At 72.1% G+C, this 54,968-nt stretch carries 49 protein-coding genes; 31 read left to right on the top strand and 18 right to left on the bottom strand.

The window, feature by feature from the left end; genetic code table 11:
* Nucleotides 1-149: 149 nt before the first annotated feature.
* A complete protein-coding gene (locus ACWGH1_RS30020; protein ID WP_453352945.1) occupies nucleotides 150-830 on the bottom strand; it encodes a DedA family protein in 681 nt (226 codons plus the stop codon).
* A gap of 134 nt (nucleotides 831-964) precedes the next feature.
* Between ACWGH1_RS30020 and ACWGH1_RS30015 the strand changes: the two genes are divergently transcribed.
* Nucleotides 965-1,336: a BlaI/MecI/CopY family transcriptional regulator gene (locus tag ACWGH1_RS30015; RefSeq protein ID WP_453352946.1), complete on the top strand. Its 372-nt coding sequence runs from the start codon at nucleotides 965-967 to the stop codon at nucleotides 1,334-1,336.
* Nucleotides 1,333-2,271 (top strand): M56 family metallopeptidase, encoded by a 939-nt coding sequence (locus tag ACWGH1_RS30010; RefSeq protein WP_453352947.1) that lies wholly within the window; start codon nucleotides 1,333-1,335, stop codon nucleotides 2,269-2,271. Before ACWGH1_RS30015 ends, ACWGH1_RS30010 begins: the two co-directional genes overlap by 4 nt.
* Nucleotides 2,272-2,293: 22 nt before the next feature.
* On the opposite strand, the gene ACWGH1_RS30005 is transcribed toward ACWGH1_RS30010, so the two are convergent.
* The 3 genes from ACWGH1_RS30005 to ACWGH1_RS29995 all read right to left on the bottom strand — a co-directional run bounded on the left by ACWGH1_RS30005 (nucleotide 2,294) and on the right by ACWGH1_RS29995 (nucleotide 5,401).
* Complete coding sequence (locus ACWGH1_RS30005; protein ID WP_453352948.1) at nucleotides 2,294-3,154, bottom strand: TIGR03619 family F420-dependent LLM class oxidoreductase; 861 nt, start codon at nucleotides 3,152-3,154, stop codon at nucleotides 2,294-2,296.
* Between the two features lie 111 nt (nucleotides 3,155-3,265).
* Nucleotides 3,266-4,123: a hypothetical protein gene (locus tag ACWGH1_RS30000; protein WP_453352949.1), complete on the bottom strand. Its 858-nt coding sequence runs from the start codon at nucleotides 4,121-4,123 to the stop codon at nucleotides 3,266-3,268.
* A 69-nt stretch (nucleotides 4,124-4,192) separates the two neighbouring features.
* Nucleotides 4,193-5,401 (bottom strand): ADP-ribosylglycohydrolase family protein, encoded by a 1,209-nt coding sequence (locus tag ACWGH1_RS29995; RefSeq protein ID WP_453352950.1) that lies wholly within the window; start codon nucleotides 5,399-5,401, stop codon nucleotides 4,193-4,195.
* Between the two features lie 336 nt (nucleotides 5,402-5,737).
* On the opposite strand from ACWGH1_RS29995, the gene ACWGH1_RS29990 reads away from it, so the two are divergent.
* A complete protein-coding gene (locus ACWGH1_RS29990) occupies nucleotides 5,738-6,136 on the top strand; it encodes a tyrosine-protein phosphatase (protein WP_453352951.1) in 399 nt (132 codons plus the stop codon).
* On the opposite strand, the gene ACWGH1_RS29985 is transcribed toward ACWGH1_RS29990, so the two are convergent.
* Nucleotides 6,100-6,507: a ribonuclease domain-containing protein gene (locus tag ACWGH1_RS29985; RefSeq protein ID WP_453352952.1), complete on the bottom strand. Its 408-nt coding sequence runs from the start codon at nucleotides 6,505-6,507 to the stop codon at nucleotides 6,100-6,102. The two genes, ACWGH1_RS29990 and ACWGH1_RS29985, sit on opposite strands and share 37 nt — an antisense overlap.
* A 259-nt stretch (nucleotides 6,508-6,766) precedes the next feature.
* On the opposite strand from ACWGH1_RS29985, the gene ACWGH1_RS29980 reads away from it, so the two are divergent.
* Nucleotides 6,767-7,858 carry a cation diffusion facilitator family transporter gene (locus ACWGH1_RS29980; RefSeq protein ID WP_453352953.1) on the top strand — a complete coding sequence of 364 codons (1,092 nt, stop codon included), beginning with the start codon at nucleotides 6,767-6,769 and terminating at the stop codon, nucleotides 7,856-7,858.
* Nucleotides 7,859-7,878: 20 nt separating this feature from the next.
* Here ACWGH1_RS29980 and ACWGH1_RS29975 read toward each other — a convergent pair whose 3' ends face one another.
* The 3 genes from ACWGH1_RS29975 to ACWGH1_RS29965 form a co-directional block, all read right to left on the bottom strand.
* Nucleotides 7,879-10,467 (bottom strand): bifunctional FO biosynthesis protein CofGH, encoded by a 2,589-nt coding sequence (locus ACWGH1_RS29975; protein ID WP_453352954.1) that lies wholly within the window; start codon nucleotides 10,465-10,467, stop codon nucleotides 7,879-7,881.
* Nucleotides 10,468-10,506: 39 nt separating this feature from the next.
* Nucleotides 10,507-11,289, bottom strand: a complete 783-nt coding sequence (locus ACWGH1_RS29970; RefSeq protein WP_453352955.1) for an SDR family oxidoreductase — start codon at nucleotides 11,287-11,289, stop codon at nucleotides 10,507-10,509.
* Between the two features lie 690 nt (nucleotides 11,290-11,979).
* Complete coding sequence (locus ACWGH1_RS29965) at nucleotides 11,980-12,357, bottom strand: nuclear transport factor 2 family protein (RefSeq protein ID WP_453352956.1); 378 nt, start codon at nucleotides 12,355-12,357, stop codon at nucleotides 11,980-11,982.
* A 743-nt stretch (nucleotides 12,358-13,100) separates the two neighbouring features.
* On the opposite strand from ACWGH1_RS29965, the gene ACWGH1_RS29960 reads away from it, so the two are divergent.
* Complete coding sequence (locus ACWGH1_RS29960; protein ID WP_453409176.1) at nucleotides 13,101-14,786, top strand: lytic transglycosylase domain-containing protein; 1,686 nt, start codon at nucleotides 13,101-13,103, stop codon at nucleotides 14,784-14,786.
* Between the two features lie 181 nt (nucleotides 14,787-14,967).
* On the opposite strand, the gene ACWGH1_RS29955 is transcribed toward ACWGH1_RS29960, so the two are convergent.
* Nucleotides 14,968-15,171, bottom strand: a complete 204-nt coding sequence (locus tag ACWGH1_RS29955) for a cold-shock protein (RefSeq protein WP_007265804.1) — start codon at nucleotides 15,169-15,171, stop codon at nucleotides 14,968-14,970.
* A 237-nt stretch (nucleotides 15,172-15,408) separates the two neighbouring features.
* Between ACWGH1_RS29955 and ACWGH1_RS29950 the strand changes: the two genes are divergently transcribed.
* The 6 genes from ACWGH1_RS29950 to ACWGH1_RS29925 all read left to right on the top strand — a co-directional run bounded on the left by ACWGH1_RS29950 (nucleotide 15,409) and on the right by ACWGH1_RS29925 (nucleotide 21,868).
* Entirely contained in the window at nucleotides 15,409-16,275 is an 867-nt protein-coding gene (locus ACWGH1_RS29950) for a menaquinone biosynthetic enzyme MqnA/MqnD family protein (protein ID WP_453357220.1), read from the top strand.
* A gap of 223 nt (nucleotides 16,276-16,498) precedes the next feature.
* Nucleotides 16,499-18,109 (top strand): serine/threonine-protein kinase, encoded by a 1,611-nt coding sequence (locus tag ACWGH1_RS29945; RefSeq protein WP_453409175.1) that lies wholly within the window; start codon nucleotides 16,499-16,501, stop codon nucleotides 18,107-18,109.
* Between the two features lie 100 nt (nucleotides 18,110-18,209).
* A complete protein-coding gene (gene mqnC, locus ACWGH1_RS29940) occupies nucleotides 18,210-19,409 on the top strand; it encodes a cyclic dehypoxanthinyl futalosine synthase (RefSeq protein ID WP_453354092.1) in 1,200 nt (399 codons plus the stop codon).
* A 52-nt stretch (nucleotides 19,410-19,461) separates the two neighbouring features.
* Nucleotides 19,462-20,106 carry an imidazolonepropionase-like domain-containing protein gene (locus ACWGH1_RS29935; protein ID WP_453354093.1) on the top strand — a complete coding sequence of 215 codons (645 nt, stop codon included), beginning with the start codon at nucleotides 19,462-19,464 and terminating at the stop codon, nucleotides 20,104-20,106.
* An 86-nt stretch (nucleotides 20,107-20,192) separates the two neighbouring features.
* Nucleotides 20,193-20,885 (top strand): demethylmenaquinone methyltransferase, encoded by a 693-nt coding sequence (locus ACWGH1_RS29930; protein ID WP_453354094.1) that lies wholly within the window; start codon nucleotides 20,193-20,195, stop codon nucleotides 20,883-20,885.
* A 62-nt stretch (nucleotides 20,886-20,947) separates the two neighbouring features.
* Nucleotides 20,948-21,868, top strand: coding sequence for a glutaminase (locus tag ACWGH1_RS29925; protein ID WP_453354100.1), 921 nt, complete (start codon nucleotides 20,948-20,950; stop codon nucleotides 21,866-21,868).
* 144 nt (nucleotides 21,869-22,012) lie between these two features.
* Here ACWGH1_RS29925 and ACWGH1_RS29920 read toward each other — a convergent pair whose 3' ends face one another.
* Nucleotides 22,013-22,552, bottom strand: coding sequence for a GNAT family N-acetyltransferase (locus tag ACWGH1_RS29920; RefSeq protein WP_453354095.1), 540 nt, complete (start codon nucleotides 22,550-22,552; stop codon nucleotides 22,013-22,015).
* 109 nt (nucleotides 22,553-22,661) lie between these two features.
* On the opposite strand from ACWGH1_RS29920, the gene ACWGH1_RS29915 reads away from it, so the two are divergent.
* Nucleotides 22,662-23,945: a geranylgeranyl reductase family protein gene (locus ACWGH1_RS29915; RefSeq protein ID WP_453354101.1), complete on the top strand. Its 1,284-nt coding sequence runs from the start codon at nucleotides 22,662-22,664 to the stop codon at nucleotides 23,943-23,945.
* Here ACWGH1_RS29915 and ACWGH1_RS29910 read toward each other — a convergent pair.
* From ACWGH1_RS29910 to ACWGH1_RS29890, 5 genes are read right to left on the bottom strand one after another with little or no spacing between them, the layout of a single operon-like run.
* The gene (locus tag ACWGH1_RS29910) at nucleotides 23,942-24,259 is read right to left on the bottom strand and encodes a hypothetical protein (RefSeq protein ID WP_453354096.1); all 318 of its coding nucleotides are present in this window, start codon (nucleotides 24,257-24,259) and stop codon (nucleotides 23,942-23,944) included. The two genes, ACWGH1_RS29915 and ACWGH1_RS29910, sit on opposite strands and share 4 nt — an antisense overlap.
* A gap of 40 nt (nucleotides 24,260-24,299) precedes the next feature.
* The gene (locus tag ACWGH1_RS29905; RefSeq protein WP_453354097.1) at nucleotides 24,300-25,532 is read right to left on the bottom strand and encodes an ABC transporter permease; all 1,233 of its coding nucleotides are present in this window, start codon (nucleotides 25,530-25,532) and stop codon (nucleotides 24,300-24,302) included.
* The gene (locus ACWGH1_RS29900; RefSeq protein WP_453354098.1) at nucleotides 25,529-26,281 is read right to left on the bottom strand and encodes an ABC transporter ATP-binding protein; all 753 of its coding nucleotides are present in this window, start codon (nucleotides 26,279-26,281) and stop codon (nucleotides 25,529-25,531) included. Before ACWGH1_RS29900 ends, ACWGH1_RS29905 begins: the two co-directional genes overlap by 4 nt.
* A complete protein-coding gene (locus ACWGH1_RS29895; protein WP_453409174.1) occupies nucleotides 26,278-27,819 on the bottom strand; it encodes a peptidoglycan-binding protein in 1,542 nt (513 codons plus the stop codon). The genes ACWGH1_RS29900 and ACWGH1_RS29895 overlap by 4 nt, the downstream gene beginning before the upstream one ends.
* Nucleotides 27,816-28,088, bottom strand: a complete 273-nt coding sequence (locus tag ACWGH1_RS29890) for a hypothetical protein (protein WP_453353336.1) — start codon at nucleotides 28,086-28,088, stop codon at nucleotides 27,816-27,818. Before ACWGH1_RS29890 ends, ACWGH1_RS29895 begins: the two co-directional genes overlap by 4 nt.
* A gap of 436 nt (nucleotides 28,089-28,524) precedes the next feature.
* Between ACWGH1_RS29890 and ACWGH1_RS29885 the strand changes: the two genes are divergently transcribed.
* Nucleotides 28,525-28,935, top strand: a complete 411-nt coding sequence (locus tag ACWGH1_RS29885; RefSeq protein ID WP_453353337.1) for a hypothetical protein — start codon at nucleotides 28,525-28,527, stop codon at nucleotides 28,933-28,935.
* 23 nt (nucleotides 28,936-28,958) lie between these two features.
* Nucleotides 28,959-29,933, top strand: coding sequence for a hypothetical protein (locus ACWGH1_RS29880; protein WP_453353338.1), 975 nt, complete (start codon nucleotides 28,959-28,961; stop codon nucleotides 29,931-29,933).
* Between the two features lie 173 nt (nucleotides 29,934-30,106).
* On the opposite strand, the gene ACWGH1_RS29875 is transcribed toward ACWGH1_RS29880, so the two are convergent.
* Nucleotides 30,107-30,958 carry a C40 family peptidase gene (locus ACWGH1_RS29875; RefSeq protein WP_453353339.1) on the bottom strand — a complete coding sequence of 284 codons (852 nt, stop codon included), beginning with the start codon at nucleotides 30,956-30,958 and terminating at the stop codon, nucleotides 30,107-30,109.
* Nucleotides 30,959-31,780: 822 nt separating this feature from the next.
* On the opposite strand from ACWGH1_RS29875, the gene ACWGH1_RS29870 reads away from it, so the two are divergent.
* Genes ACWGH1_RS29870 through nuoN form a run of 14 tightly spaced genes read left to right on the top strand, consistent with a single transcriptional unit; the run spans nucleotide 31,781 to nucleotide 47,700 of the window.
* Complete coding sequence (locus tag ACWGH1_RS29870; RefSeq protein WP_190182942.1) at nucleotides 31,781-32,140, top strand: NADH-quinone oxidoreductase subunit A; 360 nt, start codon at nucleotides 31,781-31,783, stop codon at nucleotides 32,138-32,140.
* Between the two features lie 15 nt (nucleotides 32,141-32,155).
* Nucleotides 32,156-32,710 (top strand): NuoB/complex I 20 kDa subunit family protein, encoded by a 555-nt coding sequence (locus ACWGH1_RS29865; protein WP_007265818.1) that lies wholly within the window; start codon nucleotides 32,156-32,158, stop codon nucleotides 32,708-32,710.
* Nucleotides 32,707-33,429, top strand: coding sequence for an NADH-quinone oxidoreductase subunit C (locus ACWGH1_RS29860; RefSeq protein WP_453353340.1), 723 nt, complete (start codon nucleotides 32,707-32,709; stop codon nucleotides 33,427-33,429). The genes ACWGH1_RS29865 and ACWGH1_RS29860 overlap by 4 nt, the downstream gene beginning before the upstream one ends.
* Nucleotides 33,429-34,763 (top strand): NADH-quinone oxidoreductase subunit D, encoded by a 1,335-nt coding sequence (locus tag ACWGH1_RS29855; protein WP_453409173.1) that lies wholly within the window; start codon nucleotides 33,429-33,431, stop codon nucleotides 34,761-34,763. Before ACWGH1_RS29860 ends, ACWGH1_RS29855 begins: the two co-directional genes overlap by 1 nt.
* Nucleotides 34,760-35,497 carry an NADH-quinone oxidoreductase subunit NuoE gene (gene nuoE, locus ACWGH1_RS29850; RefSeq protein ID WP_453353342.1) on the top strand — a complete coding sequence of 246 codons (738 nt, stop codon included), beginning with the start codon at nucleotides 34,760-34,762 and terminating at the stop codon, nucleotides 35,495-35,497. Before ACWGH1_RS29855 ends, nuoE begins: the two co-directional genes overlap by 4 nt.
* A complete protein-coding gene (nuoF, locus tag ACWGH1_RS29845; protein WP_453353343.1) occupies nucleotides 35,497-36,873 on the top strand; it encodes an NADH-quinone oxidoreductase subunit NuoF in 1,377 nt (458 codons plus the stop codon). The genes nuoE and nuoF overlap by 1 nt, the downstream gene beginning before the upstream one ends.
* Nucleotides 36,870-39,377, top strand: a complete 2,508-nt coding sequence (locus ACWGH1_RS29840; protein ID WP_453409172.1) for an NADH-quinone oxidoreductase subunit G — start codon at nucleotides 36,870-36,872, stop codon at nucleotides 39,375-39,377. Before nuoF ends, ACWGH1_RS29840 begins: the two co-directional genes overlap by 4 nt.
* Nucleotides 39,374-40,744 carry an NADH-quinone oxidoreductase subunit NuoH gene (nuoH, locus tag ACWGH1_RS29835; RefSeq protein WP_453354436.1) on the top strand — a complete coding sequence of 457 codons (1,371 nt, stop codon included), beginning with the start codon at nucleotides 39,374-39,376 and terminating at the stop codon, nucleotides 40,742-40,744. Before ACWGH1_RS29840 ends, nuoH begins: the two co-directional genes overlap by 4 nt.
* A complete protein-coding gene (gene nuoI / locus ACWGH1_RS29830; RefSeq protein WP_453354435.1) occupies nucleotides 40,737-41,354 on the top strand; it encodes an NADH-quinone oxidoreductase subunit NuoI in 618 nt (205 codons plus the stop codon). Before nuoH ends, nuoI begins: the two co-directional genes overlap by 8 nt.
* Entirely contained in the window at nucleotides 41,351-42,163 is an 813-nt protein-coding gene (locus tag ACWGH1_RS29825) for an NADH-quinone oxidoreductase subunit J (protein WP_453354434.1), read from the top strand. The genes nuoI and ACWGH1_RS29825 overlap by 4 nt, the downstream gene beginning before the upstream one ends.
* Nucleotides 42,160-42,459 carry an NADH-quinone oxidoreductase subunit NuoK gene (gene nuoK, locus ACWGH1_RS29820; RefSeq protein ID WP_112449176.1) on the top strand — a complete coding sequence of 100 codons (300 nt, stop codon included), beginning with the start codon at nucleotides 42,160-42,162 and terminating at the stop codon, nucleotides 42,457-42,459. Before ACWGH1_RS29825 ends, nuoK begins: the two co-directional genes overlap by 4 nt.
* Nucleotides 42,460-42,471: 12 nt before the next feature.
* Nucleotides 42,472-44,412, top strand: coding sequence for an NADH-quinone oxidoreductase subunit L (gene nuoL, locus ACWGH1_RS29815; protein ID WP_453354433.1), 1,941 nt, complete (start codon nucleotides 42,472-42,474; stop codon nucleotides 44,410-44,412).
* Nucleotide 44,413: 1 nt separating this feature from the next.
* Nucleotides 44,414-46,048: an NADH-quinone oxidoreductase subunit M gene (locus ACWGH1_RS29810; protein WP_453354432.1), complete on the top strand. Its 1,635-nt coding sequence runs from the start codon at nucleotides 44,414-44,416 to the stop codon at nucleotides 46,046-46,048.
* 5 nt (nucleotides 46,049-46,053) lie between these two features.
* Nucleotides 46,054-47,700: an NADH-quinone oxidoreductase subunit NuoN gene (nuoN, locus tag ACWGH1_RS29805; protein WP_453354438.1), complete on the top strand. Its 1,647-nt coding sequence runs from the start codon at nucleotides 46,054-46,056 to the stop codon at nucleotides 47,698-47,700.
* A gap of 92 nt (nucleotides 47,701-47,792) precedes the next feature.
* Here the strand turns inward: nuoN and fahA are convergent, their stop codons facing one another.
* Nucleotides 47,793-49,016, bottom strand: coding sequence for a fumarylacetoacetase (fahA, locus tag ACWGH1_RS29800; protein ID WP_453355028.1), 1,224 nt, complete (start codon nucleotides 49,014-49,016; stop codon nucleotides 47,793-47,795).
* A 140-nt stretch (nucleotides 49,017-49,156) separates the two neighbouring features.
* Here fahA and ACWGH1_RS29795 point away from each other — a divergent pair, with 140 nt between their 5' ends.
* Nucleotides 49,157-49,975, top strand: coding sequence for an HAD family hydrolase (locus ACWGH1_RS29795; RefSeq protein ID WP_453355029.1), 819 nt, complete (start codon nucleotides 49,157-49,159; stop codon nucleotides 49,973-49,975).
* Between the two features lie 109 nt (nucleotides 49,976-50,084).
* Here ACWGH1_RS29795 and ACWGH1_RS29790 read toward each other — a convergent pair whose 3' ends face one another.
* Nucleotides 50,085-52,157 carry a CocE/NonD family hydrolase gene (locus tag ACWGH1_RS29790; protein ID WP_453409171.1) on the bottom strand — a complete coding sequence of 691 codons (2,073 nt, stop codon included), beginning with the start codon at nucleotides 52,155-52,157 and terminating at the stop codon, nucleotides 50,085-50,087.
* A gap of 281 nt (nucleotides 52,158-52,438) precedes the next feature.
* Between ACWGH1_RS29790 and ACWGH1_RS29785 the strand changes: the two genes are divergently transcribed.
* Nucleotides 52,439-53,449 carry a polyprenyl synthetase family protein gene (locus ACWGH1_RS29785; protein WP_453355031.1) on the top strand — a complete coding sequence of 337 codons (1,011 nt, stop codon included), beginning with the start codon at nucleotides 52,439-52,441 and terminating at the stop codon, nucleotides 53,447-53,449.
* Between the two features lie 214 nt (nucleotides 53,450-53,663).
* Nucleotides 53,664-54,911, top strand: coding sequence for a LolA family protein (locus tag ACWGH1_RS29780; protein WP_453355032.1), 1,248 nt, complete (start codon nucleotides 53,664-53,666; stop codon nucleotides 54,909-54,911).
* The last annotated feature ends 57 nt before the right edge of the window (nucleotides 54,912-54,968 follow it).

Genomic DNA, 54,968 nt, shown 5'->3' with positions numbered 1-54,968 from the left:
GAGCAGCATCAGCAGCGCGAAGAGTGCCAGGCCGTAGTCCGACCAGGCGGCCGCCAGGGCGTTCAGCCAGCCCGGCGCCCGGTGGGCCGCGTCGACGACGTCGACGTAGGCCGGGCCGTCGATGCGCGAACCGTCGTACGTGGAGGTCATCAAACGGTTCCGTTCTGCTGCTTGCGGGCCCGCCGGGAGCGGAGCACTTCGATCGCCAGGGGAAGCAGGGACACGGCGACGACCAGGGCGACGATCGGCAGCAGGTACCGGTCGACGTTCGGGACGGAGGAGCCGAGCGCGTACCCGGCCAGTACCAGGCCGGCCGTCCAGAGGAGACCGCCGAGGACCTGCCACAGGGTGAAGACGCGGGCCGGCACGTTCAGCGCCCCGGCCAGCGGGTTGAGGACCGTACGCACCACGGGGACGAAGCGGGCCAGCACGATCGCCTTGGCGTGCCCGTACTTGGCCAGGAACTCCTCGGCGCGCTCCGCACCTTCGCGCAGCCGCTTGGACCTGCTGCGCTCCAGGAGGGCGCCGCCCGCCCGGCGTCCGATCAGGTAGCCGGTCTGCGCGCCGAGCAGCGCTCCGGCCGCCGAGGCGGCCAGTACCAGGGGCAGCGAGAGTTTCGCGTCGCCCTCCGAGGTGCCGGCGCACAGCAGGCCGGCCGTGAACAGCAGCGAGTCGCCGGGCAGGAAGAACCCGACCAGCAGCCCGGTCTCCGCGAACATCACCACCGCGATGCCGACGACGCCGAAGGTGGCCAGGAGCGAGTGCGCGTCGAGCAGGTTGACCGCGAGGTCGTTCGCGGCGGGGACGGCCAAGGAGGCGGGGACGGCCATGGCAGGGGGCCTCTCACTGGGTTCGTGACGGATCCGCGCAGCCGGAAGCCGGCCGCAGGGTGGAACATCCGGTCGACTACAATCCCGTAGACGGTCTACTGCACTGTAGACGATCGCGAGGCGGGGAGAGAACGATGACCGGGGCGACAGCCGACCGCAGGCCGGCGGGGGAGCTGGAGGCGAGCGTGCTCGCCGCACTGTGGGCCGCGGAAGAGCCGCAGACGACCGCCCAGGTGCAGAAGACCCTTACGGCGGACCTCGCGCGCACGACGGTGACCACCATCCTGTCCCGGCTCCACGAGAAGGGCACCGTAGCCCGCGAGCGTTCCGGCCGCGGCTACGCCTACTTCCCCGTACGCGACGCCCACGGCCTCACGGCCCGGCGCATGCACCGCGAACTCGACAAGGACAGCGACCGCGAAACCGTCCTCGCGCGCTTCGTCTCCGAGCTCAGCCCCGACGACGAGCGCGTCCTGCGGGACCTGCTGGAGGGCGGCGGGCAGTGATCACCGGCCTGCTCGCCTCCCTGGTACTGCCCTTCGCCGCGCAGCCCCTGGCCCGCTGGGCCGCCCCCCGGCTGCGCCCGCCGGTCGCCCTGTGGGCGCTGACCGGCACCGCGTGCGCCCTCGCGGCCGGCTGGCTCGCCGCGCTGGGCGGCCTCCTGCTCACCGGGGCGCTCGGCGTGTCCGCCCTGGCCCGGCTCGGCCACCTGATCCACCCGCTCGACGTCGCGCCGCCCGACGTGACCGGGCCCGCCGCCGCGTTCGCGGTCGGCGCCCTGTCGCTGTGCGCGTACGGGATCACCCGATCGGTCCTGCGCCAGCTCCGCCACTACCGCCGCGCCCGCGAACAGGTGCGCGGGGCGGCCCGGGCCGGCGACCTCAGCATCCTGGACCGACCGGACCCGGACGCCTACGCCCTGCCGGGGAACCCGGGGCGGGTCGTGGTGACCTCCGGCATGCTCCGCGTCCTGGACGGGCCCGAGCGCGAGGCACTGCTCGCCCACGAACGGGCCCACCTGACGGGCCGCCACCACTGGTTCCTCGCCGCCGCCGATCTCGCCGCGCGCTGTCACCCGGCGCTGCGGGCCGTGCGCGAGGCCGTCGCGCTGGCCGTCGAGCGGGTCGCCGACGAGGCCGCCGCGGCCGCCACCGGCGACCGCCGCCTCACCGCCCGCGCCATCGGCCGCGCCGCGCTGGCCGGGCACGGCGGCGCGGGCCCCGTGCGCCCGGACTTCGCCGCCCGCGCCGCGGGCGGCCCCGTCCCCCACCGCGTACGGGCGCTGCTCCACCCGCCGGTGGTGCGCCGGGGCGCGGCAGCGGCGGCGGCCTGCCTGCTGGTGGCCCTGGCGGCGGGAACCACCGTCACCGCCGGCCTCGGCCTCAGCGGCCTGCACCGCGGCGTGGAGGTCGCCCAGGGAGAGGCGCCGGCCGGCCGCTAGCCGCTGCCCCCCCCGGGACGGTCTAGAGGTACTGGGCGAACCCGTCCAGCACGCGCAGCACTTCCGGCTCCGCCGACGGCGGCAGCTGCAGGACGACCTCCTCGATGCCGAGGTCCGCGTAGTGGGCCAGCTTGCCCGCGCTGGGGCGGACCGCGTACGGGACCACCTGGAGGGCCTTCGGGTCCCGGCCCGCGTCCTCCCACGCGCGGCGCAGCACCGGGAGGGATTCGGTGAGACCGCCGCCGCCGATGGGGAGCCAGCCGTCCGCGTGGTCGGCGACGGCCGCGAAGAGCTTCGGGCCGGCGGCGCCCCCGATGAGGGTGCGCGGGCCGTGCAGCGGGGCGCCGGGGCGCAGCTCACGGGCCGGGCGGGCCGGCTTGGGGTGGGCCTCGCTGGCCCGGACGGAGCCGAAGGCGCCCTCGTAACCGGTGGGGTCGGGGGCCCACAGGGCACGCATCAGGGCCAGCCGGTCTCCGACCAGTTCGCGCCGGGTGCGCCACTCGACGCCGTGGTCGGCGGCCTCCTCGACGTTCCAGCCGTAGCCGACGCCGAGGGTGAGCCGGCCGCCGGAGAGGTGGTCCAGCGTGGCGGCCTGCTTGGCGAGGACGATCGGGTCGTGCTGGGCGACCAGGGTGATGCCGGTGCCCACGTGGAGCCGCTCGGTGACGGCGGCGGCCTGGCCGAGCGCGACGAAGGGGTCGAGGGTGCGCCCGTACTCCTCGGGGAGTTCGCCGCCCATCGGCGCGACGGTGTCGCGGATGACGGGGATGTGGGTGTGTTCGGGGAGGTAGAGGCCGGAGAAGCCGCGCTCCTCCAGGATGCGGGCGAGGCGGGTGGGGGTGATGGTGCGGTCGGTGAGGAAGATGGTCGTGGCGATCCGCATGGGTGATGGCACCTCCGAGACGTCGGACGGCCAACGTAGGGGCCCGCGGCCCCGGGCGACAGGGCGCCGGGCCCGTACGGCGGGCGCGCCGCCCGGCTTCGGCACCCGGCCTCAGCCGATCGGCTGACGGGCCTCCGCGCGGACCTTGAGGGTGGTTTCGGCCACCCGGTTCAGGTCGATGGAGGCGGGGTTCTGCCTGGAGGTCCCGGCGGTGACGACGGCGACCGTGGCACCCGTGTTCTCGTCCGCCCACGCGCACATGGGCAGCGGGACCTTCGTGCCGTTCTGCATCGAGGTCACCACCTGGCAGGTCAGGGTGACGTCCGAGCCGCCCGGCGTGATGTCCTTCGGCGGGACCGCCTGCTGCGCACCGTCGCCCTCCTGGGCGCCCGCGATCATCTTCCGGCGGGCGCCGGCCGGGTCCTTGAACTGGCCGTACATCCCGGAGATGACGAGGACGCCGGGGTCCGTGGCGGATTCGGAGGTGTACTGGGCGACCACCGGCTTGGGGTTGCGGATCTTGGGGTCGTAGGCGCCGTCGACGATCTCCTTGCCCTTGGTCTGGGACAGGTCCTGGGACAGCTGGTACGTGCCGCTCAGCATCGTCTGCGGCACCGTGAGCCGGTACTTGGCGGCGGGGAAACCGGCCCCGCTCACCGCGGCCCCCGCCTGGGTGATCCGGTTCACCACGAAGCCCGCGACGAGCAGCCCGCCCAGGGCGATCGCGACCACGGCAATCACCAGCCCGGCCCGGTTCTTGCGCGGCGGCGGCCCCATCGGCGGCCCCATCGGCGGCTGTCCCCAGGGCCCCTGACCCGGGTACGGCTGCGGCGCGTAAGGCTGACCGGGGTACCCCTGGGCACCCGGCAGGCCCTGCTGCTGCGGGAACGGCTGCTGCTGTCCGCCGTACGGATTCGGCTGCTGCGGGGTCCCGTACGGGCCGGGGGACTGGGGCGGGGGCATGCTCATGGCGAGAACGCTACTTCACGCCCCCGACACCGCCTCCCGCCGAGCCGGCAAGGGCCCGGTGGCGGGGCATCAGGCGCGCGGGTAGCGCGACAGCCAGCCCGGGGCCGAGGCGGAGGGGCCGTGGAGGGCCGGCCCCTGGGTCATTTCCAGCGCGAAGTCGTCGGCCAGCTCCAGGATCGTGGCGCGGCCCTCCAAGTCGGCCAGCCAGGCCGCCGGCAGGGCCGTCTCGCCGTGCAGGGCGCCGAGCAGGGCCCCGCACATGGCGCCGGTGACGGTGGAGTCGCCGCCGTGGTTGACGGCGAGCCGCAGCCCGTGCGGGACGTCCTCGGCGACCAGGGCGCAGTACACGGCGACGGCCAGCGCGTCTTCGGCGTCGCGGCCGTCCCCCGGTGACAGGGACTCCACCATCTTGGGGCTCGGCTCCCCCTGCGTGGCGGCCGACACCGCCCGCTGGAGGGCGTCCGTGACCGGCTGGTGGGAGGCGCGGGAGCCGAGCAGGCCGAGGGCGCGCTGGACGGCGGCGTCCAGGGATCCGCCCCGGGTCAGCCCGTGGACGATCACGGCGAAGGCCCCCGCGGACAGGTACGCGGTGGGGTGCCCGTGGCTCTGCGTGGCGCACTCGACGGCGAGTTGGAGGACGAGGGCCGGTTCCCAGCCCACCAGCAGGCCGAAGGGGGCCGAGCGGGCGGTCGCGGCGGCGTCCCGGGCGGTGGGGTTCTTCGGCTGGTCCGGGGTGCCGAGGATGTCGTCGGCGAAGCCGGTCATGCACGCGCGGTCGGGGCCGCGGCGGGCGTAGAGCCACTCCTGCTGCGCGAGCCAGCCGTTGTCCTTGCGGCGCTCGTCGGGGCCCCAGTCGTGCTGGGTCGCGGCCCAGCGCAGGTAGGCCCGGTGGACGTCGGTCGGCGGGTGCCAGCCGCCGGTGTCCCGGCGCACGTGGGCCCGGATCAGCCCGTCGACAGTGAAGAGGGCGAGCTGGGTGGAGGCGGTGACGGTGCCCCGGCGGCCGTGCGCGGGGGCCGGTTCGGTCAGGCCGGCCAGGCCGTGGGTCCCGCGGATGCCGTCGAGGGAGAGGCCGGCGACGGGGGCGCCGAGGGCGTCGCCGATCGCGGAGCCGAGAAGGGTGCCGCGGACCCGGCTGCGGAAGTCCTGCTGTTCGGCGCGGCCCCAGAGCGCGGTGGAGGTGGCGCTGGAGGTGAGGGCGGAGGCCGCCGCGGAGGTGCCGGTGCCCGCGGGATCCGCCGTGTCCGGGGTCCCGGCCGTCGCTGTTCTCGTGTCCATGCTGTTTCCCCCCAGGCTTTGGCGCGCACTTTAGTGGACAGGTTCGGTCGAACCCGGACGGTATGAGTCACGTCGCGCAGAAGTGGCCGGAGAACGGCCGGAATCCGAACACTTCCGGCCCGCGTCTCGCCACTGCTCGCCGCGACCGTCGTCGCCTCCGTACTCACCGTCCCCCTGGTCGCGGCCCCCGCCGCCACCGCCGCCGGCTGGGACCTGCCCTGGTCGGGCCACCACCGGAGCCAGGCGGTTGCCTTCACCGAGGCCACCGTCACCGCCGGCGCCGACGGCTCGTACACCGTCGCCGACGTCTTCGCGGGCCCGCCGTCCTTCCGGACCATGCCGAAGTCCCCCGGCCGGGCCGACTACCTGGCCGGCAACGACTACCGCAAGGCCGCCAACGACGCGGTGCTGTCCCGCCTCCCGGCGCAGCGGGCCGCCGTCTGCAAGCCGATGCCGGACGTGCGCCCCGAATACCTCAACGCCGGCTACGACGAGGTCAAGGCCGCGTACGGCACCTTCTACCGCTACCCCGGCCAGGGCCCCGGCATCGACGTCCGCGAGCTGAAGGAGCTGAGGAAGGACCTCCTCCTCGGCCGACGCGCAGGCCGCGGCGCCACGACGCCGAGACGCCACGACGCCCCCGACCGGTCGGTGACCGTTCGGCGGCGTACGCGTACCGGGCCGAATCGGCCGCGGTGTCAGCAGGCGAAGTCGACGCGGCGGAAAGAGGCGTAGTGGTCCGCCGTGTAGTAGTCCTCGGCGGTCTGCGCGCCGGTGATGACGCGCCGGGCGCCGCGGGTCGGGGAGCCCGGGGTGATGACGGTGTACTCGTGGTAGTACCCGGTGGTGCGGCCGGGCAGGAGCCCCTCGCGGTTCTGGAAGACGACGCCGTCCTGGGAGTACGGGAACGGGCCGCCTTGGTCGATGAGGTCGAGGGTGTCGTGCGCCTGGGCGGGCAGCGCGGAGTAACAGATCCGGCCGACCGAGGTGATGGCGGTGACGGAGGTGGGGGCGGCGGGGGCGGCGGAGGCGGCCGGGCCCGCGAGGAGGGTGGCGGCGACGGCGGCGGCCGCGCCGAGGGCTGCGAAGCGTGGGGAGATCCTCATGCCGGTCATGATGACGCGCGTAGAGAGCCGGCTGGAATCCCAACCGCCGGGTGTTTCCCACCTGTTCACCGGCACCGTGACCTGCGGAACCGGGGCGCCGCCCGGCCTTAAGCCGTCCGCAACCCGGCGCGGGTGCCCGACGTGGGACACGCCTTCGGCGGGGGCGGCGTTTGTAGGGTGGTGGCGTGCCGCGCCGGGCCGCCAGGGCGTGCCCGGGGCCGAGCCGTCCTGCCCCGTCTTCCCGGAAGGCGCCCTTGCCGTGAGCACCCAGCACGATCACGACGATGACCGGGACCCCGGGCACGGGCACGGGCACGGGTCCCGCCACGAGCACGAGCACGAGCACCGCCACGGCCGCCGGGCGCGGCTCCGCCACCGGGTCGCCCACCTCCTCACCCCGCACGGCCACGACACCCGCGACAAGGTCGACTCCGCGATGGAGGCCTCGCGCGACGGCATGCGCACCCTGTGGCTCTCGCTGGCCGTCCTGGCGGTGACCGCCGTGGTCCAGGCCGTCGTCGTCACCCTCTCCGGCTCGGTGGCGCTGCTCGGCGATGCCCTCCACAACGCGGCCGACGCGCTCACCGCCGTGCCCCTCGGCATCGCCTTCGTCGTGGGCCGCCGGGCGGCCAACCGCCGCTACACCTACGGGTACGGCCGCGCCGAGGACGTGGCCGGCATCGTCATCGTGCTGACCATCGCCGCCTCCTCCGCACTCGCCGCCCACGCCGCCGTGGACCGGCTGCTGCACCCGCGGGGCGTCAGCCACCTCGGGGCGGTGGCCGCCGCGGCGCTGGCCGGGTTCGCCGGCAACGAGTGGGTGGCCCGCTACCGCATCCGCACCGGCCGCCGGATCGGCTCGGCCGCGCTCGTCGCGGACGGGCTGCACGCCCGCACCGACGGTTTCACCTCGCTCGCCGTCCTCCTCGGCGCGGGCGGCGCCGCGCTCGGCTGGCGGGCCGCCGACCCGCTCGTGGGCCTGCTCATCACCGCCGCCATCCTGGTGGTGCTGCGCGACGCGGCCCGCGAGATCTACCGCAGGCTGATGGACTCCGTCGACCCCGCCCTCGTCGACACCGCCGAACGGGCGCTGCGCGGCGTGGCCGGGGTCCGCGGCCTCGGGCAGGTCCGGCTGCGGTGGATCGGCCACACGCTGCGGGCCGAGGCCGACATCGTCGTCGACCCGCACCTGACCGTCGTACAGGCCCACGCCCTGGCCGTCGCGGCCGAACACGCCCTCATCCACGCCGTGCCCCGGCTGACGGCCGCCACCGTCCACACCGACCACACCGCCGGCCACGGCCACGACGACCCGCACGCGGCCCTCGCCCACCACACCGCGCGCGGTTGAGCGCGCGCGCCGGCTCCGGCTCAGTCCACCAGCGGCAGCAGCTCCGGCAGGTGCCCGTCCGAGGCCGCCGCTGCCCGGACGCGCTCCGGCGGCACCTCCCCGTACAGGGTCGTACGGGGCTTCGCGGGCCGCCCGGCGGCCTCCGCGACCGCGATCAGGTCCCGGACGGACTTGTACGAGCCGTAACTCGAACCCGCCATCCGGGAGATGGTCTCCTCCATCAGCGTTCCGCCCAGGTCGTTGGCCCCGGAGCGGAGCATCTCCGCCGCGCCCTCGGCGCCCAGCTTCACCCAGCTCGTCTGGATGTTGGTGATGTGCGGGTGGAGCAGGATCCGGGCCATCGCCGTCACCGCCCGGTTGTCGCGCACCGTCGGCCCGGGCCGCGCGATGCCCGCCAGGTACACGGGCGCGTTGGTGTGGATGAACGGCAGCGTCACGAACTCGGTGAAACCCCCCGTCCGCTGCTGGATCCGGGCCAGCGTGCGCAGGTGCCCGAGCCAGTGCCGGGGCTGGTCCACGTGCCCGTACATCATGGTGGACGACGAGCGGATGCCCAGTTCGTGCGCCGTCGTGACGACATCGGTCCAGTCCGCCGCCGGCAGCTTCCCCTTGGTCAGCACCCAGCGGACCTCGTCGTCCAGGATCTCCGCCGCCGTGCCCGGTATCGAGTCCAGCCCGGCCTCCTTGGCGGCCGTCAGCCAGTCCCGTACGGACATCCCCGTCCGGGTCGCCCCGTTGACCACTTCCATCGGCGAGAACGCGTGGACGTGCATGCCGGGCACCCGCTCCTTCACCGCCCGCGCGATGTCGAAGTACGCCGTCCCGGGCAGGTCCGGGTGGATGCCGCCCTGCATGCACACCTCGACCGCGCCGACGTCCCACGCCTGCGCCGCCCGGTCCGCGACCTGTTCCAGGGAGAGCGTGTACGCGTCCGCGTCCGTACGGCGCTGCGCGAACGCGCAGAACCGGCAGCCGGTGTAGCAGACGTTGGTGAAGTTGATGTTCCGCGTGACGATGTACGTGACGTCCTCGCCCACCACCGACCTGCGCAGGTCGTCCGCGACCCGGCACAGCGCGTCCAGCGCGGGCCCGTCGGCGTGCAGCAGCGCCAGCGCCTGGGCGTCCGTCAGCTTCTCCGGGTCGTCGGCGGCCTGCGCGAGCGCGGTCCGTACGTCCGTGTCGATGCGCTCGGGCACCATGCCGGGTGCGGCGGCCTCGCGCAGCGCGTCCCAGTCGCCGTAGACGAGGTCGAAGTCCTCGCGGCGGTCGCCCGTACGCCCCTCGGTGTCGATGGTGGCGTGCAGGTCGGTGCGCCCGTACGCGGTGAAGCCCTCGTCCGGCTCCTGCCACGGGTGGCCCGTCACCTCGGCGGCCTCGTCCGCCAGCCCGGTCCCCGGATCGGCGAGCGCCCGTACGTGCGGCAGCAGCCGCGGGTCCAGCCACGGCTCGCCGCGCCGCACGAACTCGGGGTACACGCACAGCCGCTCGCGGAGCTCGAAGCCGGCCACTGCCGACTGCTCGGCCAGCAGGTCGATCTGGGGCCAGGGCCGCTCGGGGTTGACGTGGTCGGGCGTCAGCGGGGAGACGCCGCCCCAGTCGTCGATGCCGGCGCCGATCAGCCGCGCGTACTCGCCGTCGACCAGGTTGGGCGGCGCCTGCAGGCAGGCCGCGGGGCCCATGATGTGCCGCGCGACGGCGATCGTCGCCACCAGGTCGTCGAGTTCGGCGTCCGGCATGCCGCGCATCGCCGTGTCCGGCTTGGCGCGGAAGTTCTGGATGATCAGCTCCTGGATGCCGTGGTAGGCGCGCGAGACCCGGCGCAGCGCGAACAGCGACTCCGCGCGCTCCTCGTACGTCTCGCCGATGCCGATCAGCAGGCCGGAGGTGAACGGTACGGAGGACCGCCCGGCGTCCTCCAGCACGCGCAGCCGGACCGCCGGTTCCTTGTCGGGGGAACCGTGGTGCGGGCCGCCCGGCTCGGACCACAGGCGGGTGGCGGTGGTCTCCAGCATCATCCCCATGGACGGGGCGACCGGCTTGAGCCGCTGGAAGTCGGCCCAGGACATGACGCCCGGGTTGAGGTGGGGGAGCAGGCCGGTCTCCTCCAGGATGCGGATCGAGATGGCCCGCACGTAGGAGATCGTGTCGTCGTAGCCGTGCGCCTCCAGCCACTCGCGCGCCTCGGGCCAGCGGTCCTCGGGCTTGTCCCCGAGGGTGATGAGCGCTTCCTTGCAGCCGAGCGCCGCGCCGCGGCGGGCGATGTCGAGCACCTCGTCGGGCGACATGAACATCCCGTGGCCGGCCCGGCGGAGCTTCCCGGGGACGGTCGCGAAGGTGCAGTAGTGGCACTTGTCGCGGCACAGCCGGGTGAGGGGGACGAACACGCTCTTCGAGTACGTGATCACGCCCGGCCGCCCGGCCGCGGCAAGGCCGGCGTCGCGGACCCGGGCGGCGGAGGCGGTGAGGTCCGCCAGCGCCTCGCCGCGCGCCTGGAGGAGCACGGCCGCCTCGGTCGCGTCGAGCGCGACGCCGTCACGGGCACGCCGGAGCGCGCGGCGCATCGCGTTGTCGGTCGGGGCGTCACTCGGGGCGTCACTCGGAGTGGTCATGGGCCGAGCATACGATCCGGGGGACCGGGCAGGGAGCGGTCATCGCATCAGCTCACCGGCGTTGACCAGCAGGGACTGGCCGGTTATGGCCCGTGCCCGGTCGGACGCGAAGAAGACGGCGGCGTCTGCGACATCGCCGTCGGTGGCGAGGTCCGGCAGGGCCATCCGCTCCGAGAGCCGGGCGCGCACCTCGGCTTCGGGCACGCCTTCGGAGTGGGCGGTGAAGGTCACGAACGCCTGCACTGGCGGCCCCCACATCCACCCCGGCAGCACGGTGTTGACGCGGATCTGGTGGGGGCCGAGTTCCCGTGCCATGGAGTACATGGCGGAGGTCAGCGCCCCCTTGGACGCGGCGTACGCGGCCTGCTGCACCTGGGAGGGGGAGGCCACGGCGGACTGGGTGCCGATGATGACGACGGACCCGCCCGCCCGCTTGAGGGCGGGCAGACAGGCCCGGGTCATGCGCAGGGTGCCGAGGAGGTTGACGTCGATGATCTGCTGCCAGGTCCCGAAGTCGGCGTCTTCGACGCCGCCGAAGTAGGAGTCCCAGGCGGCGACGTGCACGACGGCGTCGATGCCGCCGAAGCGCTCGACGGCGAGCGCGGCGAGGGCCTCGCACTGCGCCTCGTCGGTGATGTCGGTCGGGCGGTGGGCGGTGTGCGCGCCGTCGGGGTCGATCTCGGTGGCCGACTTGACCAGGTTCGCCTCGGTCCGCGCCCCGAGCACGGCGTGCCCCCCGTCCCGCACAACGGCGGCGGCCACCTGATGCCCGAGCCCGGCACCGACCCCGGAGACGACGACGGTCTTCCCGCGAAGCAGCATGACCCCTCCTGGCTGTAGGACTGACGGTCCGTCAGGGTAGGGGGCGGGGCGGTGGATGGGAAGGCGGGGGTGCGGCGGGGCGGGGGATTGGTGGGGTGCGGGGGGTCTGGGGGCGGGGTCCGCTTGGGCGGGGTCGGTGGGGTGCTGGGGGTTTCCCGTCAGTCCACTGTCCTTTCGTGTCGTGCCGGCCCGTCAAGGGTGCTCCTCCTCGTTCCTCGTCGTCGCGTCGCTTCGCGATGGCCTTCGGCCACCCTTGACCGACCGCCCCGCCCCGAAAAGCCAAAGACTGCCGAGAAACCCCCCCAAGAACGGCCGGGCCGTTCGGGTCCCACGTGCAGGCTCCTCAGCGACCGCAGCCCGAAGCCCGTGAACAGCCGTCCGATCCAGCCCCGAGCGCAGCGAGGGGGCCCACCCACCACGCCGCAGATCGCTACGCGCTCCCCCGACACGGCGTCCGCGGCCCGCCATGGGCTGGACATAAGCCGCCACCGATCGCTACACAGCTGACCTCATCTGGCGTCGATCAGCCCGTCATCACATGGCAATAAGACGCCCAAACCGCCATCAATGCCTTCCCGGGGGGCGCCCGCAGTGGGCCCACGACATCTCACTGGCCCTGGCGTCGAAGTGACCGTCATCGGGGGCGAAGACGGCCGTTCCGCGCCTCAGGTCCCCCGAGATGTTCTGTTGCTACCGGGCCACGGGCGGTACGGGGGTCGCCTGGTGGTAGTACATGCGCCACATGTCGTCATGCCTGCGCCACAACGAACTCCGCCGCGCCCACTGCCCGTCGATCACGGTCGTATAGGTGAGATGCACCAGCCCGGGAGCCAGCACGGCACCGGTCATCTCCGACGGCTCGTAGCGCGGCCCGTCTTCTGCCGCACCATCCATCTCCGGTAGGGCCGCCAACATCTCGTCGTACGTCCAGCGCCTACCCGAGGCGCCGACCTCAACGAACTCCGGGTCCATGAGCCGTCGTGCGAGTGCCCGCGACGTGCGCACGCTGGGGTCCATCAACCGCAACTCACCCACGATTGCTGCCCCTACATCGTCTGCATCGCTCATTGCGCCATTCTCGTAGAACCTTCGGGACCGCCGGTCTGATCGACATCAGAGCACGCCAGTTGCCTTGGCCGGTGGGGTTCGCCCCCTTTCAGCCTGCACCCGCCTACAGAGAGGTGTTGGTGACGGTCTGGGCGGTCTATGTCCAGCCGATGACGGGCTGGTCGACGCCAGATGAGGTCAGCTGTGTAGCGATCGGTGGCGGCTTATGTCCAGCCCGTGGCGGGCCGCAGTCGCTGTCTCGGGGGAGCGCGTAGCGATCTGCGGCACCGTGGGTGGGCCCCTCGCTGCGCTCGGGGCTTCCTGGGGCTCCGCCCCAGAGTCCCCGCTTCCATCGCCGGCGGGGCTGGATTGTGAGCCCGAACGGCCCGGCCGTTCTTCGGGGGCTTCCCGGCAGTCTTTGGCTTTTCGGGGCGGGACGGACAGTCAAGGGTGGCCGGAGGCCATCGCGAAGCGACGCGACGAAGGAGCGCCCTTGACGGGCCGGACCGACACGAAAGGACAGTGGACTGACGGGAAACCCCCAGCACCTCCCCGATACCGCCCAAGGGGACACCGCCCCCGAAGCCCCCCCGCCCCCCGCCCCCCGCACCCCCGCCCCGCCCAACACCCGGCGAAGGTGAGACGAATGGTGTGTCATAACTGCCGGGCCGACGGCGAGTCGTCGGTGAATACCTGATAGACAGAATATTCACGGTTCGACCAGCCACACGTCCTGTCGGCCGCCTTGGGGGGATCGCCGCACTGTGAAGCCGCTTCACCGCCACGTAGTCAACACCTCGCGCAAGGTCCTGTGCACAGCCGCGCTCGCGGCCAGCCTGACCACCGCCGCGGTCGTGACCAACACACCGACCGCCGGAGCCGGGGAGTCCGAGCCCACGCCCGACAGTCCGCAGGCCACCGACCGCGGTGACGCCCGGCTGGATCTGCCGGACCTGGTCGCAGACCCGCCCCCGCCGCCCGGGGCCGTCGCCCCCGAAGGGGCCAGCGGGATACCCGGGACCGCCCTCGACGCGTACAAGCGCGCCGCCGTGTCGGTGGCCGCCGCGCTGCCCCACTGCAACCTGCCCTGGCAGTTGGTGGCGGGCATCGGCAGGGTCGAGTCCGTGCACGCCTCCGGCTATGGGCTCAAGTCCGACGGGTACACCGAGAAGCCGATCCGCGGGCCCCGCCTCGACGGCAACGGCTTCGCCCAGATCAAGGACAGCGACAAGGGCGAGTGGGACGGGGACACCGAGTACGACCGGGCCGTCGGGCCGCTCCAGTTCATCCCTGAGACCTGGAAGGCCTGGGGCGCCGACGGCAACGCCGACGGCAAGCGCGACCCGAACAACATCTACGACGCCGCCCTGGGCGCCGGCCTCTACCTCTGCGCGGGCGACCGGGACCTCTCCGATCCGGCCAAGCTCGACCAGGCGATCCTCAGCTACAACAACTCCCGCGACTACGTGAACTCCGTGCTCGGGTACATGCGCCAGTACCAGGACGGCGGCGTCGCCGAGGTGCCCAACCCGCCCGCGGGCAACTACCCGACGTCCCCGGTCACGGCCCCCCCGCCCACCCCCCGGCCCCCGGCGCCCCAGCCGCCCGCCACCAAGCCCCCGGCGACCAAGCCGCCGGCCGAGCCCGAGAAGCCGAAGCCGCCGGCCCCCCGGCTGGCCAAGCTGGAGCTGGTCGGCGATCCGGAGCTCAAGGCCGAGGCCGGGGCCGCGTTCACCGCCGACGCCGAGTTCAAGGCGGTGCTCACCGACGGCAAGCCGGCCGTCGGACAGAAGGTCGTGTTCGTCGTCGAGGCGGACACCACCGGCGGCACGCTCTTCCAAGACACCAAGAAGGCCGACGTCGTCGTCCTCACCGACGGCCAGGGCATCGCGCGCGTGCCCCGGCTCACCGCGGGCCCGAAGGCCGGCACCTTCTCCTTCCGGGCCTCGGCCTACGACGCGAACCAGTTCACGGTGACGCTCAAGGGCACCGTCACCGCCAAGCCGGTCCTCGCGGACCTGCTGGTGCGGGCCGACGGCGGTACGAAGCCGCTGGAGGCCGTCGCCGGCACCAGCGTCAAGGGGTTCGGGCTCCTCGCGACCTCCGAGGGCCAGCCGGTCGCCGGTACGAAGGCCACCGCGGGCCTGGGTGTGAAGGACAAGGACGGAGTGTGGGTCCCGGTGGACCCGGCGAAGGCGGCGGGTCCGTACTTCAAGGGCGGGGACGGCAAGAAGCTGTTCACCCTGGACCTCGCGCCCAGCGACGCCGACGGGAACATCACCCTGCCGGAGCTGTTCACCACGGACGTGGCACCGGGGACGTACTTCCTCCGGGTCGTCACGCCGGAGAAGGTGGAGCTGATCCTGGAGCTCAAGATCACCGCCCCGGCGACCCCCACGCCCACCCCGCCCCCCACACCCACCCCGACCTCCACGGCCGCCAAGCCGTAAGGCCGAACTCCGAGCGCCCCCGGCCCCGTACGCACGGTGCCGGGGGCGCTCGCACGTGCGGACCCGGACAGGAGACACGGGCGGGGACGAAAAGGCAGGAGCCCCGCCACCTCCGCTCGCACGGAGGAGGCAGGGCTCCTTGGGTACTGCTAATCCAACCGCGATCCGGTCGGCCAGGCGACTAGGCCGGGGTGACGTTCTCCGCCTGCGGGCCCTTCGGACCCTGCGTGACGTCGAAGTTGACCTGCTGGTTCTCCTCGAGGGAGCGGAAGCCAGAGGCGTTGATCGCGGAGTAGTGGACGAAGACATCCGGGCCGCCGCCGTCCTGGGCGATGAAGCCGAAGCCCTTTTCAGCGTTGAACCACTTCACGGTTCCGGTAGCCATGAGCCCTCCTATGGGCCAAAGGGTCGCCCTGCTCCAGAACCTGCTAAGAAGTCTGAAAACTACAAAAGCCTGCGGGTCACATTCTCCGCAGGCCTCGTACTGCAAGGGAAACCAAACTGCAACTTGCGTCGAGCCTAGCACGCACCCTGCGGCCGAGACCAGAGGGAAAGATCACGTCACTCGGACGTTTGAGACCCGCCCGAAGGCTGACGGGACCCCGGGGGCTAGTCTCGCGATGTGGACGTCTATCGCAGCCGGCCCCGGGTCGGCCACATCCAGTTCCTGAACTGCCTCCCGCTCTACTGGGGGCTGGCCAGAACCGGCACGCTGCTGGACCTGGAGCTGACGAAGGACACCCCCGAGAAGCTGAGCGAACGGCTCGTCCAGGGGGACCTGGACATCGCGCCGATCACCCTCGTGGAGTTCCTGCGCAACTCCGACCAGCTCGTCGCCTTCCCCGATCTCGCCGTGGGCTGCGACGGCCCCGTGATGTCCTGCGTGATCGTCTCGCAGGTCCCCCTGGACCGGCTCGACGGCGCCCGGGTGGCCCTCGGATCGACCTCCCGGACCTCCGTCCGGCTCGCCCAGCTGCTGCTCGCCGAGCAGTACGGGGTACGCCCCGACTACTACACCTGCCCCCCTGACCTGGGGCTGATGATGCAGGAGGCCGAGGCGGCGGTCCTGATCGGGGACGCCGCGCTGCGCGCTTCGCTGCACGACGCGCCCCGGCTCGGCCTGGCCGTGCACGACTTGGGGCAGATGTGGAAGGAGTGGACCGGGCTGCCGTTCGTCTTCGCCGTCTGGGCCGCCCGCAAGGACTACCTCGCCCGCGAGCCCGTCGTCGTGCGCAAGGTCCACGAGGCCTTCCTCGCCTCCCGGGACGTCTCCCTGGAGGAGGTCACCAAGGTCGCCGAGCAGGCGGCGCGCTGGGAGGCCTTCGACGCCGAGCTGCTGGAGCGGTACTTCACCACCCTCGACTTCCGCTTCGGCCCGGACCAGCTGGCGGGCGTGCGGGAATTCGCCCGCCGTACCGGTTCCGCCTCCGGGTACTCGGGGGACGTGGCGGTGGAACTGCTGTCAGCGGCGGCCGTGCCCGGCCATTAGTGCGGCTTATGTCGGCTGAACGAGAAGGGGAACGCCTGCGCGAATCCTTTCCGTACCGCGGAACGGGGTATATCCGTTTCCCGGGAATTCGTTCGCCTTTCACTTCCGGGTGCCCGCCGGAAACCGGCAATCGGGGCCGCTCCCGTCCGTCCCCGCCCTAAGGTGCTCCTTGGCCACGCCACAGGGGAACACAGGGGAACACAGGGGACGGGGGAGGGACGCGATGCAGCCGCTCGAAGCCGGTGACCCGCGGACCATCGGCGCGTACCGGCTGCTCGGCCGGCTGGGCGCGGGCGGCATGGGCCGGGTGTACCTCGGGCGGAGCGCGGGGGGCCGGACCGTCGCCGTCAAGGTCGTGCACCCGCAGTTCGCCGCGGACCCGGAGTTCCGTGCCCGGTTCCGCCGCGAGGTGGCGGCCGCGAGGCGGGTCGGCGGGGAGTGGACGGCGCCCGTGCTGGACGCCGACCCGGACGCGGAGGTGCCCTGGGTGGCGGCCGGTTACGTGGCGGGCCCCTCCCTGGACCGGGCGGTGGCGGCGCACGGCGCGCTGCCCGAGCCGTCGGTACGGGCCCTCGGCGAGGGGCTCGCCCGCGCCCTGGTGGCGGTGCACGCGCTGGGCCTCGTACACCGGGACGTGAAGCCGTCGAACGTGATGCTGACGCTGGAGGGGCCCGGACCGCGGCTGATCGACTTCGGGATCGCCCGGGCCACCGCCGGCACCGCCTCCCTCACCTCCACCGGGGTCTCCGTCGGCTCGCCGGGCTACATGGCGCCGGAGCAGATCATCGGCAAAGGGGTCACCGGGGCGGCGGACGTGTTCTCCCTCGGCGCGGTACTGGCCTTCGCGGCGAGCGGGCGACCGCCGTTCACCGGGGACCACTCGGCGGCGCTGCTCTACAAGGTCGTGCACGAGCCGCCGGAGCTCGACGGGGTCCCGCCCGGGCAGCTGCGCGAGCTCATCGAGGCCTGCCTGGCCAAGGCGCCCGCAGACCGCCCGGCCCCGGCGGCCGTCGCGGCGGCGCTGAACGGCGCCCTGCGCACGCCGGGCTGGCTGCCCGCGCCCCTGGTGGAGGAGGCGAGCCGGGCGGCGGTGGCGCTGCTGAACCTGGACTCCGAGGTGGCCGGCGGCGCGGTCTCGTACGGGCCCTACGGGCCGCCCGGCGACGGCGGTTCACTCGACCACGCCGACACCCGGACGGGCGACGGCGCCGCGCGCCGCGGCGCGGAACCCGTAGGTGACGGCGAAGACGGTCACGGGCAAGGCCGCGGCGGGCGCCGCCGGGTCAGCTGCACGCTGGTCGTCTCGGTGGCGGCCGTACTGGCGGCGCTGTCCGGCGGCCTGTACGGGCTGGGGCTGCTGCCCGGCGGGGGCGGGGAAGCGCACCGGCCGCCCATCGGGAGCAAGCCGTCCGCCTCGGCGAGCCCTTCCGCCGGCGCCTCCGCCAGTCCCTCGGGCAGTCCTTCCGCCGGCACCCGGGACACGGTGCCGAAGGCGCTGATCGGCACGTGGAAGGGGGCGACCACCACCAACCTCGGGGCCCCCGGGCAGTTCGAGATCACCATCAAGGGCGGCCGGACCGGCGAGGTGGTGGCCCGGGACAAGTCCGTCATCCCGCTCTTCGACACCGACTGCAGCGGCGACTGGAAGCTGGCCTCCGCCACCGACCGCTCCCTCATCCTCGATACGGCCGGCGGCCCCAACCCGGCCCCCGGCATCTGCTCCAACGGCTCGGCCGACGAGCGCTTCACCCTCAACCCGAACGGAACCCTCCACTACAGGTCCGGCGACCGGGCGGCCGGAAACCCGGAGGGCGACCTCACCCGCAGCCCGTGAGCCGCCCCGGGCGCCCCGGCCCTGAAGGCCGCCCGCGGACGGCCCTGGCGTAGGCTGGCTCGGTCCGGACCTTGACACACCGCCGAAAGGTGAAGCACCGGTGACCGACCAGGCCGCTCTCCAGTCTGTCCTCGACCGTGCCGCCGCAGGGGGCCGGATCACCAAGGAAGAGGCGCTCGACCTCTACCGGCACGCCCCGCTGCACGCGCTCGGCCAGGCCGCCGACGCCGCGCGCCGGCTGCGCTACGCGGGTACCGAGCACATCGCGACGTACATCATCGAGCGCAACATCAACTACACCAACGTGTGTGTCACCGCCTGCAAGTTCTGCGCCTTCTACGCGGCCCCCAAGGACACGAAGAAGGGCTGGTCCCGCGACCTCGACGACATCCTGCGCCGCTGCGCGGAGACCGTGGAGCTCGGCGGCACGCAGATCATGTTCCAGGGCGGCCACCACCCGGACTACGGCGTCGAGTACTACGAGCACCACTTCTCCGCCATCAAGAAGGCGTTCCCCCAGTTGGTCATCCACTCCCTCGGCGCGTCCGAGGTCGACCACATGGCCCGGATCTCGGGGGTGAGCGCCGAAGAGGCCATCCGCCGCATCCACGCCGCCGGTCTCGACTCCTTCGCGGGGGCCGGCGCCGAACTGCTGCCGGAGCGGCCGCGCAAGGCGATCGCCCCGCTCAAGGAGTCCGGCGAGCGCTGGCTGGAGATCATGGAGATCGCCCACGAGCTGGGCGTCGAGTCCACCTCCACCATGCTGATGGGCACGGGCGAGACCAACGCCGAGCGCATCGAGCACATCGCCATGATCCGTGACACGCAGGACCGCACGGGCGGCTTCCGCGCGTTCATCCCGTACACGTACCAGCCCGAGAACAACCACCTCAAGGGCCGGACGCAGGCCACGGTCTTCGAGTACCTGCGGATGATCGCGATCGCGCGGCTCTTCCTCGACAACATCGCCCACATCCAGGGCTCCTGGCTGACCGTCGGCAAGGAGGCGGGCCAGCTGTCCCTGCACTACGGCGCCGACGACCTCGGCTCGATCATGCTGGAGGAGAACGTGGTCTCCTCGGCCGGTGCCAAGCACCGCTCGAACCGCCAGGAGATCATCGACCTGATCCGCAAGGCGGGCCGGGTCCCGGCGCAGCGCGCGACGACGTACGAGCACCTCCTCGTGCACGACGACCCGGCGAACGACCCGGTCGATGACCGCGTGGTGTCGCACATCTCCTCCACCGCCATCGCGGGCGGTACGGCGCACCCCGAGCTGAAGCTCATCTCCTCGAACTGACCGCCCGCCGCCCCGCCGACCGACCGCCCGCCGACTGACGAACTGACCGCCCGTGCTGACGATCCACACCGCCGAACTCCTCGTCCCCGGGCCGGGCCGCGCCGCGCTGCCCGGCGGGGCGGTCCTCGTCGAGGGCGACCGGATCGCCCGCGTCGGACCGTACGAGGAGCTCGGCGCGGCCTTCGCGCACGCGCGGGTCCGCCGCTGGCCCGGGGTGCTGACCCCGGGGCTGCTGGTGCGCGGGGCGGACGAGCTGCTGGAGCGGACGTACTACCCGGACGACCCGTACGAGACCAGCGAGCTCGGGGCCGGCCCCATCAGCGGGGCCGAGGCCGTCGCCGGCCTGAGGATGACCGAGTCCCGCTGGGGCAACAGCGCCCGGCGGGCCACGCAGAGGCTGCTGGCGCGCGGAGTGGTGGCGGTGGCCGGGCGGCTGACGGTGCCGGCGGTGCGGACCGCGGTGGTGCGGTCGGGGCTGACGGTCCTGGCGCCGCTGCCGTACGGGGCTCCGCCGTCCCTGGACCCGCTGGCCGGACTCACCGCCGCCGAGGAGGCGTTCCACGGGGTGCTGGGGGCGGGCGTCCCCGCCCGGTTCGCGGTGTTCGCGGCGGCCGACGCGCGGGACCTGCTGGAGCAGGGCGCGACCAGCTGTGTGGCCACCGTCATCGGCGGCCGGCTGCTGCACCGCCGACGCTGAGCCGGGCGCGGCGGCGCCGGGGCCGCCTGCGAGAATGGCCCGGTATCGACCGACCCGAGCCACACCGCACCGAGGGGCCTACGCCAGTGACCCGCGCTTCCCTGGACAAGCAGCCGCACGAAGTCGCCTCCATGTTCGACGGTGTCGCGGCGAACTACGACCTCACCAACGACGTGCTCTCCCTCGGCCAGGCCCGGCTGTGGCGCAAGGAGGCCGCCAAGGCGGTCGGCGCGCGCCCCGGGCACAAGGTCCTGGACCTGGCCGCCGGTACGGCGACGTCCTCGCTGCCCTTCGCCGCGACCGGTGCGTACGTCGTCCCCTGTGACTTCTCCCTCGGGATGCTGCGCGAGGGCAAGAAGCGGCACGCCTGGCTGCCGCTGACCGCCGGCGACGCGACGAAGCTGCCGTTCCGGGACGACGTCTTCGACACGGTGACGATCTCCTTCGGGCTGCGCAACGTCCAGGACACCGACGCGGCGCTGCGCGAGCTGTACCGGGTGACGAAGCCGGGCGGCCAGGTGGTCATCTGCGAGTTCTCCCAGCCGACGTGGGCGCCGTTCCGCACGGTCTACACGGAGTACCTGATGCGCGCCCTGCCGCCGGTGGCCCGTGCGGTGTCCTCCAACCCCGACGCGTACGTGTACCTGGCCGAGTCGATCCGCGAGTGGCCGGACCAGCCCGCGCTCGCCGCGCTGCTGCAGAAGGCCGGCTGGTCGAAGGTGGCCTGGCGGAACCTGAGCGGCGGCATCGTGGCGCTGCACCGCGGTACCAAGGCGTAGCGGCGTACGGAGGAACGAACCCGGTGGACCCCGCACCGCACGACACTGCGCCCTTCGACACCGTGCCTTTCGACTACCAGGCGGTGCTCGACCAGATCGCGCGGGACGTCGCGCCGCTGGTCGGCAGCGGCACCCCGGCCGAGTACATCCCGGCCCTCGCGGCGATGGACCCGGCGCAGTTCGGGATGGCGCTGGTCACGATGGGCGGCAAGGTCTTCGGGGTCGGGGACTGGCAGCAGCCCTTCTCCACCCAGTCGATCACCAAGGTGTTCACGCTAGCCCTGGCGCTGGCGGCCGAGGGCGGCGACAGCCTGTGGGAGCGGGTGGGGCGGGAGCCGTCCGGCAACCCGTTCAACTCGCTCGTTCAGCTGGAGTACGAGAACGGCATCCCGCGCAACCCGTTCATCAACGCGGGCGCCCTCGTCGTCACCGACCGGCTCCAGACGCTGACGGGCGACGCGAGCAGCGAACTGCTGAAGTTCCTGCGCGAGGAGAGCGGCAACCCGGACGTCGCCTTCGACGCCGAAGTGGCGGCCTCCGAGCACGAGCACGGCGACCGCAACGCGGCGCTGGCCCACTTCATGGCTTCGTACGGGAACATCGACAACCCCGTACCGACCCTGCTGGACCATTACTTCTGGCAGTGCTCCATCGAGATGAGCTGCGCCGACCTGGCCCGCGCCGGCCGGGTCCTGGCCCGGCACGGGCTGCGCGCGGACGGCTCGCGGCTGCTGACGCGCAGCGGGGCCAAGCAGATCAACGCGGTGATGCTGACCTGCGGGACGTACGACGCGGCGGGCGAGTTCGCCTACCGTGTCGGCCTGCCCGGCAAGAGCGGTGTCGGCGGGGGCATCGTCGCGGTCGTGCCCGGCCGGTGTGCCCTGGCGGTGTGGAGCCCGGGACTGGACGCGCACGGCAACTCGGTCGCGGGGGTGGCGGCCCTCGACCGGTTCACCACCCTGACCGGCATGTCCGTCTTTTAACGCGCCCCTCGCACCGCTCGGCGCCGGGGGGCGCCTCGCGGGCTTCGGGCCGCTGCGCCGGACTCCGTCCGGCAGGTCAGGCGGTCCGGCGGCCCAGCGGCACGGGGTCGCGGCAGGACGCCGGGGCCCGCCCCAGCCGCCCCCTCACTCCGCCCGGAGCGTCAGCTCATAGCGGCGCCTGCGGCGGCCGCCGCCCGGGAGGTCGAAGGCCCCGGCCAGGGTCATGCCAAGGCGCTCCGCCACCGCCACGGACCGTGCGTTGGCGTCGTCGATCACCGCCACCACCCGCGGTACGCCCGCCTCCCGGAGCCGGTCCAAGGTGGCCAGGGCGGCGGCGTACGCGTACCCCTTGCCCCAGTGGGCGCGGCCGAGCCGCCAGCCGATCTCTGTCTCGCCGACCGGCCCCCACGCCTTCGTCTCGGGCCACGGCTGCGCCCCGGTGAAGCCGATCACCGCACCGTCCGGGTCCAGCAGGGTCCACAGGCAGTAGCCGAGCCGGGCGTCGTGCATGCGCTGGCGCGCCGTGAACTCCTCGTACAGCGACAGCTCGGCGGGCCCGCCCAGGTACTCCATGACGTCCGGGTCGTCGAAGACGCCGTGCCAGCCGCGCGCGTCCTCGTCGGTCGGCACGCGCAGCCGTACGACGGGAAGTGGCCGGGTGGGCGAGGTGGTCGAGCCAGTCAACGGAGTAGCCCTTCTGATCGCGGTCTTTCCTGCTGCATAGACTGCACGTGTCCTGTGCCGTTGGGCACCCTTTATCGAGCCTTCGGGAGACCCCGCAGTGACCGAGGCAGTGACCGAGCCCCTCTCCGAACACTCCGCTGATGTGATCGTCGTCGGGGCCGGGCCCGCCGGTTCCACCACCGCCTACTACCTCGCCAAGGCGGGACTGGACGTCCTGCTGCTGGAGAAGACGGCCTTCCCGCGCGAGAAGGTGTGCGGCGACGGGCTGACCCCGCGCGCCACCAAGCAGCTGGTCTCCATGGGCATCGACATCTCCGAAGAGGCCGGCTGGCTGCGCAACAAGGGCCTGCGGATCATCGGCGGCGGGCAGCGGCTCCAGCTGGACTGGCCGGAACTCGCCTCCTTCCCGGACTACGGACTGGTCCGCAAGCGCGACGACTTCGACGAGACCCTGGCCCGTCAGGCACAGAAGGCGGGCGCGCGGCTGTACGAGCGCTGCAACGTCGGCGAGCCCGTCCGGGACCCGCGCACCGGCCACATCACCGGTGTGCAGGCGAAGCTGGGCGAGGAGAAGACGCCGGTCACCTTCAAGGCGCCGCTGGTCGTCGCCGCCGACGGCAACTCCTCGCGGCTGTCACTGGCGATGGGCCTGCACCGGCGCGAGGACCGCCCGATGGGCGTGGCGGTGCGCACGTACTTCACCTCGCCGCGGCACGACGACGACTACCTGGAGTCCTGGCTGGAGCTGTGGGACCGGCGCGGCACCCAGGACCGGCTGCTGCCCGGCTACGGCTGGATCTTCGGCATGGGCGACGGCACGTCCAACGTGGGCCTCGGCATCCTCAACTCCTCCTCCGCGTTCAAGGAGCTGGACTGGCGCGAGGTCCTCAAGGCCTGGTGCGCGTCCATGCCGGAGGACTGGGGGTACACCCCCGAGAACATGACGCAGCCGATCCGCGGCGCGGCCCTGCCGATGGCCTTCAACCGGCAGCCGCACTACACCAAGGGCCTGCTGCTGGTCGGTGACGCGGGCGGGCTCGTCAACCCGTTCAACGGCGAGGGCATCGCCTATGCGATGGAGTCGGGGCAGATCGCGGCGGAGGTCATCGTCCAGGCCCACGCCCGCGCCACCCCGGCGCAGCGCGAGCTGGCCCTGCACGGCTACCCGAAGGTGCTCAAGGAGACCTACGGCGGCTACTACACGCTGGGCCGCGCGTTCGTGAAGCTGATCGGCAACCCGAAGGTGATGAAGGTCGCCGCCCAGCGCGGCCTGAGCCACCCGGTGCTGATGAGGTTCACCCTCAAGATGCTGGCCAACCTGACCGACCCGACGGGCGGCGACGCGATGGACCGCATCATCAACGGCCTGTCGAAGGTGGCCCCGAAGGCCTAGTCCGCGGTGTCGGCGGGCCGGACCGGAGGGTATCCGGGGCGGCCCGCTCCGTCCTGGGCGAGGGCGGGGAGGTCTTCGTACGGGGTCGCGTGCACCGTGCGTACGCAGCGGGCCAGCAGGACCAGCCCCCACAGCAGCAGTACCCCGGAGGCCGTCCAGTCGAGGCCGAGGGTCACCGGGTGGCTCGGCTTCGCCCAGGGGCGGGTGGTGGTGAGCAGCCAGCCGCCGAGGGCGAGGAGGGCGAGCCCGCCTGCGGCGGGGAGGGCGGTGGGATCGCCGCCGGACCCGTGGCGTTCGTACGGCTCGGTGATCACGGACCACACCTCCTGGGGCGAATCGGGCACTGCGCCCCAGCTATCTTCGCAGGGCTTCGGCCGGTTCGACACGGGCCGCCCGCCAGGCGGGATGGAGCCCGGCCAGCAGTCCGGTGACCAGCCCGGCGACCGGCGCGGCGACGACCGTGGCCGGGTGGATCACCGGGGTCCAGTCGCGGGCCAGCGAGACGGCGACCACGGTCAGTTCGCCCAACGAGGTGCCCACCAGACCACCGAGTCCCCCGAGGGCGGCGGACTCGGTGAGGAACTGGGCCGAGACGTGCCGGCCCCGGGCGCCGAGCGCCCGGCGCAGCCCGATCTCCGCCGTCCGCTCCAGCACGGCGACGAGCGTGGTGTTGGCGATCCCGACCGCTCCGATGACCAGGCAGATCCCGGCGAGCAGGAGGAAGAGCGCGCTCAGGTCCGAGGTGACCCCCGAGCGCAACAGGCGCGGGTCCGGCGGCGGTACGGCCTTCAGGTACTCGGGGTGGTCGGGGCGCAGCGCGAGCGGGGCGAGGTCGGCGACCTGGCGGGCGGCGCCGAGGTCGGTGGCGATGAGCACCTGGGCGTCGGACGGGCCCGGCGGCCCCCACAGCTCCTCGGCGGTGGCCCGGGGGACCAGGACCGACAGCAGGTGCTCGGGGCGGCGTTCGACGTCGCCGACGATGCCGGCGACGGTGAACGGCTCCTCGCCCACGTAGACCACGGGCCGGGTGGCGAGGGTGGTGATGCCGAGGCGCTCGGCCACGCCGCCACCGATCAGCACGATCCTCAGGTGGTCGCGCTCGGCGTACTCGTCGTAGAGCCGGCCCTGCGCCAGCGTCGGCGCCAGGGCGGCGACGGCCCCGGGGGAGGCGGCGACCACGGAGGTTCCGCCCGTGGTGCCCGCCGCGCCCGGGCCGGCGGTCGGCGGGAGCGCCCCGACCGGGGTCTTCCGGTCGAGCCGCACGGTCCACAGCACCCCGGCGTGGGCGATACCGGCGACCTGGCGCAGCCGCTGTTCGGCATCGGCGGGGAAGGCCGGGCCGGCGAACGCGTCGTGCTGTGCGGCGACGTCCTCGACGGTCACCTCGGTGGCCGTGAGGACGTTGAAACGGCCGTCGATCTGCGAGGAGATGGTGGCGGTCAGGCCCAGCACGGCGACGAAGCTGCCGACGCCGAGGACGGTGCCGAGGGCGGTCAGCACGGCCCGGCCGGGACGGCGCAGCATCCCGGCGACCGCCTCGGAGACGGTGTCGCGCGCGGACAGCCGGGTGGGGCGGACGGCGCTCACCCGGAGAGCCGCCCGTCCCGGATGGTGACGGTCCGCCGGCCCCGGGCGGCGACCCCGGGGTCGTGGGTGATCAGGAGAACGGTCATGCCGGAGGCGTGCAGTTCGTCGAGCAGCGCGAGGACGGAGGCGGCGTTGGCGGAGTCGAGGTTGCCGGTCGGCTCGTCGCACAGCAGCAGCGACGGACGTCCGACGAGCGCGCGGGCGATGGCGACGCGCTGGCGTTCCCCGCCGGAGAGCCGCCCGGGGACGGCATGTGCCCGGTGCCCGAGCCCGACCTGCTCCAGGGCCGCTCGGGCCCGTACGAGGCGCTGCGCGCGCGGGACTTCGGTGTAGAGCATGGCGAGGGTGACGTTCTCCAGGGCGGACCGGTGCGACAGGAGGTGGAAGGACTGGAAGACGAAGCCGATGCGGCGCCCGCGCAAAGCCGTGCGCTGCCGGTCCGGCAGGGCGGCGGTGTCGATCCCGTCGAGGAGGTAGCGGCCGCACGTGGGGGAGTCCAGCAGCCCGGCGACGTTGAGGAAGGTGGACTTCCCGGAACCGGAGGGCCCGACGACCGTGATGAACTCCCCGCGTCCCACGGCCAGGTCGAAGGGGTGCAACGCCTCGACGGGAGGCGGCCCGGGATAGGTGAGCCCGACACCGCGGAACTCGATGACGGGCGCTGTTCCTTCCGCCGCCTCGTCGGCGGCCGGGCCGTGGCCGGGGGTTCCGGCGCGGGCGATGGCGGCGCCCGGGAAACGCAGTCTCATCGGGGCGCCCCCTTGGGCGCGGCTCCGACGACCACCCGGGTCCCGGCCGTGAGGGCGCCCGGCTGGACGGGGGCGACGGCCACATGGCCGTCTCCGCTGGTGCCGATGCGGACCTCGATACGGCGCTGCGCGCCGTCGGCGCCCTGGGCGGTGACCACCGTCCGCCCGTCCGCACCGGCGGAGACCGCGGTGACCGGGACCACGAGGGCTTCGCCGTCCGTGGCGGCGGACTCCACGGTCAGCCGTACGTCCTGCCCGGCGAACGACGCGGGCAGCGGCTGGTCGGGGCGGATGACCATGCGGTAGCCGGGATCACCGCCGCCGCTCCCGCCACCCGTGCCGCCCCCGCCGCCCGTGCCCTTGGCTTCCTGGCCCTGTCCCTGTGCCTGGTCCTGCTGCGTTCGTCCGGCCGCCGGGGCTCCCGACCGCTCGGCGGCGACCGCCGCGACCTTGCCCCGGGCGTCGCTGCCGGCGAGCTCGGAGGAGATCAGCACGGTCATTCCGGCGCGCAGCAGCTGCTTCTTGTCCTCTTTGAGGTAGGCCTCCACGACGAGTTCCCCCGCGGACAGCGTCAGCACCGGTCCGGATGCGGCCGCCCCGACCTGGCCGCCGACGTAGCCGACGCGGGCCGGGAAGTTCCCGAGGAACACGGTCTCGGCGGCGGGCAGCATCGGCCCGTCCGCGGCTTCCGCGGCGGCCAGAGCGGTCCGTGCCTCTGCGAGGGCCTCCCGGGCGCGGGCGAGCTCGCGCCCGGGGCCGGAGCCGGGGGCTTTGCCGGGGCGGGAGCCCGGGCCGGGCGTCGCGCCGGGGGCGGGCTGCCCGGTGCCTGCGCCGGCTCCGCCCGCTCCGCCGGCGTCCTCCACCGCCCACTGGGCCGACCGCACCGCCTCCCGGGCGGCCTTCAGCGCCGAGCCGCCGTCCGCGACGGCCGGCAGCGGGTCGTATCCGACCGCCTTGTACCGGGCGGCGAGGGCCGCCTTCGTACCGGGGCCGAAATGCCCGCGGGCGTCCTCGCCGGTGGCGTGCCCGAGCTCGCGCAGCGCCTGCTGGAGCTGCGCGACATCGTCACCGCTGGCACCCGGCTTGAGGTCCCGGTACATCGGCAGGCTGCCGTGCAGCGCGAACACCGGCCGTCCGGACACCTCGGCGAGCAGCTGTCCGGTCTTGACCGGATCCCCGGGTTTCAGCGGCAGCTTGGTCACCACCGCGGCCCCGGAGCCCTCGCCCGTCCGCAGCCCCTGGGGCGAGACGGTGACGCTCTGGCCGGCCACCACGGTCCCGCGCATCACCACCGTCTCGGCGAGGACCCGTCGCTCGACCTCCGCGGTCAGCGCGCCCTGCGCCGGCGGCCCGGCCTCCGCAGCCACCTGTGCCGGCGACTTCACCAGTGCCGTGGCCAGGAGGCCGCCGACCGCCATCAGCGTGGCGCCGCCGACGACCCCGAGGACGACCCGCCGCCCCCGGGCGAGCCCGCCGCGGTCGTCTTCGGCGGACGCCGGGGCCGGCACCGTTTCCGCGGTGTGGTCGAGTCCGCTCATCTCGCCGGCCGGCACTTCCGCAGGGCGTCGGCGTGGTCCCGCTTGAGGGCGGACCACTGCTCGGGGGTACCGCCCTTGGTCTGGTCGATCTCGGCCGTGACCGGGTCCGGATCCGGATACCAGGAGATGCCCTCGGCCCGCATGCAGTCGGCCTGCTCCCGCGCGGCGGCGAGCTGATCGGGGTCGGCCGGGCCGAGAGTGCGCGGCGCCGGATACAGCGAGGCACACGCGGTGTGCGCCTCTTCGTTCCAGGGCTTCGTCTTGTCCACGTAGGGCATTCCGTTGCCTCGGTAAACAATGCCGACCCCATGCTTTTTCAGACATTCGTGGTAGGCGATTTCCTGCTGCGTGGGGGGCGGACTATCGCTTGCCTTGGGCTCCTTCTCACCTCCGCATGCCGTCAGGGAAAGGCACAGGGCGAGCAGTGGAGCGAAATGGCGTGCGTGCACGACGGCGATTCCCTAGGGCCGTAGAAGTGGGCTGCGGCGCGTCCGCGGCAAAGGGCGCGGAGGCACGTCGATGGATAGTAAGGAGTGCAGATCGTCGGCCACAAGTTACCTTCCGGGAACATGAGGTGACTGTCCATCAGGTGAGAAGGGGCTTTGCCGGAAGGCCTTCCCGCCTGTTGACTCCCCGCCGGAAGTGAACCGTGATCACGGTTCTCCCGCTGGGTGACTTTTTTATCCCGAGGACGAGGAGCACACGATGGAGAAGGTATTCCGCAACCTGGCGACGGGCTGCGTCGCCGCCGTTTCGACGGCCGCGGTCCTGCTGGCCGCGGCGGGTCCGTCCGCCGCGTACGGGAAGGACGGCATTCTCGAAGTCAACGAGTTCGGTCTTTTCTACAACCAGTACCAGGCGGGTTGTGTCTTCGACCTATACGGCGAGGACCTGAACTTCAACGACAACTACTTCAAGAGCGGTTGCACCGGCGGCACGTCCCTGGTGAACGACAACACCGAGTCCTACAAGAACCGGGACGTCTACGCGTGGAAGGTGGCGACCGACGCCTACATGGACGGCAATGTCGGTGAGGTCCCCTCGAACTACCAGGGCAATGCCTCCACCACCTTCAAGAACACGATCAGCTCGTCCACCTACACCCTCCACGCCTGAGCGGGGTGAAGGAGCCGACCGAGATGCGCATCGCCGGTTTCCGCCGGCTTCCCGTTCCGGCGGTACTGCTGGCGGCCGTCCTCCTGGCGGGCTGTTCGGATTCCGGCGGGGGGAGCGGGGCCGGAGAGCCCGAGTCGGGCGCCGTCGCCGTGAACCCGCCCACGTCATCGCTGTCCCTGCCGATGGACGCGTATACGGACACCGAGGCGGACGCCCTGCGGATGGGCCGGGTGCAGGAGAGCCTCGTCGCCCGGTGCATGACCCGGTTCGGGTTCACGTACGACGGCGTGACCGCGGTCGAGCACGCCCCGGCCGGGGCGGCGCAGGACCGGCACGCCTATCTGTTCGGCCTGGCCGACCCGGCACGTGCGGCGGCCCACGGGTACGACAAGACCTCGGGGGAGGGGAGGCCGGCCAAGCCGGCCGCCCCGAGGCTGAGCGACAGCGCGTACACCGTCCTGCACGGTGAACCGCCGGGCGGCGGCGGGCAGGGCGCACAACCGCCCCCCGACGCGCTCAACGAGGAGGACGCCGCCCGGGTGGACAGCGGCATCGAAGTCGGCGGGCAGAAGGTGCCCGCCGGGGGATGCGGACGGGAGGGGTACCGCAAGCTGTACGCGCCGACCAAGGACAGTGTGGACCTCCTCTTCGCCTTCGGCTTGGCAGGCGAGGCGCACGACCGGTCCAAGGGGGACTCGCGGGTCGCCGACGTCCTGCGCAAGTGGTCCGCCTGCATGGACAAGTCCGGCTACACCGGGATCAAAACCCCGTACGAGGTGGTGGAGAAGCTCGGCCTGGAGAGCGACTTGGGAGGAGCCAAGGCCGTCGCCGCGGCCAAAGCGGACGTCGCCTGCAAGCGCCAGGTGAACCTCGTCGGGATCTGGGCCGCGGTCGAGAAGGCGTACCAGGAGCGACTCGTCGAGGAGCACGCCGAGACGCTCGCGCTGTACAAGCGGCAGCGCGACGCCCGTTTCAAGCTCGCGGCCTCGCTCGTCTGACGCACCCTCGGCGGGAGTCCGGACGAAAGCGGACAACGGTATGCGGAAGGGCCGGTACTCCACCCCCGAGCGGGGGAGTACCGGCCCTTTCCGTAGGGCGCGGGACGCCACGGAGGGCCCGCGGAGGCCCCTGAGAGCGGCTCAGGAGGCCTGCGGGATCCCTCGTGGGCCGGTCAGAGCACGCGGACGGCGCCGGTCGGCATGTCGTAGCTCAGGCTGCGCTCGACGATGCCCGTGCTGGGGTTCTGCGCGCCGATGAACTTGCCGCCGCCGACGTACAGGGCGACGTGGTACGCGTTGCCGCGGGAGCCCCAGTACAGGATGTCGCCCGGCTGGAGGTTGCTCAGCGACACCGAGGTGCCCTCGGCGGACTGGTCCTGGGACATGCGCGGCAGGGAGATGCCGGCCTGGCGGTAGGCGGCCTGCACGAGGCCGGAGCAGTCGTACGAGGACGGGCCGGTGCCGCCCATGACGTAGGCCTTGCCGACCTGCTTGCGGGCGAAGTTGAGGATGGCGGAGGCGGAGCCGGTGGCCGGTGCGGTGACCGTGCCCTCGCCGTCGTCGGCGGAGGTGCCGGCGGACGCGGAGGCGGTCTGCAGGGTCGAGCGGGAGGAGCTGCGGGTGGCGCGCTCGGCCTCGGCCTTGCGGTCCGCCTCCTCCTTCGCCTTCTTCTCGGCCTTCTGCTGGGCCTCTTCCTTGGCCTGCTTGGCCTCGGCGGCGGCGCCGCTGCGGGCGCTCTCCTCCTGGGCGTTCAGCTCGCCGGTGACGGCCGCCTCGACGGCTGCCACCCGGGTGTTCTCTGCTGCGGTGGTGACCGCGGAGGCGACGTCGGCGGTCAGGTCCAGGCTCAGGACCGGCATTTCGAGCGTCGTCTCGGCCACGGGCTCGGCGGACGGGGACGCGCTCGCGGTGCCGGCCATGGCGAGGGTGCTGAGGACGCCACCGGCAACTCCGGCGCGGACCGCGAGCTTCGAGGTGCTGCGGCGGGGCTTCCGGTGGCTGGGTATGTGAGCGGTGTGGGACATGGGACAACCGCTATCAGGGCGCAGCGGTTGGCTTCAAGAAACGTGGTGTGCGCCACAGTTGCGCGAGAAGCGGCTTAACCGGGCGCGTCGCGAGGCATATTGACGCCGTAACGGGCGAATCGGACACGCCCTCACAAGCCTGTGATCATGGGGTTTCTCTAATAAGTCCGAATTGAACCGCGCCTACCATCCCGCCCGACAGATGGCCAAGCCCCCTTTCGGCGGCTCCGATTCCGAGTGGCGCAGGTCACAGTCGCCTACCGCTGTGCGGGCGCTGTGGCCGGTCCGTGACCGGGCTGTGAGGTTCCCGTGCGGTTCGTGAACGGGTGCACAGCCGGCGGGCCCCGGTGATCTTTACCCGTTTCGCCGGGTATCCGCCCGTGCACGCCGCGTGTACGCCTCGCCGGAACCCCGAACGCCCCTCGCGTCCACTCCGGTCCGCGGCGTCTCCCCCGGGCGGGCGACGCGGATTCCTTTATCACCGCGGCCGCCCACTGGCCAAATTTGCCTGCAATGGCCATCATTTGATAGTGCAACCCTGCTCCGACCTGCGGTAACAGGGGTGGATGTCACCTTTGGTAACCATGTGGCTGCCTTGCGTATGAAGATCACCGCTCATCGGACTTCATGATCGTTCGTCGGGTGGTGGAGATCACAAACTCGTTGTTGCATCCCGTGTCGCAGATCACAGATCGACAGGCATAGGATGCGCAGCAGTCCGGCTTGTGAACTGCCTCACATGAACAAGATCTTCGCGAGGCGGGGCTCTTGGCGCCGGCACAGCGGTCCAACGGTCAAGGACGACTGGAAGGAGCGAGGAGCGTGAATGCGTACGCACCCATCCTCGTGCTCGGCGCCCTGGGCGCAGGGTTTGCGATCTTCTCCGTGGTCATGGCCACGCTGATCGGCCCAAAACGGTACAACCGGGCGAAGCTCGAAGCTTACGAGTGCGGCATCGAGCCCACTCCGATGCCGGCCGGCGGCGGCCGCTTCCCGATCAAGTACTACCTGACGGCGATGCTCTTCATCGTCTTCGACATCGAGATCGTCTTCCTCTACCCCTGGGCCGTCACCTTCGACTCCCTGGGGATCTTCGGGCTCGTCGAGATGCTGCTCTTCGTGCTCACCGTCTTCGTCGCCTACGCCTACGTCTGGCGCCGCGGCGGCCTGGAATGGGACTGAGGGGCTGAATTTTCCATGGGACTGGAAGAGAAGCTGCCGAGCGGCTTCCTGCTGACCACCGTCGAACAGGCCGCGGGCTGGGTGCGCAAGTCATCCGTCTTCCCGGCCACCTTCGGTCTGGCCTGCTGCGCCATCGAGATGATGACCACCGGAGCGGGCCGCTACGACCTCGCCCGCTTCGGCATGGAGGTCTTCCGCGGCTCCCCGCGCCAGGCCGACCTGATGATCGTGGCCGGCCGGGTCAGTCAGAAGATGGCGCCGGTGCTGCGGCAGGTGTACGACCAGATGCCCGCCCCGAAGTGGGTCATCTCCATGGGCGTCTGCGCCTCCTCGGGCGGCATGTTCAACAACTACGCGATCGTCCAGGGCGTCGACCACATCGTGCCCGTGGACATCTACCTGCCCGGCTGCCCGCCCCGCCCCGAGATGCTGATGGACGCGATCCTCAAGCTCCACCAGAAGATCCAGGGCTCGAAGCTCGGCGTGAACCGGGAAGAGGCGGCGCGCGAGGCGGAGGAGGCGGCCCTCAAGGCCCTCCCCACCATCGAGATGAAGGGGCTCCTGCGGTGAGCGACGACCCCGCCGTGGACAACGGCAACAACGTGCCCGCACCCCGGGGCTCGGCCGGCCCCGAGGTGATCGGCGTCCGCAAGGGCATGTTCGGCGCGAACAACGGCGGCGACACCACCGGCTACGGCGGCCTGGTGCGCACCGTCGCGCTGCCCGGGGCGACGAGCCGCCCCTACGGCTCGTACTTCGACGAGGTCGCAGACGAGCTCGAAGGCGCCCTGGAGGAACAGGAGCTGGTCCCCGAGAACGCCATCGAGAAGACGGTGGTCGACCGGGGCGAGCTGACCTTCCACATCGCCCGCGAGCACCTCGTCCGGGTGGCCTCCACCCTGCGCGACGACCCGGCGCTGCGCTTCGAGCTGTGCACCGGGGTCTCCGGCGTGCACTTCCCGCACGACAAGGGACGCGAGCTGCACGCGGTCTACCACCTGCGGTCGATCACCCACGGCCGGGTCCTGCGCCTGGAGGTCTCGGTCCCCGACAGCGACCCGCACGTCCCGTCGCTCGTCTCCGTCTACCCGACCAACGACTGGCACGAGCGCGAGACGTACGACTTCTTCGGCCTGGTCTTCGACGGGCACCCCGCCCTCACGCGGATCATGATGCCGGACGACTGGCAGGGGTTCCCGCAGCGCAAGGACTACCCGCTCGGCGGCATCCCCGTCGAGTACAAGGGCGCCCAGATCCCGGCTCCCGACCAGCGGAGGTCGTACAGCTGATGAACACGCCGAACACATCGCAGCCCGCGTCCGCCCGCGAGACCACCGAGGGCACCGTCTACACCGTCACCGGCGGCGACTGGGACGAGGTCGTCCAGTCGGCGGCCCGCGCGGACGACGAGCGGATCGTCGTCAACATGGGCCCGCAGCACCCGTCGACCCACGGCGTGCTCCGGCTCATCCTGGAGATCGACGGCGAGACGGTCACCGAGGCCCGCTGCGGCATCGGGTACCTGCACACCGGCATCGAGAAGAACCTCGAATTCCGGAACTGGACGCAGGGCACCACCTTCGTGACGCGCATGGACTACCTGACGCCGTTCTTCAACGAGACGGCGTACTGCCTCGGCGTCGAGAAGCTTCTCGGCATCACCGACCAGGTCCCGGACCGTGCCACCGTCATCCGCGTCCTGCTGATGGAGCTCAACCGGCTCTCCTCCCACCTGGTGTGCATCGCCACCGGCGGCATGGAGCTGGGCGCGACCACGATCATGATCTACGGCTTCCGCGACCGCGAGCTGATCCTCGACATCTTCGAGCTGATCACCGGCCTGCGCATGAACCACGCGTTCATCCGCCCCGGCGGCCTCGCCCAGGACCTGCCCCCGGGCGCCGTCGACCAGCTGCGCGACTTCGTGAAGACCATGAGGAAGAACCTGCCGGAGTACGACAAGCTCGCCACCGGCAACCCCATCTTCAAGGCCCGCATGCAGGACGTCGGCTACCTCGACCTGACCGGCTGCATGGCCCTGGGCGCCACCGGCCCGATCCTGCGGGCCGCCGGTCTGCCCCACGACCTGCGCAAGTCGGACCCGTACTGCGGCTACGAGGACTACGAGTTCGACGTGCCGACCGCCGAGAGCTGCGACTCCTACGGGCGGTTCCTGATCCGCCTGGAGGAGATGCGCCAGTCGCTGCGGATCGTCGAGCAGTGCCTGGAGCGGCTGGAGCCGGGCCCGGTGATGGTCGCCGACAAGAAGATCGCCTGGCCGGCGCAGCTCGCGATGGGCCCCGACGGCCTCGGCAACTCGCTCGACCACATCCGCACCATCATGGGCACCTCGATGGAGGCCCTCATCCACCACTTCAAGCTGGTGACCGAGGGCTTCCGCGTCCCCGCCGGGCAGGCGTACACGGCCGTCGAGTCGCCCAAGGGCGAACTCGGCGTGCACGTCGTCTCCGACGGCGGCACCCGTCCCTACCGGGTCCACTTCCGCGACCCGTCCTTCACCAACCTCCAGGCCATGGCGGCGATGTGCGAGGGCGGCCAGGTCGCCGACGTCATCGTCGCCGTCGCCTCCATCGACCCCGTGATGGGAGGCGTCGACCGATGACAGACGTGTCGTTGGGCATGCCCCAGCTCCCGGCCCCCGACTACCCCGCGGAGGTCCGCGAGAGGCTGGCGGCCGACGCCGCCCGGATCATCGCCCGCTACCCCGACAGCCGCTCCGCGCTGCTGCCGCTGCTGCACCTGGTGCAGGCGGAGGAGGGCCACGTCACGCGCACCGGCATGCGGTTCTGCGCCGAGACGCTGGGCCTGACCACCGCCGAGGTGACGGCCGTCGCCACCTTCTACACGATGTACCGGCGCAAGCCGTCCGGCGACTACCAGGTGGGCGTCTGTACGAACACCCTGTGCGCGGTGATGGGCGGCGACGCCATCTTCGACGAGCTCAAGGAGCACCTGGGCGTCGGGAACAACGAGACCACCCCGGACGGCAAGGTCACCCTCGAACACATCGAGTGCAACGCGGCCTGCGACTACGCGCCCGTGGTGATGGTCAACTGGGAGTTCTTCGACAACCAGACCCCCGAGTCCGCGAAGGCGCTGGTGGACGACCTGCTGGCCGGCCGGCAGGTCGTGCCGACGCGGGGCGCGCCGCTGTGCACGTACAAGGAGACCGCCCGGATCCTGGCCGGGTTCCCGGACGAGCGCGAGGGCGCGGTGGAGGCGGGCGGCGGCGCCGGACCCGCCTCGCTGATCGGCCTGCGCATCGCCCGCGGCGAGTCCCCGCACACCCCGATCGTGCACCCGCGCGGCGAAGCGACCACCGAGGGAGGGGAGTGATGTCCGTGTCATCCGAACTGAGCAACGGGGGCGGCTCCCGGCCTGAGCCCGGGGGAGGCACCAGCCCCGAGAAGCTCCTCGCGCCCGTCCTGTCGGCGTTCTGGGACGAGCCGGAGTCGTGGACGCTGGAGACCTACCGGCGCCACGAGGGGTACGAGGGCCTGCGCAAGGCGCTCGCGATGACGCCGGACGACCTCATCGCGTACGTGAAGGACTCCGGTCTGCGCGGACGCGGCGGCGCGGGCTTCCCCACCGGGATGAAGTGGCAGTTCATCCCGCAGGGCGACGGGAAGCCGCACTACCTCGTCGTGAACGCGGACGAGTCGGAACCGGGAACCTGCAAGGACATCCCCCTCCTCTTCGCCAATCCGCACTCCCTCATCGAGGGAATGGTCATCGCCTGCTACGCGATCCGGTCGGAGCACGCCTTCATCTACCTGCGCGGCGAGGTCGTGCCGGTCCTGCGGCGCCTGCACGAGGCGGTGCGCGAGGCGTACGAGGCCGGATACCTCGGGGAGAACATCCTCGGGAGCGGGCTGAACCTCGACATCACAGTGCACGCGGGAGCGGGCGCGTACATCTGCGGCGAGGAGACGGCGCTGCTCGACTCCCTCGAAGGCCGGCGCGGTCAGCCCCGGCTGCGTCCCCCCTTCCCCGCTGTGGAGGGCCTCTACGCGTGCCCCACTGTCGTCAATAACGTCGAGTCCATCGCCTCGGTTCCCGCGATCCTGAACAAGGGCAAGGACTGGTTCAAGGCGATGGGGACCGAGAAGTCCCCCGGCTTCACGCTGTACTCGCTCTCCGGGCACGTCGCCGGCCCCGGCCAGTACGAGGCCCCGCTCGGCATCACCCTGCGCCAGCTGCTCGACATGAGCGGCGGGATGCGCCCCGGGCACCGGCTGAAGTTCTGGACCCCGGGCGGCTCCTCCACCCCGATGTTCACCGACGAACACCTGGACGTCCCGCTGGACTACGAGGGCGTCGGCGCGGCCGGCTCGATGCTCGGCACCAAGGCGCTCCAGTGCTTCGACGAGACCACCTGCGTGGTCCGCGCGGTGACCCGGTGGACCGAGTTCTACGCCCACGAGTCCTGCGGCAAGTGCACGCCCTGCCGCGAGGGCACGTACTGGCTCGTGCAGCTGCTGCGCGACATCGAGGCCGGCAAGGGCGTGATGAGCGACCTCGACAAGCTGAACGACATCGCCGACAACATCAACGGCAAGTCGTTCTGCGCCCTCGGCGACGGCGCCGCCAGCCCGATCTTCTCCTCGCTCAAGTACTTCCGCGAGGAGTACGAGCAGCACATCACGGGCAAGGGCTGCCCCTTCGACCCCAAGAAGTCGACCCTCTGGGCTGACACGGAGGTGAACGCATGACCGTCACCACTAACGCCCCGGCGGGCGGCGGCGGGGCGGCGGTTCCGCCCGAGGACCTGATCTCGCTGACCATCGACGGCATCGAACTGTCCGTCCCCAAGGGGACGCTGGTCATCCGGGCCGCCGAACAGCTCGGCATCGAGATCCCCCGGTTCTGCGACCACCCGCTCCTCGACCCCGTCGGCGCCTGCCGCCAGTGCATCGTCGAGGTGGAGGGCCAGCGCAAGCCGATGGCCTCCTGCACCATCACCTGCACCGACGGCATGGTCGTCAAGACGCAGCTGACGTCGCAGGTCGCCGACAAGTCCCAGCGCGGGGTGATGGAGCTGCTGCTCATCAACCACCCGCTGGACTGCCCGGTCTGCGACAAGGGCGGCGAGTGCCCGCTGCAGAACCAGGCCCTCACGCACGGAAACGCCGAATCGCGTTTCGAGGGCAAGAAGCGGACGTACGAGAAGCCGGTCGCGATCTCCACCCAGGTACTGCTGGACCGCGAGCGCTGCGTGCTGTGCGCGCGCTGCACCCGCTTCTCCACGCAGGTCGCGGGCGACCCGATGATCGAGCTGCTGGAGCGCGGCGCCCTCCAGCAGGTCGGCACCGGCGAGGGCGACCCGTTCGAGTCGTACTTCTCCGGCAACACCATCCAGATCTGCCCGGTCGGCGCGCTGACCTCGGCCGAGTACCGCTTCCGCGCCCGCCCCTTCGACCTCGTCTCCTCCCCGAGCGTGTGCGAGCACTGCGCGGGCGGCTGCGCGACCCGGACCGACCACCGGCGCGGGAAGGTGCTGCGCCGCCTCGCCGCCGCCGACCCCGAGGTCAACGAGGAGTGGATCTGCGACAAGGGCCGCTTCGCGTTCCGCTACGCGCAGCGCCCGGACCGCCTCACCACCCCGCTGGTGCGCGGCTCCGACGGGGTGCTCGCCCCGGCGAGCTGGCCCGAGGCGCTGGAGGCCGCCGCGAACGGGCTGGCCGCCGCGCGCGGCCGGGCCGGGGTGCTGACGGGCGGCCGGCTCACCGCCGAGGACGCCTACGCGTACGCCAAGTTCGCCCGCGTGGTGCTGGACACCAACGACATCGACTTCCGGGCGCGGGTGCACAGCGCGGAAGAGGCCGAGTTCCTGGCCGCCACCGTGGCCGGTACCGGCAAGGACCTGTCGGGCGGCGGGGTCACGTACGCCTCCCTGGAGGCCGCGCCCGCCGTGCTGCTGGCCGGCATCGAGTCCGAGGAGGAGGCCCCCGGGGTCTTCCTGCGGCTGCGCAAGGCCCACCGCAAGCACAAGCAGCGGACCTTCGGCCTCGCCCCGTTCGCCACCCGCGGCCTGGAGAAGACGGGCGGCACCCTGCTGGCCGCCGCCCCGGGAACCGAACCCGACTGGCTGAACGCACTGGCCTCGCGGACCGGCCTGGAGCAGGGCGGTCACGAGGCCGCCGAAGCGCTGCGCGAGCCCGGCGCCGTCATCGTCGTCGGGGAGCGCCTGGCCGGGGTGCCGGGCGCGCTGACCGCCGCCGTACGGGCGGCCGCCGCGACCGGCGCGCAGCTGGTGTGGATCCCGCGCCGGGCCGGGGAGCGGGCCGCCGTGGAGGCGGGCGCGCTGCCGTCGCTGCTGCCCGGCGCCCGCCCGGCCACCGACCCGCGGGCCCGTGAGGAGGTCGCGGCCGCCTGGGGACTGGACGAACTCCCGCACCGCTACGGCCGCGACACCGGCCAGATCATCGAGGCGGCCGCCGGGCGCGAGCTGTCCGCGCTGCTCGTCGCGGGCGTCGAGATCAGCGACCTGCCCGACCCGGCCCGCGCCCGGCTCGCGCTCCAGGAGGCGTTCGTGGTCTCGCTGGAGCTGCGGCCCGGTGAGGTCACCGACCACGCCGACGTGGTGTTCCCCGTCGCCGCCGTGGCCGAGAAGGCCGGCGCGTTCATCAACTGGGAGGGGCGGGTGCGGCCGTTCGAGGCGGCGCTCAAGCCCGACCAGATGACCCGCCGGCTCGCCCCCGCCGACCACCGCGTGCTGCACATGCTGGCCGACGCGACGGACCGGCCGATCGCGCTGCCCGACGTGCACGCCGTACGGCGGGAACTCGGCCGGCTCGGCCCGTGGACCGGGGAGCGCGCCGCCGAGCAGAGCGCGGACACCGCGCCCGTGCCCCGGCCCGGCGTGGGCGAGGCGGTCCTCGCGGGCCACCGGCTGCTGCTGGACCAGGGCCGGCTGCAGGACGGCGACGCGGCCCTGGCCGGCACCCGGCACGAGGCGAGCGCCCGGCTGTCGGCGGCCACGGCCGCCGAGACGGGCGTCAAGGACGGGGACGTCCTCGCGGTCACGGGCCCGGCCGGGACCGCGGAACTGCCGCTGCGGATCACACGGATGCCCGACCGGGTGGTCTGGCTCCCGCTGAACTCCACCGGCTCCGGCGTCCTCGCCGACACCGGCGCCCGGCCGGGCGCCCTCGTACGCATCGGTCCGGCGCTCCCGGCCGGCGCCGGCGACAGCACAGCGGAGGTGGACGCGTGAACCCCGTACAGCTCGCCGCGGAGGACCTGTCCCTCTTCGGCAAGGACGTCTGGTGGCTCGTCGTCGTCAAGGCGGTGTTCTGCTTCGCGTTCCTGATGGTGACCGTGCTCTTCTCCATCGTCTGGGAGCGCAAGGTCGTCGCCTGGATGCAGCTGCGCATCGGGCCCAACCGGCACGGCCCCTGGGGCATGCTCCAGTCGCTCGCCGACGGCGTGAAGCTCATGCTCAAGGAAGACGTCATCGTCAAGCGGGCCGACAAGGTCGTGTACGTCCTGGCTCCGGTCATCGCGGCGATCCCCGCCTTCATGGCCATCGCGGTGATCCCCTTCGGCCCCTCCGGCGACGAGGTCTCGATCTTCGGCCAGCGCACCACGATGCAGCTGACGGACCTGCCCATCGCGATGCTGTACGTGCTCGCGGTGGCTTCGGTCGGGATCTACGGCATCGTCCTCGCCGGCTGGTCCTCGGGCTCCACGTACCCGCTGCTCGGCGGCTTGCGCTCCTGCGCGCAGATGATCTCGTACGAGATCGCGATGGGCGCGGCGTTCGCCTCGGTGTTCCTCTACTCCGGGTCGATGTCGACCTCGAAGATCGTGGAGGCGCAGGCGGACCGCTGGTACATCGTCCTGCTGCCGGTCTCCTTCATCATCTACGTGATCACGATGGTCGGGGAGACGAACCGCGCCCCCTTCGACATGCCGGAGTCCGAGGGAGACCTGGTCGGCGGCTTCAACACCGAGTACTCCTCCATCAAGTTCGCGCTGTTCATGCTGGCGGAGTACGTCAACATGGTCACCGTCTCGGCGGTCTCGGTCACCCTCTTCCTCGGCGGCTGGCGGGCCCCCGCGCCGATCTCGACGTACTGGGAGGGCGCGAACCACGGCTGGTGGCCGATGCTCTGGTTCGTCATCAAGGTCCAGCTGCTGCTGTTCTTCTTCATCTGGCTGCGCGGCACGCTGCCGCGCGTGCGCTACGACCAGCTGATGAAGCTCGGCTGGAAGGTCCTCATCCCCGTCTCCGTGGTCTGGCTGATGCTGGTCGCCACCGTCCGGGCGCTGCGCAACGAGAACTACGACTTCCAGCAGATCGTGCTCTACGTCGGCGGCGCGGTCATCGCCGTACTGCTGCTGTCCTTCGTCGCCGACGTGTTCCGGAACAAGCGGGAGGAACAGGCCCGGGACGCGGCCGGCGGGGGCGCGGCGGACCAGCCGTTCGACCCGATGGCGGGCGGATTCCCCGTACCCCCCAAGCCCGGCCAGCGGCCGGCACCCGTACCGCGCAGGCGGCCTCGCGGGCAGCGGGAGCTGATTGTCAGTGGCGGGGCGAATACTGACAGTGACCGAGAGGAGGGTGGTGAGAATGTCTGACGCCGAGAACGAGAAGTGGCAGAACCCGGTGGCCGGCTTCGGCGTGACCTTCAAGGCCATGTTCAAGAAGCGCCTCACCGAGCAGTACCCGGAGCAGCACAAGACCACCGCGCCCCGCTTCCACGGGCGGCACCAGCTCAACCGCCATCCCGACGGTCTGGAGAAGTGCATCGGGTGCGAGCTGTGTGCCTGGGCCTGTCCGGCCGACGCGATCTACGTGGAGGGCGCGGACAACGCCGAGGAGGAGCGCTACTCCCCGGGTGAGCGGTACGGCGCGGTCTACCAGATCAACTACGCCCGCTGCATCCTGTGCGGGCTGTGCGTCGAGGCGTGCCCCACCCGGGCGCTGACGATGACGAACGAGTTCGAACTGGCCGACTCCAGCCGTGAATCGCTGATCTACACCAAGGAACAGCTGCTGGTGGGCCTGACCGAGGGCATGGTCGAGGCGCCGCACGAGATGTACCCGGGCACTGACGACCAGGACTACTACCGCGGTCTGGTGACGGGCGCGGCTCCGGGGACGGCCCGGCAGGTCGCGCGCTCCAGGGGCGAGGCCCCCGAGGGCACCGGGCAGGACGCGGCCGCACCCGAGGGGGTGCAGGCATGAGCGCGCTCGCCGCGGCGGCCTCGGCCACCTCCACGGGTGAGGCCGTCCAGTTCTGGGTCCTCGGCACGGTCGCCGTCATCGGCGCGCTGTGCACGATCACGATGAAGAAGGCCGTGCACAGTGCGCTGTGCCTGGCCGGGACGATGATCATCCTGGCGGTCTTCTACCTCGCCAACGGGGCGTACTTCCTCGGCGTCGTCCAGGTGATCGTCTACACCGGCGCGATCATGATGCTGTTCCTCTTCGTGGTCATGCTCGTCGGCGTCACCGCGGCGGACTCGCTCACCGAAACCCTCAAGGGACAGCGCTGGCTGGCCGCCCTGTGCGGGCTCGGCTTCGGTGTCCTGCTGATCGCCGGCATCGCCAACGCCAAGCTCACCCACTTCAACGGCCTGGGCCGGGTCAATTCCGCCGGGCACGTCGAGGGACTCGCCGAGCTGATCTTCACCCGGTACATCTTCGCCTTCGAGATCACCGGCGCCCTGCTGATCACGGCGGCCGTCGGCGCGATGGTGCTGACCCACCGCGAGCGCACCGAGCGGGCCGCCACCCAGCGCGAACTCGCCGAGCGGCGCGTGCGCGAGGGCGTCCAGCTCCCGCCGCTGCCCGCCCCCGGCGTGTACGCCCGGCACAACGCGGTGGACATCGCCGGCCTGCTGCCGGACGGCACCCCGTCCGAGCTCACCGTCAACAAGACGCTGCGGGCCCGCGGCCAGATCCGTGACGTGTCGGACGAGGCGCTGAACGACCTGAAGGCGCTGGAGCATAAGTCGGCGGAGCGCCTCGGCCGAGAGGAGGCCTCGAAGTGAACCCGGTCAACTACCTGTACCTGTCCGCCCTGCTGTTCACCATCGGAGCGGCCGGCGTACTCATCCGCAAGAACGCGATCGTGCTGTTCATGTGCGTGGAGCTGATGCTCAACGCCTGCAACCTCGCCTTCGTCACCTTCTCCCGGATGCACGGCAACCTCGACGGTCAGATCATCGCGTTCTTCACGATGGTCGTCGCCGCCGCGGAGGTCGTGGTGGGCCTCGCGATCATCGTGTCGCTGTTCCGTACCCGCCACTCGGCCTCGGTCGACGACGCCAGCCTGATGAAGCTGTAAGGGGCCTTCACAGTGGAGAATCTGATTGCGCTGCTGGTGGCGGCGCCCCTGCTCGGAGCGGCGGTGCTGCTGTGCGGCGGCCGCCGCCTCGACAAGGCCGGCCACTGGCTCGGCACCCTCTTCGCCGCCGCCTCCTTCGGCATCGGCGTGGCCCTGTTCGCCGACATGCTGGGGCGCGGCGGCGACGACCGCGCCGTGTACCAGCGGCTGTACAGCTGGATCCCGGTGGAGGGCTTCCAGGCGGACGTCGCCTTCCAGCTCGACCAGCTGTCGATGACCTTCGTGCTGCTGATCACCGGCGTCGGCACCCTCATCCACATCTACTCGATCGGGTACATGGAGCACGACGAGCGGCGCCGCCGCTTCTTCGGCTACCTGAACCTGTTCCTTGCGGCGATGCTGCTCCTGGTCCTCGCCGACAACTACCTCCTGCTGTACGTCGGGTGGGAGGGCGTGGGCCTCGCCTCGTACCTGCTCATCGGCTTCTGGCAGCACAAGCCCAGCGCGGCCACCGCCGCGAAGAAGGCCTTCCTGGTCAACCGGGTCGGCGACATGGGCCTGTCGATCGCGATCATGCTGATGTTCACCACCTTCGGGACCTTCGCCTTCGGGCCGGTGTTCGGCGCGGTGGGCGGCGCGTCCGAGGGCAAGCTGACGGCGATCGCCCTGATGCTGCTGCTGGCCGCCTGCGGCAAGTCGGCCCAGGTGCCGCTCCAGTCCTGGCTCGGTGACGCCATGGAGGGCCCGACCCCCGTCTCGGCCCTGATCCACGCGGCCACCATGGTCACCGCCGGCGTGTACCTGATCACCCGCTCCGGCGCGGTCTTCAACGCCGCACCGGACGCGCAGACCGCGGTCGTCGTGGTCGGCGCGGTGACGCTGCTCTTCGGTGCGATCGTCGGTTGCGCGAAGGACGACATCAAGAAGGCCCTCGCCGGCTCCACGATGTCGCAGATCGGCTACATGATCCTGGCGGCCGGTCTCGGGCCCATCGGCTACGTCTTCGCGATCATGCACCTCGTGACGCACGGCTTCTTCAAGGCGGGTCTCTTCCTCGGCGCCGGTTCCGTGATGCACGGGATGAACGACGAGGTGGACATGCGCAAGTACGGCGGCCTGCGGAAGTACATGCCGATCACCTTCGTCACCTTCGGCCTCGGCTACCTGGCCATCATCGGCTTCCCCGGCCTGTCGGGCTTCTGGTCCAAGGACAAGATCATCGAAGCCGCCTTCGCCAAGGGCGGCACCGAGGGCTGGATCCTGGGCGGGGTGGCCCTGTTGGGCGCCGCCATCACCGCCTTCTACATGACCCGCGTGATGCTGCTGACCTTCTTCGGCGAGAAGCGCTGGCAGCCGGCGCCCGACGCGGACGCCGTGCCGAGCGCCGAGCCCGCGGCCGAACACCGCGCCGGGCAGCTGCCGCAGCCGCACGAATCCCCGAAGGTCATGACCCTGCCGATGATCGTGCTGGCCTTCGGCTCCGTCTTCCTCGGCGGCCTGTTCAGCATCAACGAGGCGTTCGTGAAGTGGCTGGAGCCCGTGACCTCCTTCGAGCACGGGAACCCGCCGCTGGGCGCCGGGGCGATCACGGCCTCCACGGTCGTGGTCCTGCTGATCGGCGTGGGCCTCGCGTACGTGCAGTACGGCCGCAAGCCCGTCCCGGTGGTCGCCCCGCGGGGGAGCTGGCTCACCCGGGCGGCCCGGCGCGACCTGCTCCAGGACGACTTCAACCACGTCGTGCTGGTGCGCGGCGGGGAGCACCTGACCCGCTCCCTCGTGTACGTCGACCACAGCCTGGTCGACGGGGTGGTCAACGGGACGGCCGCCTCGGTCGGCGGACTGTCGGGCCGGCTGCGCAAGCTGCAGAACGGCTACGCCCGCAGCTACGCGGTCTCGATGTTCGGGGGCACGGCGATCCTCATCGCCGCGACCCTGCTGATGAGGGCGGTGTGAGATGAGTTTCCCGCTTCTGACGGTGACGGCGGTCGTGCCCGCGGTCGGCGCGATCCTGACGGCGGCCGTCCCGGCCGCCCGTCGGGGCGCCGCCAAGTGGCTCGCGCTGCTCGTCTCCCTGGCGACGCTGGCGCTGGCCGTGCTCGTCGCGGTCCGCTTCGAGCCCGGTGGCGCCCGCTACCAGCTCACCGAGTCCCACGCCTGGATCTCCGACTTCGGGGTCCGCTACGAGCTGGGCGTCGACGGCATCGGGGTGGCGCTGATCGCGCTCACGGCCGTGCTGATGCCCTTCATCATCATGGCCGGGTGGCACGACGCAGACCCCCTGGAGACCACGAGCCGGCGCTGGCGGCCGACCCAGGGCTTCTTCGCCCTGATCCTGCTGGTCGAGGCGATGGTGATCATCTCCTTCGAGGCCACCGACGTCTTCCTCTTCTACATCTTCTTCGAAGCCATGCTCATCCCGATGTACTTCCTCATCGGCGGCTTCGGCGACCGGGCCACCTCCTCCCGGTCGGCCACCGCCGCGCCGGGCACGGCCGGGGCGGCCACGGCCGAGGAGAACGCGGCCGCGCAACGCTCCTACGCGGCGGTCAAGTTCCTCCTCTACAACCTCGCCGGCGGCCTGATCATGCTGGCTGCCGTCATCGGTCTCTACGTGGTCGCCGGTAACTTCTCCCTGCAGGAGATCACCGCCGCCCGCGCCGCGGGCACGCTCGACATGGCGACCAACACCGAACGGCTGCTGTTCCTCGGCTTCTTCTTCGCCTTCGCGGTGAAGGCCCCGCTGTGGCCGCTGCACACCTGGCTGCCGAACGCGATGGGCGAGGCCACCGCCCCGGTCGCCGTACTGATCACCGCGGTCGTCGACAAGGTCGGCACCTTCGCGATGCTCCGCTTCTGCCTCGGGCTGTTCCCCGAGGCCAGCAAGTGGGCCACGCCGGTGATCCTCGTCCTGGCCCTGGTCAGCATCGTCTACGGGGCGCTGCTCGCCGTCGGCCAGCGGGACATAAAGCGGCTGATCGCCTACGCCTCGATCTCGCACTTCGGCTTCATCATCATGGGCATCTTCGCGATGACCACCCAGGGCCAGTCGGGCGCGACGCTGTACATGGTCAACCACGGGATCTCCACGGCGGCGCTGATGCTGGTCGCCGGATTCCTGATCTCGCGGCGCGGCTCGCGGCTCATCGCCGACTACGGCGGCGTGCAGAAGGTGGCCCCGGTGCTCGCCGGGACCTTCCTCATCGGCAGTCTCGCGACGCTGTCCCTGCCGGGGCTCGCGCCGTTCGTCAGTGAGTTCCTGGTCCTGGTCGGCACGTTCACCCGGTACCCGGTCGTGGGCATCATCGCCACCTTCGGCATCGTGCTGGCCGCGCTGTACACGCTGGTGCTCTACCAGCGCACGATGACCGGCCCGGTGAAGGAAGAGGTCCGCGCGATGCCGGACCTGCGGCTGCGGGAGGTCCTGGTGGTCGCCCCGCTGATCGCGCTGCTGATCGGGCTGGGCGTGTACCCGAAGCCGCTGACCGAGATCGTCAACCCGGCGGTCAAGCACACCATGTCGGACGTGAAGCAGACGGACCCCAAGCCCGAGGTCGCCGTCCAAGCGAAGAACGGGGAGGCGGCGAAGTGAGCACGCTGACTGCTGCCCAGGGCCTGCTGACACTGGCGGCCGCGGACCCGGCCACCAAGATCCCGGCCCCGCACATCGAATACGCGCAGCTCGCGCCCACGCTGATCGTGGTGGGCGCGGCGGTCCTCGGCGTCCTCGTCGAGGCCTTCGTGGCGCGCAAGTACCGCTATCACGTGCAGGTGTTCCTCGCCGTCGCCGCGCTGGCCGCGGCCTTCGCGGCGGTCGTCGGCCTCGCGGCCGGCGGGTACGGGAACTCCAAGGCGCACATCGCGGCCATGGGCGCGATCGCCGTGGACGGCCCGGCGCTGTTCCTGCAGGGCACCATCCTGCTGGCGTCGATCGTGGCCGTGTTCACCTTCGCGGAGCGGCGCCTGGACCCGGCCTCCCACGGGAACAGGGTGGACTCCTTCGCCGCGCAGGCGGCGTCCGTTCCCGGCAGCGACAGCGAGAAGGCGGCCGTCAAGGCCGGTTTCACCACCACCGAGGTCTTCCCGCTGGCCCTGTTCGCGATCTCCGGAATGCTGATCTTCCCGGCGGCGGACGACCTGCTGACGCTGTTCATCGCGCTGGAGGTCTTCTCCCTGCCGCTGTACCTGCTCTGCGCCCTCGCCCGCCGGCAGCGGCTGATGTCGCAGGAAGCGGCGGTCAAGTACTTCCTGCTGGGGGCGTTCTCCTCGGCGTTCCTGCTGTTCGGCATCGCGCTGCTCTACGGCTACGCCGGCTCCGTCTCGTACGCGGTGATCGCGGACGTGGTGGACGGTACGGTCTCGAAGATCGACCCGGCATTGGCCTCCACCATGGGCAACGACGCGCTGTTGCTCATCGGCGGCGCGCTGGTCCTGATGGGCCTGCTGTTCAAGGTCGGCGCCGTCCCCTTCCACATGTGGACGCCGGACGTGTACCAGGGCGCCCCGACGCCGGTCACCGGCTTCATGGCGGCGGCGACCAAGGTCGCGGCGTTCGGCGCGCTGCTGCGCCTGCTGTACGTGGTGCTGCCGGGGCTGCGCTGGGACTGGCGGCCGGTGATGTGGGGAGTCGCGATCGTCACGATGCTGGCGGGCGCGGTGATCGCCGTGACCCAGACCGACGTCAAGCGGCTCCTGGCCTACTCCTCGATCGCGCACGCCGGTTTCATCCTGGCCGGTGTGATCGCCACCTCCGCCGCGGGCATCCAGTCGGTGCTGTTCTACCTGGGTGCGTACTCCTTCGTGACGATCGGCGCGTTCGCCGTGGTCACGCTGGTCCGGGACGCGGGCGGCGAGGCCACCCACCTGTCGAAGTGGGCGGGGCTGGGCCGTCGTTCGCCGCTCACCGCGGCGGTCTTCGCGGTGTTCCTGCTGGCCTTCGCGGGCATCCCGCTCACGTCCGGCTTCACCGGCAAGTTCGCCGTGTTCAAGGCGGCTGCGGAGGGCGGTGCCGGGGTGCTGGTCGTGGTCGGTGTGATCTCGTCCGCGATCGCCGCGTTCTTCTACATCCGGGTGATCGTGCTGATGTTCTTCAGCGAGCCGAAGGCCGACGGCCCGACGGTGGCGGTGCCCTCGCCGCTGACGATGACCACGATCGCGGTCGGCGTGGCGGTGACCCTGGTCCTGGGTGTGGCGCCGCAGTACTTCCTGGACCTGGCGGGTCAGGCGAGTACGTTCGTGCGGTAGCGCGTGCGCGGTGTAGCGCGGGCCCGGCTCCCCTGAGGGGGGCCGGGCCCGCGCGTTGACCGGGGTGGAGCGGTGGCCCACCGCGGCCGGGGTCAGCGGGAGGCGACGATGCGGCCGGTGACCTCGCCGAGGCCGACGCGGCTGCCCTGCGGGCCGGGCGCCCAGGCGGTGAGGGTGACGGTGTCGCCGTCCTCCAGGAAGGTGCGCTTGCCGTCGGCGAGCTCGATGGCGTCGCGGCCGTTCCAGGTCAGCTCCAGCAGGGAGCCGCGCTGGTCGGTCTCGGGGCCGCTGACGGTGCCGGAGCCGTAGACGTCACCGGTGCGCAGGGAGGCGCCGTTGACCGTCATGTGGGCCAGCTGCTGGGCGGCGGTCCAGTACATCGACGCGAACGGCGGCCGGGCCACCTCCTGCCCGTTGATGGAGACGGTGATGCGCAGGTCGAAGCCGCCGGGGCGGTCGGCGTCGGCGTCGTCCAGGTACGGCAGCAGCGGGAAGTCCCGGGCGGGCGGGGCCACCCGGGCGGCGTCCAGGGCCTCCAGCGGGGTGACCCAGGCGGAGACGGAGGTGGCGAACGACTTGCCGAGGAACGGGCCGAGCGGCACGTACTCCCAGGCCTGGACGTCCCGCGCGGACCAGTCGTTGAGGAGGAACAGGCCGAAGACGTGGTCCTCGAACTCGCCGAGCGCGACCGGGCGGCCCAGCTCGGAGGGGGTGCCGACGACGAAGCCGACCTCCGCCTCGATGTCGAGCTTGACGCTCGGGCCGAAGACGGGCGCCGGGTCGGTGGGGGCCTTGCGCTGCCCGCAGGGGCGTACGACGTCGGTGCCGGAGACCACGATGGTGCCGGAGCGGCCGTGGTAACCGATCGGCAGGTGCTTCCAGTTCGGGGTGAGGGCGTCACCGTCCGGGCGGAAGATCTTCCCGACGTTCGTCGCGTGGTGCTCGCTCGCGTAGAAGTCGACGTAGTCGGCGACCTCGTACGGCAGGTGCAGGGTGACGGCGTCGAGCGGCGTCAGGTGCGGTTCGACCGTCGCGCGGTGGCCGGGGTCGGTCACCCAGGCGGTCAGCGCGCGCCGTACGTCGCGCCAGGCGGTGCGGCCCGCGGCGAGCAGCGGGTTCAGGGAGGGCCGGCCGAGCAGCCCGGCGTAGGGGGAACCGAGTGCGAGCGCGGCCGCTCCGGCGTCCAGGACGTGGCCGCCGATCCGCACACCGACCCGGCGCCGGGGGTCCTCGGCGGTGGAGAACACGCCGTAGGGGAGGTTGTGCGGTCCGAACGGGTCGCCCTCGGGGACATCGAGGGGGCTCTGCTGGGGCATGGGTTGCTGCCTCGCTTTCGACGCGGTCCGGGGGTGTCCCGGGGGCTCGTTGACACGTTACGTGGCTGATGGGACGTGTGGGAGGCCGGATTCGGGCGCTATTTGTAGGACTTGTCCAAAGGGGTCCGTATCCTTGCGCCGTGACTTCCGCCCCGCCTTCGGCCCTCCCCTTCGCCTTGATCGCCACCGACCTGGACGGGACTCTGCTGCGCGCCGGGGACACCGTCTCGGCCCGTTCCCACACCGCCCTCGCGCGAGCCCGCGCCGCCGGGGCCGAACACATCATCGTGACCGGCCGCCCGGTCCCGCAGGTACGCCACGTCCTGGACGGCCTCGGGTACACGGGGCTCGCGGTGTGCGGGCAGGGCGCGCAGGTGTACGACGCGGCGCGCGGGCGCCTGCTGCACTCCGTGTGCATGGACCGCGGCCTGGCGGAGGTCGCCCTCGGCAAGATCGAGGCGGAGATCGGCGAGGTGTACGTGGCGGTCGACCAGGAGGGGGTGGACGCGGAGATGCTGATAGGGCCGGGCTACCGGATGCCGCACCCGCACCTGCCGACGGTCCGGGTGCGGCGCCGGACGGACCTGTGGTCGGCGCCGATCAACAAGGTGCTGCTCCAGCACCCGGAGCTGGACGACGACGAACTGACCCGGGTCGCACGGGGGGTGGTCGGGGACCTCGTCAACGTGACGATGGCGGGGGAGCACACGGTGGAGCTCCAGCCGCCCGGCATCGACAAGGCGAGCGGCCTCGCGCGGGCCGCGGACGTCCTCGGGCTCGCCGCCTCGGCCACGATCGCCTTCGGTGACATGCCCAACGACGTGCCGATGTTCGGCTGGGCGGCGTACGGGGTGGCGATGGCGGACGCGCACCGGGAACTCGTGGCGGTGGCCGACGAGGTGACGCTGTCCAACGAGGCCGACGGCATCGCGGTGGTCCTGGAACGCCTGTTCCGCTGACCGCCGGTGCCTGCCGGTGCCTGCCGGTGCCTGTCGCTGACCGCCGCTGACCGCCGGTGTCTGCCGGGTGCCTGCGCCGGTTCCGGCGGGCCGCCTCCCCCGGGGGCGGTCAGCCCGCCGTGCGCGGGAGGCGGCGTTCCCACGTCCGGTGGAAGACCACCTCGCCGCCCTCCCGGCACACCACCTCGTTCGACGTCAGGAACCCGCCCGCATCGCAGGAGACCTCCGAGCGGGTCTCCACCGTGGCCTCCCAGCCCGACTCCGGCCGGTGCAGCCGGATCCGCCGGTCCGAGCGGGCCCGCGCGGACAGGGCGTCCGCCGACCGGATTACGTACTCCTCCACCGCCTCCTCCCCGTACTCCAGGCCGTCCGGGTACACCCGCGTCCCGCCTCGGCAGGGGTCGGCCTCCAGCCGCCACGTGCCGCGCGCGACGTCCCGTACGACGACCCGCTCCGGCCGCGGCTCGTCCAGCGTCGCCGGGTACACGACCCCCAGCGGCTCCGCCTGCTCCGGCGCCTCGAAGGCGATGCCGCCGTCCAGCGGGCCCGCCGTCCGCAACGGCAGCTCCAGCGTGCTGCCCGCCGGGTCGAGGGTCCAGCCCGCCTCCGAGCCGGCCCGCGGCCAGACCCACGACTCCAGCGTGCTGCCCGCCGGGTCGAGGGTCCAGCCCGCCTCCGAGCCGGCCCGCGGCCAGACCCACGGCCAGTACGCCGAGGACAGCGCCAGCCGGATCCGGTGGCCCGGCGGGAACGCGTAGCCGATGCCGTTCAGCTCGAAGGCGACCTCCTCGTACGAGCCCACCGGCCAGGGCGCCGCCCGGTCCCGCCCGCCGCGCGCCGACAGGTTCAGCGCGCCGCGCGTGACCAGCGTCGAGGCCCCGTCCGGCGCGACGTCGCAGAGCCGGGCGATCACCTGCCCGTACGGGACGTCCATCCGCAGCCGCAGCGTCACCCGGGCCCGCCCCAGCAGCTCCACCGGCTCGCCCGGCGCGACCGGGAACTCGAAGCAAGCCGACTTCGCGTCCTCCTCCCGCTGGTCCGGCGGCAGGTCCGCGTCGTTGCCGACGGGCCGGAACCGCCCGGAGTCCAGTCCGGTGTGCTGCGGGGAGGCGACCGCCACCGGGGCGCCCTGGAGACCGTAGGAGACCGGCACGACCGAGGGCGAGGGCCAGGCGGCGTCGCCGGCCCAGCGGCCCTCCATCCGCTCGTACACGGTGGCCGGCGGGTGCGACTCGCTGATCCAGGAGCGCAGCAGCGGCTCGTCCATCACCCCGTTGTCCTCGCCCTTGAGCCAGTGGTCCCACCAGCGCAGGGTCTCCTGGAGGAAGCCGATCGCCGGGCCCGGCGGCCGCCCCTGGTCGGGGTACTGGTGCGACCAGGGCCCGATCAGCCCGCGGACCCGGCCCCGCGGCAGGTGCTCGACCAGGCGCAGCACGGTGTCCCGGGAGGGGTCGTGCCAGCCGCCGACCGCCAGTACGGCCGCCCGGATGCTCCCGTGCTCCTTGCGGACGCCGCCCTGCTTCCAGTAGGCGTCGCGGGTCTGGTGCGAGAGCCAGGCGTGCACCGGCGGTTCCACGGCCTCCAGGCGGGTGAGCCACTGCTCCCGCCAGCCGTCGCCGGCGTACCCGGGATCCGGGGGGAGTGCGGCCAGGGCCAGCGCCCGGGCCGCCCGCGCGTGCATCTCCTCGGCCAGGACGGAGCCGCCCAGGTAGTGCCCGCCGTTGTCGTAGGGGTCGTCGGTGCAGCAGACCGCGACGACGGCCTTGAGCGCCGGCGGGGCGAGCGCGGCGATCCGGAGGCCGGTGGAGCCGCCCCGGGAGATCCCGGACACGCCGACCGCCCCCGTGCACCACGGCCGCGCCGCGAGCCACTCGACCACCACGACGCCGTCGGCGGGTTCCCGCGCGTCGTACGCGTCGCCCGGCACGCCGCCGCTGCAGCCGTGGCCGCGCACGTCCACCCGTACGGAGGCGTAGCCGTGGCCCGCGTACCAGGGGTGGCGCTGCCGGTCGCGCGCGGCGGTCCGGTCGGTGAGGCGGTACGGCAGGTATTCGAGCAGGGCCGGGACCGGCTCGTCGGTGACCGGGCGCCAGATCCGGGCGTACAGCCCGACCCCGTCGGGCATGGGGATCCGGACATCCTCGCGGGTGGTCTCGTAGGGGAAGTCGGTGCGGATGATCATGCGGAACCGCCTTGGTGAGCGGGTCCGGCCGGGCCGTGGTGCCGCCTCCGGATCCGTCCGTTCGGCTATGTCAGTGACAGTTCTGGATGAACCACGATCTTCGAGTCGTTTCGGCTCCTGATGAACATACCGGTGTGTATCGGGCGGTGCGCGCGTGGCGACGGGGCAGGCGCTCTGGGTGATCGAAAACAGACCGGATACGCTGGCTTGAGTGATGGCAGCGACACATCGACAATCCATGTGATCGTCAAGGTGATCGTCAGCAGACAGGAGTACCCCTCGTGACCGTCGTCGGGCCGTTCGGACTGAGCGTGCGGGACCAGGCTCTTGAGACCGATGTCCAGGCCGGACTGGCCGCTGTCGAGGCGGGTCTGCTGGAGGCCACCAAGAGCGAAGTCCCCTTCATCACCGAGGCCGCGCAGCACTTGGTGCGGGCCGGAGGCAAGCGGTTCCGGCCCCTGCTGGTGCTGCTCGCGTCCCGTTTCGGAGACCCTTACGCACCCGGGATCGTGCCGTCCGCGGTGGTCGTGGAACTCACCCACCTGGCCACCCTGTACCACGACGACGTCATGGACGAGGCGGACGTACGCCGCGGGGTGGAGAGCGCCAACACCCGCTGGGGCAACTCGGTGGCCGTCCTGACGGGTGACTTCCTCTTCGCCCGCGCCTCGCACATCCTGGCCGACCTCGGCCCGGAGGCCGTACGCATCCAAGCCGAGGCCTTCGAGCGGCTGGTGACCGGCCAGATCCTGGAGACGGCCGGCCCGCGCGACGGCCGCGACCCCGTCGCCCACTACCTCGACGTCATGGCCGGCAAGACCGGCTCGCTGATCGCCGTCTCCGGCCGGTTCGGCGCGCTGATGGCCGGCGCCGACGAGTCCGTGGTCGACATCCTGACCCAGTACGGCGAGCGGCTCGGCATCGCCTTCCAGCTCGCCGACGACGTGCTCGACATCGCCTCCGACTCCCACGAGTCCGGCAAGACCCCCGGCACCGACCTGCGCGAGGGCATCCCCACCCTGCCCGTCCTGCGCCTGCGCGAGATGGCGGAGCGGGACCGCGACCCCGACGACCTCGACCTCGTACGGCTCCTGGACGGCGACCTGAGCGACGACGCGCGGCACGCCGAGGCCCTGGCCCGGCTGCGCGTGCACCCCGCCCTGGAGCAGGCCCGCCGCGACACCGTCCGCTACGCGCAGGACGCGCGGGCCACGCTCGCCCCGCTCCCGGAGTGCTTCGCCAAGTCGGCTCTGGAAGAGCTGTGCGACGCGGTGGTCCACCGCGCGGGCTAGGTCCCGGTGGCTCTTTCGACGGGCCCGGCATCCCCTACGGGCAGGGGGTGCCGGGCCCGTGTCGTGTCATCCCTGGGTTGTACGCCCAGTTGAGTCCGGGGAGTGACGCCTTAGGCCCCTCTCCTTTGGTCAGATAGAGGCACATCCCCACCAGATCGGGTGAGAGTGGCGGCAGGGGGTGGACGCGACGCATCTACGGAGGCAGGCAGACAAGATGGCAACGAACACGAAGACCCGCAAGGCCGCTCGGTACGCCGTACCGGTCGCGGTGTTCGGCGTGGCGGCCGCGACCATCGCGATGGTCCCGGCCTTCGCCAACGCCGGGAACCCGGACCTGCCCAAGGTGACCGCCCAGCAGCTCATCGAGAAGATCGCGGCCTCGGACGTCCAGCAGCTCTCCGGCAGCGCCAAGGTCAGCACGGACCTGGGGCTGCCGACCCTCGCGGGCGGCCTGCTCGCCGGCCGGGGCGGCGGTGTCACGGGCGGCTCCGCCGACCCGCAGGACAAGGTCGCGCAGCTGGCGAACGGTACGCACACGTTCCGCGTCGCGGCCGACGGGCCGGACCGGCAGAGGCTCACCTTCCTCGACGGCAAGGACGAGTACAGCCTGACCCACAACGGCAAGGACGTGTGGGGGTACGACAGCAAGTCCAACGAGGTCTTCCACGAGAAGGACGTCCAGTCCGGCCCGGGCGTCGAGCGCAAGGCGGGCGGGCGGATGCCGGCCTCGCCGCAGGAGATGGCGCAGGAGGCCCTCAAGGCCGCCGGTCCCACCACCGACGTCAGCGTGGGCGACACCGCCCAGGTGGCCGGGCGGGACGCCTACCAGCTGGTGCTCAAGCCCAAGCAGGCCGGCTCCACGGTCGGCTCGGTGCAGATCGCCGTGGACGCCAAGAACGGCGTGCCGCTGCGCGTGCAGTTGCTGTCCAGCCAGGGCGGCAAGCCGATCGTGGACGCGGGCTTCACCAAGGTGGACTTCGCCAAGCCGGCCGCCGACACCTTCGCCTTCACCGCGCCCAAGGGCGCGAAGGTGACCGAGGGCGCGGACGGGCACGGCAAGGACGGCAAGGGGGACGGCAAGGACGGCCAGGGCGGCGTCCACGGCAAGCAGTGGAAGGGCCTGGAGTCCTTCCCCGGCCTGGACGGCCTGACGGGCGGGGCCGCCGGAGCCGGCAAGGGCGATGTGAAGGTGCTGGGCGAGGGCTGGGCGTCGGTCGCGCAGATCTCGGTACCCGGGGGCAAGGGCCTCAAGGACGCCGAGGGCGCGGCCAACGGCAAGGACGCCCCGAAGGAGGCCAAGCAGTTCCTCGACTCCCTCGGGGACAAGGTCACCGGGTCGTTCGGCTCGGGCCGGATCTTCTCGACCCGCCTGGTCAACGCCCTGATCACGGATGACGGAAAGGTCTACGTCGGCGCGGTCACCAAGGACACGCTGGTGAAGACGGCCAACTCCGCCAAGTAACCGCGCGCCGAGTAACCGCACGACGCACGAGGGTGGCCCGGGACTGTGTCCCGGGCC

Source organism: Streptomyces sp. NPDC054883 (assembly GCF_053610645.1).
This window is presented reverse-complemented; position numbering and strand designations above follow the sequence as displayed.

Coding starts and splice junctions, on each gene's coding strand:
- ACWGH1_RS30020 (WP_453352945.1), bottom strand. CDS start 830: ATGGCCGTCCCCGCCTCCTTGGCCGTCCCCGCCGCGAACGACCTCGCG.
- ACWGH1_RS30015 (WP_453352946.1), top strand. CDS start 965: ATGACCGGGGCGACAGCCGACCGCAGGCCGGCGGGGGAGCTGGAGGCG.
- ACWGH1_RS30005 (WP_453352948.1), bottom strand. CDS start 3,154: ATGCGGATCGCCACGACCATCTTCCTCACCGACCGCACCATCACCCCC.
- ACWGH1_RS30000 (WP_453352949.1), bottom strand. CDS start 4,123: ATGAGCATGCCCCCGCCCCAGTCCCCCGGCCCGTACGGGACCCCGCAG.
- ACWGH1_RS29995 (WP_453352950.1), bottom strand. CDS start 5,401: ATGGACACGAGAACAGCGACGGCCGGGACCCCGGACACGGCGGATCCC.
- ACWGH1_RS29990 (WP_453352951.1), top strand. CDS start 5,738: ATGCCGAAGTCCCCCGGCCGGGCCGACTACCTGGCCGGCAACGACTAC.
- ACWGH1_RS29985 (WP_453352952.1), bottom strand. CDS start 6,507: ATGAGGATCTCCCCACGCTTCGCAGCCCTCGGCGCGGCCGCCGCCGTC.
- ACWGH1_RS29975 (WP_453352954.1), bottom strand. CDS start 10,467: ATGACCACTCCGAGTGACGCCCCGAGTGACGCCCCGACCGACAACGCG.
- ACWGH1_RS29970 (WP_453352955.1), bottom strand. CDS start 11,289: ATGCTGCTTCGCGGGAAGACCGTCGTCGTCTCCGGGGTCGGTGCCGGG.
- ACWGH1_RS29965 (WP_453352956.1), bottom strand. CDS start 12,357: ATGAGCGATGCAGACGATGTAGGGGCAGCAATCGTGGGTGAGTTGCGG.
- ACWGH1_RS29955 (WP_007265804.1), bottom strand. CDS start 15,171: ATGGCTACCGGAACCGTGAAGTGGTTCAACGCTGAAAAGGGCTTCGGC.
- ACWGH1_RS29945 (WP_453409175.1), top strand. CDS start 16,499: ATGCAGCCGCTCGAAGCCGGTGACCCGCGGACCATCGGCGCGTACCGG.
- ACWGH1_RS29900 (WP_453354098.1), bottom strand. CDS start 26,281: ATGAGACTGCGTTTCCCGGGCGCCGCCATCGCCCGCGCCGGAACCCCC.
- ACWGH1_RS29895 (WP_453409174.1), bottom strand. CDS start 27,819: ATGAGCGGACTCGACCACACCGCGGAAACGGTGCCGGCCCCGGCGTCC.
- ACWGH1_RS29885 (WP_453353337.1), top strand. CDS start 28,525: ATGGAGAAGGTATTCCGCAACCTGGCGACGGGCTGCGTCGCCGCCGTT.
- ACWGH1_RS29880 (WP_453353338.1), top strand. CDS start 28,959: ATGCGCATCGCCGGTTTCCGCCGGCTTCCCGTTCCGGCGGTACTGCTG.
- ACWGH1_RS29875 (WP_453353339.1), bottom strand. CDS start 30,958: ATGTCCCACACCGCTCACATACCCAGCCACCGGAAGCCCCGCCGCAGC.
- ACWGH1_RS29865 (WP_007265818.1), top strand. CDS start 32,156: ATGGGACTGGAAGAGAAGCTGCCGAGCGGCTTCCTGCTGACCACCGTC.
- ACWGH1_RS29855 (WP_453409173.1), top strand. CDS start 33,429: ATGAACACGCCGAACACATCGCAGCCCGCGTCCGCCCGCGAGACCACC.
- nuoE (WP_453353342.1), top strand. CDS start 34,760: ATGACAGACGTGTCGTTGGGCATGCCCCAGCTCCCGGCCCCCGACTAC.
- nuoF (WP_453353343.1), top strand. CDS start 35,497: ATGTCCGTGTCATCCGAACTGAGCAACGGGGGCGGCTCCCGGCCTGAG.
- ACWGH1_RS29840 (WP_453409172.1), top strand. CDS start 36,870: ATGACCGTCACCACTAACGCCCCGGCGGGCGGCGGCGGGGCGGCGGTT.
- nuoI (WP_453354435.1), top strand. CDS start 40,737: ATGTCTGACGCCGAGAACGAGAAGTGGCAGAACCCGGTGGCCGGCTTC.
- ACWGH1_RS29825 (WP_453354434.1), top strand. CDS start 41,351: ATGAGCGCGCTCGCCGCGGCGGCCTCGGCCACCTCCACGGGTGAGGCC.
- ACWGH1_RS29810 (WP_453354432.1), top strand. CDS start 44,414: ATGAGTTTCCCGCTTCTGACGGTGACGGCGGTCGTGCCCGCGGTCGGC.
- fahA (WP_453355028.1), bottom strand. CDS start 49,016: ATGCCCCAGCAGAGCCCCCTCGATGTCCCCGAGGGCGACCCGTTCGGA.
- ACWGH1_RS29790 (WP_453409171.1), bottom strand. CDS start 52,157: ATGATCATCCGCACCGACTTCCCCTACGAGACCACCCGCGAGGATGTC.
- ACWGH1_RS29780 (WP_453355032.1), top strand. CDS start 53,664: ATGGCAACGAACACGAAGACCCGCAAGGCCGCTCGGTACGCCGTACCG.